This window comes from Aureispira sp. CCB-E (assembly GCF_031326345.1).
In the GTDB taxonomy this organism is placed as follows: domain Bacteria; phylum Bacteroidota; class Bacteroidia; order Chitinophagales; family Saprospiraceae; genus Aureispira.
This window is the reverse complement of the sequence record NZ_CP133671.1, coordinates 3,168,078-3,225,748: the sequence shown is the minus strand read 5'-3', so window position 1 is coordinate 3,225,748 and position 57,671 is coordinate 3,168,078. Positions and strand designations below refer to the sequence as shown.

At 35.5% G+C, this 57,671-nt stretch carries 60 protein-coding genes and 1 tRNA gene; 41 read left to right on the top strand and 20 right to left on the bottom strand.

Annotation, left to right across the window (positions count from 1 at the left end):
• Positions 1 to 132 precede the first annotated feature (132 nt).
• A complete protein-coding gene (locus QP953_RS12420) occupies positions 133 to 1,575 on the bottom strand; it encodes an aldehyde dehydrogenase (RefSeq protein WP_309555301.1) in 1,443 nt (480 codons plus the stop codon).
• Positions 1,576 to 1,830: 255 nt separating this feature from the next.
• Between QP953_RS12420 and QP953_RS12415 the strand changes: the two genes are divergently transcribed.
• Positions 1,831 to 2,430: a sugar O-acetyltransferase gene (locus tag QP953_RS12415; protein ID WP_309555300.1), complete on the top strand. Its 600-nt coding sequence runs from the start codon at positions 1,831 to 1,833 to the stop codon at positions 2,428 to 2,430.
• 78 nt (positions 2,431 to 2,508) lie between these two features.
• Here QP953_RS12415 and QP953_RS12410 read toward each other — a convergent pair whose 3' ends face one another.
• The 3 genes from QP953_RS12410 to QP953_RS12400 are packed head-to-tail and all read right to left on the bottom strand — an operon-like array spanning position 2,509 to position 4,566.
• The gene (locus QP953_RS12410; RefSeq protein WP_309555299.1) at positions 2,509 to 2,994 is read right to left on the bottom strand and encodes a GAF domain-containing protein; all 486 of its coding nucleotides are present in this window, start codon (positions 2,992 to 2,994) and stop codon (positions 2,509 to 2,511) included.
• A gap of 57 nt (positions 2,995 to 3,051) precedes the next feature.
• The gene (locus tag QP953_RS12405; protein ID WP_052599737.1) at positions 3,052 to 3,912 is read right to left on the bottom strand and encodes an SDR family oxidoreductase; all 861 of its coding nucleotides are present in this window, start codon (positions 3,910 to 3,912) and stop codon (positions 3,052 to 3,054) included.
• Positions 3,913 to 3,966: 54 nt separating this feature from the next.
• The gene (locus QP953_RS12400; protein ID WP_052599738.1) at positions 3,967 to 4,566 is read right to left on the bottom strand and encodes a Crp/Fnr family transcriptional regulator; all 600 of its coding nucleotides are present in this window, start codon (positions 4,564 to 4,566) and stop codon (positions 3,967 to 3,969) included.
• A gap of 138 nt (positions 4,567 to 4,704) precedes the next feature.
• Here QP953_RS12400 and QP953_RS12395 point away from each other — a divergent pair.
• A tRNA-Leu gene (locus QP953_RS12395) sits at positions 4,705 to 4,789 on the top strand.
• A gap of 219 nt (positions 4,790 to 5,008) precedes the next feature.
• Positions 5,009 to 6,172: a site-specific integrase gene (locus QP953_RS12390; protein ID WP_309555298.1), complete on the top strand. Its 1,164-nt coding sequence runs from the start codon at positions 5,009 to 5,011 to the stop codon at positions 6,170 to 6,172.
• Between the two features lie 143 nt (positions 6,173 to 6,315).
• Here QP953_RS12390 and QP953_RS12385 read toward each other — a convergent pair whose 3' ends face one another.
• The 6 genes from QP953_RS12385 to QP953_RS12360 form a co-directional block, all read right to left on the bottom strand.
• Positions 6,316 to 6,906, bottom strand: coding sequence for a uracil phosphoribosyltransferase (locus QP953_RS12385; RefSeq protein ID WP_309555297.1), 591 nt, complete (start codon positions 6,904 to 6,906; stop codon positions 6,316 to 6,318).
• A gap of 12 nt (positions 6,907 to 6,918) precedes the next feature.
• Positions 6,919 to 9,615, bottom strand: a complete 2,697-nt coding sequence (locus tag QP953_RS12380; protein ID WP_309555296.1) for a COR domain-containing protein — start codon at positions 9,613 to 9,615, stop codon at positions 6,919 to 6,921.
• Positions 9,587 to 10,339 carry an HAD family hydrolase gene (locus QP953_RS12375; RefSeq protein WP_309555295.1) on the bottom strand — a complete coding sequence of 251 codons (753 nt, stop codon included), beginning with the start codon at positions 10,337 to 10,339 and terminating at the stop codon, positions 9,587 to 9,589. Before QP953_RS12375 ends, QP953_RS12380 begins: the two co-directional genes overlap by 29 nt.
• The gene (locus QP953_RS12370) at positions 10,329 to 10,895 is read right to left on the bottom strand and encodes an ATP-binding protein (RefSeq protein ID WP_309555294.1); all 567 of its coding nucleotides are present in this window, start codon (positions 10,893 to 10,895) and stop codon (positions 10,329 to 10,331) included. Before QP953_RS12370 ends, QP953_RS12375 begins: the two co-directional genes overlap by 11 nt.
• The gene (locus tag QP953_RS12365) at positions 10,882 to 11,721 is read right to left on the bottom strand and encodes a hypothetical protein (RefSeq protein WP_309555293.1); all 840 of its coding nucleotides are present in this window, start codon (positions 11,719 to 11,721) and stop codon (positions 10,882 to 10,884) included. The genes QP953_RS12370 and QP953_RS12365 overlap by 14 nt, the downstream gene beginning before the upstream one ends.
• Positions 11,722 to 12,184: 463 nt before the next feature.
• Complete coding sequence (locus QP953_RS12360) at positions 12,185 to 12,547, bottom strand: helix-turn-helix transcriptional regulator (protein WP_309555292.1); 363 nt, start codon at positions 12,545 to 12,547, stop codon at positions 12,185 to 12,187.
• A 424-nt stretch (positions 12,548 to 12,971) separates the two neighbouring features.
• Here QP953_RS12360 and QP953_RS12355 point away from each other — a divergent pair, with 424 nt between their 5' ends.
• From QP953_RS12355 to QP953_RS12200, 32 genes are all read left to right on the top strand, one after another.
• On the top strand, positions 12,972 to 13,232 hold the full coding sequence (locus QP953_RS12355; protein WP_052600290.1) for a hypothetical protein: 261 nt from the start codon (positions 12,972 to 12,974) through the stop codon (positions 13,230 to 13,232).
• A gap of 33 nt (positions 13,233 to 13,265) precedes the next feature.
• Positions 13,266 to 13,613 (top strand): helix-turn-helix domain-containing protein, encoded by a 348-nt coding sequence (locus tag QP953_RS12350; RefSeq protein ID WP_052600289.1) that lies wholly within the window; start codon positions 13,266 to 13,268, stop codon positions 13,611 to 13,613.
• A gap of 233 nt (positions 13,614 to 13,846) precedes the next feature.
• On the top strand, positions 13,847 to 15,334 hold the full coding sequence (locus tag QP953_RS12345; protein ID WP_052600384.1) for a hypothetical protein: 1,488 nt from the start codon (positions 13,847 to 13,849) through the stop codon (positions 15,332 to 15,334).
• A gap of 2 nt (positions 15,335 to 15,336) precedes the next feature.
• On the top strand, positions 15,337 to 15,822 hold the full coding sequence (locus tag QP953_RS12340) for a hypothetical protein (RefSeq protein ID WP_309555290.1): 486 nt from the start codon (positions 15,337 to 15,339) through the stop codon (positions 15,820 to 15,822).
• A complete protein-coding gene (locus tag QP953_RS12335) occupies positions 15,819 to 16,196 on the top strand; it encodes a hypothetical protein (protein ID WP_309555288.1) in 378 nt (125 codons plus the stop codon). Before QP953_RS12340 ends, QP953_RS12335 begins: the two co-directional genes overlap by 4 nt.
• A 36-nt stretch (positions 16,197 to 16,232) precedes the next feature.
• Positions 16,233 to 17,387, top strand: a complete 1,155-nt coding sequence (locus QP953_RS12330) for a hypothetical protein (RefSeq protein ID WP_309555287.1) — start codon at positions 16,233 to 16,235, stop codon at positions 17,385 to 17,387.
• A gap of 54 nt (positions 17,388 to 17,441) precedes the next feature.
• Positions 17,442 to 17,663, top strand: a complete 222-nt coding sequence (locus QP953_RS12325) for a hypothetical protein (RefSeq protein ID WP_309552738.1) — start codon at positions 17,442 to 17,444, stop codon at positions 17,661 to 17,663.
• Between the two features lie 120 nt (positions 17,664 to 17,783).
• Positions 17,784 to 17,912, top strand: a complete 129-nt coding sequence (locus QP953_RS12320) for a hypothetical protein (protein ID WP_255351982.1) — start codon at positions 17,784 to 17,786, stop codon at positions 17,910 to 17,912.
• A 3-nt stretch (positions 17,913 to 17,915) separates the two neighbouring features.
• Positions 17,916 to 18,821 carry an LPD1 domain-containing protein gene (locus QP953_RS12315; RefSeq protein ID WP_309555176.1) on the top strand — a complete coding sequence of 302 codons (906 nt, stop codon included), beginning with the start codon at positions 17,916 to 17,918 and terminating at the stop codon, positions 18,819 to 18,821.
• Positions 18,822 to 19,586: 765 nt separating this feature from the next.
• A complete protein-coding gene (locus QP953_RS12310) occupies positions 19,587 to 20,213 on the top strand; it encodes an alpha-ketoglutarate-dependent dioxygenase AlkB (protein WP_309555285.1) in 627 nt (208 codons plus the stop codon).
• On the top strand, positions 20,213 to 22,678 hold the full coding sequence (locus tag QP953_RS12305) for an Hsp70 family protein (protein ID WP_309555284.1): 2,466 nt from the start codon (positions 20,213 to 20,215) through the stop codon (positions 22,676 to 22,678). Before QP953_RS12310 ends, QP953_RS12305 begins: the two co-directional genes overlap by 1 nt.
• The gene (locus QP953_RS12300) at positions 22,675 to 23,838 is read left to right on the top strand and encodes a 3'-5' exonuclease (RefSeq protein WP_309555282.1); all 1,164 of its coding nucleotides are present in this window, start codon (positions 22,675 to 22,677) and stop codon (positions 23,836 to 23,838) included. Before QP953_RS12305 ends, QP953_RS12300 begins: the two co-directional genes overlap by 4 nt.
• Positions 23,839 to 23,849: 11 nt before the next feature.
• Entirely contained in the window at positions 23,850 to 25,547 is a 1,698-nt protein-coding gene (locus tag QP953_RS12295) for a hypothetical protein (RefSeq protein ID WP_309555280.1), read from the top strand.
• Positions 25,548 to 25,951: 404 nt separating this feature from the next.
• Positions 25,952 to 26,221, top strand: coding sequence for a hypothetical protein (locus tag QP953_RS12290; RefSeq protein ID WP_309555279.1), 270 nt, complete (start codon positions 25,952 to 25,954; stop codon positions 26,219 to 26,221).
• A gap of 216 nt (positions 26,222 to 26,437) precedes the next feature.
• Positions 26,438 to 27,382, top strand: coding sequence for a hypothetical protein (locus QP953_RS12285; protein WP_309555278.1), 945 nt, complete (start codon positions 26,438 to 26,440; stop codon positions 27,380 to 27,382).
• Positions 27,375 to 28,082: a hypothetical protein gene (locus tag QP953_RS12280; RefSeq protein ID WP_309555276.1), complete on the top strand. Its 708-nt coding sequence runs from the start codon at positions 27,375 to 27,377 to the stop codon at positions 28,080 to 28,082. Before QP953_RS12285 ends, QP953_RS12280 begins: the two co-directional genes overlap by 8 nt.
• A gap of 2 nt (positions 28,083 to 28,084) precedes the next feature.
• On the top strand, positions 28,085 to 28,525 hold the full coding sequence (locus tag QP953_RS12275; RefSeq protein WP_309555275.1) for a hypothetical protein: 441 nt from the start codon (positions 28,085 to 28,087) through the stop codon (positions 28,523 to 28,525).
• Positions 28,526 to 28,578: 53 nt separating this feature from the next.
• Positions 28,579 to 28,986 (top strand): hypothetical protein, encoded by a 408-nt coding sequence (locus QP953_RS12270; RefSeq protein WP_309552723.1) that lies wholly within the window; start codon positions 28,579 to 28,581, stop codon positions 28,984 to 28,986.
• Between the two features lie 19 nt (positions 28,987 to 29,005).
• A complete protein-coding gene (locus QP953_RS12265) occupies positions 29,006 to 29,599 on the top strand; it encodes an N-acetylmuramoyl-L-alanine amidase (protein WP_309555172.1) in 594 nt (197 codons plus the stop codon).
• Positions 29,596 to 30,201, top strand: coding sequence for a hypothetical protein (locus QP953_RS12260; protein ID WP_309555273.1), 606 nt, complete (start codon positions 29,596 to 29,598; stop codon positions 30,199 to 30,201). The genes QP953_RS12265 and QP953_RS12260 overlap by 4 nt, the downstream gene beginning before the upstream one ends.
• A 515-nt stretch (positions 30,202 to 30,716) precedes the next feature.
• Positions 30,717 to 31,067: a hypothetical protein gene (locus QP953_RS12255; RefSeq protein WP_052600385.1), complete on the top strand. Its 351-nt coding sequence runs from the start codon at positions 30,717 to 30,719 to the stop codon at positions 31,065 to 31,067.
• Positions 31,055 to 31,744 (top strand): hypothetical protein, encoded by a 690-nt coding sequence (locus QP953_RS12250; RefSeq protein ID WP_052600386.1) that lies wholly within the window; start codon positions 31,055 to 31,057, stop codon positions 31,742 to 31,744. The genes QP953_RS12255 and QP953_RS12250 overlap by 13 nt, the downstream gene beginning before the upstream one ends.
• Before the next feature lie 139 nt (positions 31,745 to 31,883).
• Positions 31,884 to 32,147: a hypothetical protein gene (locus QP953_RS12245; protein WP_156039973.1), complete on the top strand. Its 264-nt coding sequence runs from the start codon at positions 31,884 to 31,886 to the stop codon at positions 32,145 to 32,147.
• Complete coding sequence (locus QP953_RS12240; protein WP_309555271.1) at positions 32,144 to 32,512, top strand: hypothetical protein; 369 nt, start codon at positions 32,144 to 32,146, stop codon at positions 32,510 to 32,512. Before QP953_RS12245 ends, QP953_RS12240 begins: the two co-directional genes overlap by 4 nt.
• Positions 32,513 to 32,514: 2 nt before the next feature.
• Positions 32,515 to 32,880: a hypothetical protein gene (locus tag QP953_RS12235; RefSeq protein WP_309555168.1), complete on the top strand. Its 366-nt coding sequence runs from the start codon at positions 32,515 to 32,517 to the stop codon at positions 32,878 to 32,880.
• Positions 32,861 to 33,904 (top strand): hypothetical protein, encoded by a 1,044-nt coding sequence (locus tag QP953_RS12230; RefSeq protein WP_309555270.1) that lies wholly within the window; start codon positions 32,861 to 32,863, stop codon positions 33,902 to 33,904. Before QP953_RS12235 ends, QP953_RS12230 begins: the two co-directional genes overlap by 20 nt.
• Before the next feature lie 15 nt (positions 33,905 to 33,919).
• Positions 33,920 to 34,351: a hypothetical protein gene (locus QP953_RS12225; protein ID WP_309555268.1), complete on the top strand. Its 432-nt coding sequence runs from the start codon at positions 33,920 to 33,922 to the stop codon at positions 34,349 to 34,351.
• A gap of 73 nt (positions 34,352 to 34,424) precedes the next feature.
• A complete protein-coding gene (locus tag QP953_RS12220; protein ID WP_052599934.1) occupies positions 34,425 to 34,664 on the top strand; it encodes a hypothetical protein in 240 nt (79 codons plus the stop codon).
• A gap of 1 nt (position 34,665) precedes the next feature.
• A complete protein-coding gene (locus QP953_RS12215; RefSeq protein WP_309555267.1) occupies positions 34,666 to 35,037 on the top strand; it encodes a hypothetical protein in 372 nt (123 codons plus the stop codon).
• A 14-nt stretch (positions 35,038 to 35,051) separates the two neighbouring features.
• The gene (locus QP953_RS12210; RefSeq protein ID WP_052600239.1) at positions 35,052 to 35,252 is read left to right on the top strand and encodes a hypothetical protein; all 201 of its coding nucleotides are present in this window, start codon (positions 35,052 to 35,054) and stop codon (positions 35,250 to 35,252) included.
• Between the two features lie 42 nt (positions 35,253 to 35,294).
• Positions 35,295 to 35,957, top strand: a complete 663-nt coding sequence (locus QP953_RS12205; protein ID WP_309555265.1) for a glycosyl hydrolase 108 family protein — start codon at positions 35,295 to 35,297, stop codon at positions 35,955 to 35,957.
• On the top strand, positions 35,954 to 36,577 hold the full coding sequence (locus QP953_RS12200; protein WP_309555263.1) for a glycoside hydrolase family 19 protein: 624 nt from the start codon (positions 35,954 to 35,956) through the stop codon (positions 36,575 to 36,577). Before QP953_RS12205 ends, QP953_RS12200 begins: the two co-directional genes overlap by 4 nt.
• A gap of 68 nt (positions 36,578 to 36,645) precedes the next feature.
• Here the strand turns inward: QP953_RS12200 and QP953_RS12195 are convergent, their stop codons facing one another.
• Positions 36,646 to 37,770: a WG repeat-containing protein gene (locus tag QP953_RS12195; RefSeq protein WP_309555261.1), complete on the bottom strand. Its 1,125-nt coding sequence runs from the start codon at positions 37,768 to 37,770 to the stop codon at positions 36,646 to 36,648.
• A gap of 194 nt (positions 37,771 to 37,964) precedes the next feature.
• On the opposite strand from QP953_RS12195, the gene QP953_RS12190 reads away from it, so the two are divergent.
• Positions 37,965 to 38,219 (top strand): hypothetical protein, encoded by a 255-nt coding sequence (locus QP953_RS12190; protein WP_309555259.1) that lies wholly within the window; start codon positions 37,965 to 37,967, stop codon positions 38,217 to 38,219.
• On the opposite strand, the gene QP953_RS12185 is transcribed toward QP953_RS12190, so the two are convergent.
• From QP953_RS12185 to QP953_RS12160, 6 genes are all read right to left on the bottom strand, one after another.
• Entirely contained in the window at positions 38,211 to 39,647 is a 1,437-nt protein-coding gene (locus QP953_RS12185; protein ID WP_309555258.1) for a TonB family protein, read from the bottom strand. The genes QP953_RS12190 and QP953_RS12185 overlap by 9 nt on opposite strands.
• Before the next feature lie 214 nt (positions 39,648 to 39,861).
• Positions 39,862 to 40,728, bottom strand: coding sequence for a hypothetical protein (locus tag QP953_RS12180; protein ID WP_309555257.1), 867 nt, complete (start codon positions 40,726 to 40,728; stop codon positions 39,862 to 39,864).
• 18 nt (positions 40,729 to 40,746) lie between these two features.
• The gene (locus QP953_RS12175; RefSeq protein ID WP_309555255.1) at positions 40,747 to 41,709 is read right to left on the bottom strand and encodes a hypothetical protein; all 963 of its coding nucleotides are present in this window, start codon (positions 41,707 to 41,709) and stop codon (positions 40,747 to 40,749) included.
• Between the two features lie 33 nt (positions 41,710 to 41,742).
• A complete protein-coding gene (locus QP953_RS12170; protein WP_309555252.1) occupies positions 41,743 to 45,027 on the bottom strand; it encodes a type I restriction endonuclease subunit R in 3,285 nt (1,094 codons plus the stop codon).
• Positions 45,028 to 45,059: 32 nt separating this feature from the next.
• Positions 45,060 to 46,364, bottom strand: a complete 1,305-nt coding sequence (locus QP953_RS12165) for a restriction endonuclease subunit S (protein ID WP_309555251.1) — start codon at positions 46,362 to 46,364, stop codon at positions 45,060 to 45,062.
• Positions 46,357 to 48,474 carry a class I SAM-dependent DNA methyltransferase gene (locus tag QP953_RS12160; protein ID WP_309555250.1) on the bottom strand — a complete coding sequence of 706 codons (2,118 nt, stop codon included), beginning with the start codon at positions 48,472 to 48,474 and terminating at the stop codon, positions 46,357 to 46,359. Before QP953_RS12160 ends, QP953_RS12165 begins: the two co-directional genes overlap by 8 nt.
• A 218-nt stretch (positions 48,475 to 48,692) precedes the next feature.
• Between QP953_RS12160 and QP953_RS12155 the strand changes: the two genes are divergently transcribed.
• From QP953_RS12155 to QP953_RS12145, 3 genes are all read left to right on the top strand, one after another.
• The gene (locus QP953_RS12155) at positions 48,693 to 50,651 is read left to right on the top strand and encodes an AAA family ATPase (RefSeq protein ID WP_309555249.1); all 1,959 of its coding nucleotides are present in this window, start codon (positions 48,693 to 48,695) and stop codon (positions 50,649 to 50,651) included.
• A gap of 2 nt (positions 50,652 to 50,653) precedes the next feature.
• A complete protein-coding gene (locus QP953_RS12150; protein WP_309555248.1) occupies positions 50,654 to 51,892 on the top strand; it encodes a 5-methylcytosine restriction system specificity protein McrC in 1,239 nt (412 codons plus the stop codon).
• A gap of 305 nt (positions 51,893 to 52,197) precedes the next feature.
• A complete protein-coding gene (locus tag QP953_RS12145) occupies positions 52,198 to 53,361 on the top strand; it encodes a tyrosine-type recombinase/integrase (protein ID WP_309555246.1) in 1,164 nt (387 codons plus the stop codon).
• Positions 53,362 to 53,512: 151 nt separating this feature from the next.
• On the opposite strand, the gene QP953_RS12140 is transcribed toward QP953_RS12145, so the two are convergent.
• Positions 53,513 to 53,869, bottom strand: a complete 357-nt coding sequence (locus tag QP953_RS12140; RefSeq protein WP_309555245.1) for a hypothetical protein — start codon at positions 53,867 to 53,869, stop codon at positions 53,513 to 53,515.
• 413 nt (positions 53,870 to 54,282) lie between these two features.
• Here QP953_RS12140 and QP953_RS12135 point away from each other — a divergent pair, with 413 nt between their 5' ends.
• Complete coding sequence (locus QP953_RS12135; protein ID WP_309552816.1) at positions 54,283 to 55,284, top strand: transposase; 1,002 nt, start codon at positions 54,283 to 54,285, stop codon at positions 55,282 to 55,284.
• Positions 55,285 to 55,508: 224 nt separating this feature from the next.
• The gene (locus QP953_RS12130) at positions 55,509 to 55,880 is read left to right on the top strand and encodes a hypothetical protein (protein WP_309555244.1); all 372 of its coding nucleotides are present in this window, start codon (positions 55,509 to 55,511) and stop codon (positions 55,878 to 55,880) included.
• 126 nt (positions 55,881 to 56,006) lie between these two features.
• On the opposite strand, the gene QP953_RS12125 is transcribed toward QP953_RS12130, so the two are convergent.
• Complete coding sequence (locus tag QP953_RS12125) at positions 56,007 to 56,588, bottom strand: hypothetical protein (protein WP_052600379.1); 582 nt, start codon at positions 56,586 to 56,588, stop codon at positions 56,007 to 56,009.
• A 309-nt stretch (positions 56,589 to 56,897) separates the two neighbouring features.
• Positions 56,898 to 57,539 (bottom strand): hypothetical protein, encoded by a 642-nt coding sequence (locus tag QP953_RS12120; RefSeq protein WP_309555243.1) that lies wholly within the window; start codon positions 57,537 to 57,539, stop codon positions 56,898 to 56,900.
• Positions 57,540 to 57,671: the final 132 nt, after the last annotated feature.

Here is a 57,671-nt window from a genome sequence, read left to right as displayed (position 1 = left end):
GTCACATAACAGAGGACTATAAAAATGAAATGTATTGGCTTTCCAAATAGTATTGAGCAGCCAAATATCTGTGCAAATTTCATAACCTAAATACACAGAATATCTCCAAGATCATTTCCATTTGTCTAAAAGTTAATATTCGATACAAACATTTTTAGGTTCTGTAAAGAAATCCAAGGCATGAAAACCACCTTCTCGACCTACTCCAGAAGCTTTGACCCCACCAAAAGGTGTTCTCAAATCTCTCAACAGCCAACAGTTCACCCACACAATTCCTGCATGAATTTGCTGTGCCATTTTAGTAGCACGACTGACATTAGTAGTCCACAAGGTAGAAGCCAAGCCATATTGTACGCTGTTGGCATATTTCAAAACTTCTTCTTCCGTATCAAAAGGCATAATAGTGACCACAGGACCAAATATTTCTTCCTGATTCGTTCTACAATTGTACTCCAAGCCCTCAATCACTGTTGGTGCAATAAAATACCCACCTTTGCAACGACCTTCTATTTCCAAAGCCTCCCCTCCTGCCAAAACAACACCTCCTTCTTCTTTTGCTAATTGAATATACGATAGTACTTTTTCTTGATGCGCCTTAGAGACTACGGCTCCCATTTTGCTATCTTTTTTATTAGGATCACCTACATTGAGTTGTTTTACACGCGCCACAAAATCCCGCTTAAACCGCTCATAAATAGGTCGTTCTACAAAAATTCGAGAACCACACAAACAAATTTGTCCTTGGTTGGCAAAAGAAGAACGCATAGTGGTTGTCAACATTTTATCATAGTCACAATCTGCGAAAATAATATTAGGATTTTTACCTCCTAATTCTAAAGACAGCTTCTTGAATTTAGGCGCGGCAATCTTTGCGATATGTGCGCCTGTTTGTGTTCCACCTGTAAAAGAAATTGCTTTTACATTGTCATGTGCAACAATAGCATTTCCTGCCGAATGCCCCAATCCATGTACAATATTCAAAACTCCTTTAGGCAATCCAGCTTCTATACACAACTCAGACAGCAAGTACGCCGTCATAGGAGTTACTTCTGATGGTTTTGCTACCACACAGTTTCCTGCCGCCAAAGCTGGTGCAATTTTCCAACTAAACAGATAAAGTGGCAAATTCCAAGGAGAGATACACCCTACAACACCAATAGCATCACGTAAAGTATAGTTAATCGCTTGATTGGTCATAGCATGCGCTCCTGTAGCATAGTGATGGATGGCTGTGGCATAAAAATGAAAATTACTAGCAGCTCGTGGGATGTCAACCATTTTTGCTAACCAAACTGGTTTTCCATTATCAATAGATTCCGCCAATGCCAACCGTTCCAAGTTTTCCTCTATTAGAGCAGCAATACGCATTAAAATCTTAGAACGCTCTCCAATGGGAGTCATTGACCAACTAGGAAAAGCGGCTTCTGCGGCAGCCACTGCCGCATTTACATCTTCCTCTCCCGAATCTGGAATCAAAGAATAAACCTTGCCAGTTGCAGGCTCATAATTATCTATATACTGATTGGATTGCGGGGCGACTAAAGCACCGTTAATATAATTCTGTAGCTGTTGCATATTTTGTTAGAATTAAAAACCTGTTCTTGTATTAAAATTATTCAAAACAACTCTATTGCTAAAAATAAAAATATTCTCCTAAAACTATGTTTTTACTACTACAATATTCAATTCTACAACAAACCTTGTTATCTCTTCTTCTTATTACGACCTTTTTTATAACTTCGGGAATTCCTAAATCTTTCACTCAATAGCCCATTGCAAGCTAATCTAGCCTAATGAGCTATTACCTAATAATAAGACCATATTCCTACAATGACAGAAAAACAAAAAATGCTTGCTGGACTTGCCTATGATTCTAGAGATACCGAATTATTAGACCTATATCATAACGCACGAAGTCTTCTGAGAAGATTAAACCATATAGATAGCCGTGATACTTCACAAAGACAACATTTATTAGAGCAGCTATTAGGAAGTGTTGGGGAGCACGTCTGGTTAGAAACGCCATTTTTTTGCGATTATGGAGAGCTTATTTTTATAGGACACAATACATTTATTCATGGCAATTGTACGTTCATAGATAATCATACAATTACGATTGGTAATAATAGCCTTATTGGTCCCTCTGTTCAAATATACACCGCTTCACATCCATTACAAGCCTCTGAACGGGTCTACACCGACCCATCGCACCCAAATAAAACGCGTTACAAAACCTACTCTAGTCCTGTTAAAATTGGGCACAACACATGGATTGGTGGCAATAGCATTATTTTACCTGGGGTTACCATTGGAGACAACACCACCATTGGAGCTGGTTCAGTTGTCGCATCCGATATACCTTCAGGCGTCTTAGCCGTTGGTAATCCCTGTCGGGTTGTTGGTCCCTTAGAAAATCGAGAGCCTTCTTAATATTACAATAGTTCGTTGATTCATTCGCTATGCTCGTAAGCCACTCCTTTATGTTAGTTTCAACGAACTATTGTAACGCTATTGGTATGATTTGATTAACTCATTTTCCTTAAAATGTAATTCCAACAAGGGCTCTAAATAAGACTGATCGACAGCATCAAAAGAAGCCAAAGTCGTACTATCTACATCAAAGACAGCAATCAACTGACCTTCGTTGTCCCAAACAGGCAATACTATTTCTGAGTTTGTGCGACTATCACAAGCAATATGCGAGGGGTCTTCATGCACATTTTCAACCAACTGGGTCGCCTCCATTCGAGCAGCACGACCACAAATGCCCTTAGAAAAAGGAATGTGCAAGCACCCTAAGGTTCCTTGATAAGGTCCCACTATTAATTGTCCCTTGTTCACACAATAAAAACCAACCCAATAATAATAAGGCAAATGCTGTTTCAAAACGCAATTAATCGTTGCCATTTTCAAAATCATATTCGTCTCCCCTTCCAAGATAGCATTAATCTCATTAATAGCTTGTTCGTATGCTTGATGCTTATCAAATGCCATAATTATTCAAATGTTTATTGGTGACAGTCCCTCATGTATAGACTGCCACTATGATTATTACTTTATATTGCTAACTTCTTGTTCAAAGAAATATTTTAAACGTTTTTGACCATATTTAGGAGCTATATTATCTACTGCCATAGCTGTCAAGAAAAACTCAATAGGACCATACGTTTTAGAAGAAGTAAATGTTCTCATTATAAAAATAATTCCTCGGCGTATCCAGTCCGGCAAATGTACAATTTTAACTTTATTTCCCCATGCCTCTAACGCCAATTCTGCCAACTCATTTTGTGTAAACAAATCAGGACCTCCTACAACCACTTCTCTAGTACTTTTACCAATACTAGTAACACAAACCTCTGCCAAATCTGCTCCATGAATAGGGTTTAATTGACAGTTTCCATCTCCGAATAAATATACGCGTCCATTTTTAGCCATTTTCAAAAAATCCTTCATGTCTGAGAAAAACCCATTGGGTCGAAGCACTACATATGCCAGTCCTGACTCCTTTAAGGCATCTACAAAACGCTCTTTGGCTTCAAATATTTTCAAGTCTCTAAGAGCATCCCCATTAATAGCGGAAACATAAATAAATTTCTGTACTCCTGCTCGTTTGGCTTCTTCCAAGAGATTTAAATTAGCCTGATAATCCACATCCATATATGTTAGCCCATCTTTCTGCCTAGTAATCCCGACCGTACTGATAACCACATCAATTCCTTCACATATCCCTTTTAAACTTTCCTTTTGAGTCACTTGTCCTTCTTTCAACTCCAACAACGGATGTTGAGTATTAATCTTTTTCAAAGACCTAACAATCGCCCTTGTTCGATGCCCTTTCTGTAACAATTCTTGCAACACATAACCACCTAAATAACCTGTTCCACCTGCTAATAATACTTGTTTTGTTTTCATGCTGTTTTGCTTTATTATAATTCGATAACGCAAAACTAAGGCATCTCAACCAGCTTATTCTTGACCATCGTCAAGTAAGCGTTTGTTAGCAATTCTTTTTTTTATCCGACTCAATGTTTCTGGAGAAACCCCCAAATAAGAAGCAATATATTGCTGTGGAACTCTCAAGAATAAATCCCCATCACTTTCCAACAACTTAACATAACGTTGCGTTGGGCTTTGCGTAACAAAAGAAGCCAACATTTTTTGGCAAGCAATTAATTCATTCTCTGTCGCTACCAAGGCGATGTGTTGAAAAACAGGAAAAGCATGCATTAATTTTTCATTCCAACTTTTATCGAATAGAACAACAATACTGTCCTCTATAGCTTGATAGTTTTCTATAGCTGGAACTTCTAAATTATAGCTCTCTCCTGCACAAATAAAATCTCCTTCGGTATAAAAAAATGCCGTTTTGTCAATTCCTTCTACATTATAATATAATCGCACACATCCTTCTAAAACAAAGTAAATCGTTCGAGCTATATTTCCTTCTGAAAAAATCACTTCATTTTTAGCATATTTTTTTATCACCAAATGTTCTGCTAAATAAGTTGCTTCTTCTTCTGTTAAAGAGGCATACTTCCCTAGTCTTGTTAATAATAATTCTACCATTGATTTTTTTTGTTAAAATAAATGATTTCTTAGGAACAATTAAAGAATATCTATTGTTCAAAATAAAAAAGTACGGAAATTTGTATTAATCCAAAAACTAAGTATATTTGCCTTCCGATAATTATTGGAAACAATAATGCCCAGGTGGTGGAATTGGTAGACACGCCAGCTTGAGGGGCTGGTGCTCGTGTAGGGCGTGCAAGTTCGAATCTTGTCCTGGGCACAATTCACACGTTGCATTCGGTTGCAAAAAGAACCAAAAACCTAGTAAAAATCGCCGTTTCAGCTAGTTTTTTGGTTTTCTTTTTTATCCCATGTTACGGTTCATTTACATACTTCTACACTACTTTTCGGTACCCATTCGGTACCCGTTTTGTTCCCATATTAATACTTGATTAAAGGAGTTTTTTCATTTTCTTTAATTTTTTCAAGTATTAAAACCATGATTAATTTCTCTATTGTTTACAATCGTAAACACCAACTCCGTAAAAACGGAACCGCATTGATTCAAATCAAAGCTTATTTGAACAACAAAGCCAAATTCTTTTCCACCAACATCTACGTTACCCCCAAACAATGGAGCCCCAAGCGCAAGCAAGTGGTTGACCATCCCAATGCCATGGCCTTTAACAATGAAATTAGAAGGCAAATTGATCGGATGGAAACCTACGCCCTAGAGTTGATCAAAAAACAAGGCTCTGTTACCCTAACGCAGTTGGAAAACACCAAACGCTACGAGGATCTCAATTCCTTTACCGAGTTTTTTGAATACGAGATGACCAACAGCTCTACCCTAGCCAAAGAAACCAAGAAAAAACAAAAGACAGCGCTCAACTATCTCAAGAAGTTTCGAAAGAAAATTCTTTTTGCGGATTTGACCTATGATTTAATCCTAGAGTACGACCGATTCTTGGCAAGCCATGGCTTGCATGTTAATACCATTTACACGCATCACAAGCAACTAAGACGTTATATTAATGTCGCCATCAAACGAGACATTTTTGATGCCAATAAGAATCCTTACAAGAAATTTAGCCCCAAACAGGTGAAAACGGAGCGCACGGTGCTCACTCAACAGGAAGTCGTACAGCTGGAGCAGCTCTCCTTTGGACGAGAAGAATTTTACTTGGAGCTGATTCGGGATATGTTTCTCTTTTCTTGTTATACGGGCTTGCGTTTTGCAGATGTTCGTTCGGTCAAACGGGAGAATATCGAGCAGGACTACCTAGGTTATGTCTTAAAAATTGTGGCGCAAAAAACGGGCAAACAATTGATCTTGCCTTTGTACAAACTCTATGGACACAAACCAACGGAAATTGTCAACAAATACCTGTTGCACGGCATGGCTCCTCAGGATCCTATCTTTCATGCGTATGCCAACCAGTATTACAATCGAGTTTTAAAAACTTTGGCAGAACGGGCATCCATTCACAAAAAACTAACGAGCCATGTGGCTCGCCATACCTTTGCCACACATTTGGCTTCTAAGGTGCCGATTCATATTCTAAAGTCTATTCTACAGCATTCTAAATTGGAAACGACTATGGTTTATCTGCATCTGTCGAATAAGATTATTAATGATGCTTTGGATGGGGTGGATTGGTAGAGGTTGCATAAAAGGCTATTCTAACAACAGTGCTTGAAGCATTCACTACAAGAACATTATAAAATTAGTGGGATCCCACGATCCCACTTCAACTTAATTTTGATCGCTAATTGAATTGTTGTCGGCAGTATTTTGCCAAACTGTTAAAGCCTTTTTATAGTATTAAATAGTCTATTTCCTGTATCTGTTCCCCCTTTTCCAGTATATTTATTCTCTGAAACTCTTAAAGAGTACAATGAGATGCTTTCATATTTTTCAAAAAGCCCAAGTGCATCCTTTTGCAAAATAAGAGTTGCAACTATTATTTTTTTTATCGATTTTTTGTTTAAGCTATCTATTATTTTAAGAATGCTCTTGCCTGTATTAATAACAGAGTCAACAAGAATAATTGTTTTATTTTCTAAACTAAGTTTTTCTTCCTCTTCCTTACTGTAAGGTGCAAACTGCGAGTCTTTAATAACACTTCTTATCCCTTCAGCAGCATAAAGTCCTGCTCGCATTAGAGGAAAAATTATTATTTCATTCTCATTTTTTAATTTCATCCCTGTTTTCACTCCTTGTACATGCTGAATCCTAGTTTCTTCTAACTCTAATTCTTCAAGTATTTCATAAGCTAAATATTTCCCCATCTCAAGATGAACTGTACATAGCTCTAAAGAAGAAATATCTATTCTTCTTGATTGAGTCGCTAATAACTGTACTGCTTTTTTATCTGTATATTCATTAAAAATCATTAGACTTATATATTATTTTCTAGACATGACCAATTTTATTAAATCATCCGCCCCAAGTTTTCGAGCTGAGCCTGCTCCTCTTACATATACATCTGAAGTATTTTTACCATCTTCGCCTATTTTTAATGTAACAAGTGAATCAGATGTTTTTACGGTTAGAATGAAAACATGTTTTTTACCAATTTCAACAAACTCTGGTTTTATAAAACTTTGAATATGATTTCCAATATATTGAGTTATTAAAGTATCAAAATCTGTATTAAATGAATCGAACTTATCAGACTTATTATTCCTATTAAAGTCATTCTCAAGTCCTAATATTTCTTTGTCATCCGAAACACCAATAAGAATATACCCTCCATCAGTATTTGCTAATGCAGCAACATTTTTCATTGTACTGTGTTTAACTGCTTTATCGTTATTCTTTTTTTTCTCAAGATCTTCTAATCTCTCCTTATTTTTTTCAAGGGCTTTCTTGTTTCCTTCTTTTTTAAACTTTTCTATTAGCGATTCTATTTTTTTCTTTTCCCTAAAATAATCTTCACTCCCCAAAGGAACAAACAAAGTAGATTTAAATTCTACATCTCTCATTTCACCTCCTTCAATCAAATTCTTCACAAAATCAACCTTATTAATTGGGTTATTAAAAAATTCTTCTTCTAACTCATTTATATATCCACTATCACTCAATACAGAATCTAATAATTGTAAAACTGTTAGGTTTTTTGAACAAGTATGACATTGGATTGTCTTGTGATTGTTTTCTTTGAAATTCTCTAAATTATTTCGTGGAAAAAAGAATGGTTTCCCTTCCTCTGTATTCAACTTACAACCACATGGAATTTCTTCAATCACACTCAGCTTTTTAAAAGAAAAATTTATCTCTTTTAGTTTTTTTCTTATCACAGAAAGAGCATTTCGTTTATGTAAACCAGAAATACGAATATTAATCTTCCTATCTACGAAATCTTCTGTTACTTCAGCAAAAGTAGAATCAATGCAAAACACAACACCACTCTTCCATTGTGTTTCATCATAAATATCTTCATGCATTTTTACTATAAGCTGAGATACAATCCCTTTAGGGATAAACTTTTCATACTTGTATCTAAAGTATATTTCATCCTCCTTAAAATTAATTTGATAATCTTCATTAGGAGCATTTTCTGGTAACAACTGAGGTATAATATAAGTTTTATTCTCCTCAACAACATAACAAAGAAGAAACCTAATCATAAGTTGTATCAAGTCAACTCTTTTCGTTAATGAGTATTTTTTCCAAATTCTATCTAAATCCTTAAAAGTGATTTTCCCATGATTCTTCGTTATTTGTTTATCTAAGAGGACCAAATAAACCGCTTCTGTCGCCCAAGCTTTATTTAATATTATTGTGTTTCTAAGAACAGGATGATTTTGAAAATGTAAGATAACTCCTAATTCATGCAAAATTTTTGCAATACTTAACGATTGCTCTACATTTTGTACTCCATGCTTTTGAGTTATTAGTTGGTAATCATCATATGAGATATAATCATTAGTTCTTTTTTGCAGGTCATTTCGTATTGATAGCCATTTATTTAGCATCTTTTCTTTCCCAATATGAGGAAGTGTTTTCAAATTTGATTTTATGATTTCAGTCAATTCAGATAATCCACTATTTGTTTTAAGATCTACGTTATAAACCCCTACAATAGCATTTTCAAATCTCTTTATAATTGCATTTGGAATTTCCTTACTATAGGAATGTTTCTCATTCAAGACAATAATTACAGGACTTCCAGAACTAAAGAGTTCTATCAAATTTAACCAGTAATAAAAATCCGTTTTTTCAGCTCGTATATCAACAACTAAAACATAGAGAGACCGTTCAGTTAAAAAGTACCTATGTGTAGAATGCATAATATCCTGTCCTCCAAAATCCCAAATATAGGTATGAAAATTTTGGTCTTCGTCATAATCAAATACCCATTTCTTAACCTCTATACCTTTGGTCATTGGTTGAGTAGGATTTAATTTATAATTAGGATTACGCAATTTTTTTGATAATGATGTCTTTCCTGCTTCTGCTTCTCCAACAAGTATTAGTTTAGCCTCATAGATATAGCTTTCTCCTTCAGTTTTATCAATAAACCATTGTTTTATCAATGAACATACATTATCTTTTCCATTTAAGCCCAAAATTTCTTTAGGAACATTTTTTATAGGATTATCGTATAGATATAGGTATTGAAGCTTGTTCAATAAGTTTATCTCATCTGGAATTGATGTAAACTTATTACTGTTCAACCTCAGACTAATAAGATTGGATAAATGTTTTATTTCTGTTGGCAAGACCGAGATTCTATTATTCCCTAAAAATAACTCTTTAAGATTAGTCATTTTAGTTAATTCAGAAGGAACTACAGTAAATTTATTACTACTGAGAATAAGTATTTCCAAATTATTTAGTTGAGCTATCTCAGGTGGGAGTTCAGAAATTTTATTATCTGTTAAGTCTAATTTTTCAAGATTTTTTAATTTTGCTATTTCTTTTGGAATAATAGTTATGGCATTCTTTATTTTAGTCCTATATTTCCCTAATCGAAGAGTCTTTAAATGTATCAATTCAAAAACTTCTTGAGGTAGTTCTTTCATTCCAAGACCACTTAAATCTAGAAACTCCCAGTTTTGTTTTTTTGCTCTAAGAATTTTTGTTAGTGCTGTTCTCATAGTATTTATGAATAAGAGATGTAACTTTTATTAAATCAGTAAGAGGTAAGTTTTGATGGGAATCACTACTAAATGATATTTGCTTCAAATGAGCAATTTCATGAGAATGAGGAATAATATCTTTATTCATCTTCTCATTTACTATTAAATAAGAATGATGAGCATTCTGTAACATATCAAAATCAATAAGTGTATCTCCAAAAGCAAAAACTTTTTTTCCAGCAAGTTTTAGTTTATTAGCAATAATACCTTTTGCATTTTTATCCACTACAAATTTTTCTTTTGGGAAATAATTCCCTCCTATTAAATGCATAAAATCCAATGAATGGTTGTCAATAACATTTTGCCAACTTTGAGCTATACCTGAAGTAATTAATATTAATTCCGTTTTATCCTTTACTGCCTTTATAAATTTTAAAAAATCAGAATATATATTTACAGCTTTTGCACTTGCTATGCATGCCTCTTTATATCTTTTCTCATCAATCCTAGAATAAAATAAAGCAACATGGTAAAATGCTTCAAAAGTGTAATCATACTTTTGAAAAATTGATTTTATTTCTATAAACTCTAGCTCTAAGTGTTTAAAAAAATACTTAGTGCTATCAGTAGAAATTAAAGTCCTATCTCCATCAATAATCAGAAAAATGGACTTATCACTTTGGGCAAGTATTTCATTTATACAAGCCTCAACTCTTGAAATGTTTTCTTGCTCATTCAGCATTGTTATTAGGGTTAATTAAATTAAGAATGAAATTTATACAATCAGAATTACTTTTCGCACTTAAAATATGTAAATTTATTTTATATAATTCACAAACCTTTTCCAACTCAGACATTTCAAACTCTATCCAGTTTTTAATAGTTTTTAAGGAGTATATTCGCTTTTTTATCAAATCATCTTTTTGTCGTTGAAGAATAACTTTTGGAGGGAACACTAAATAAACAAAATCAGTATAAAAGAGATTATCTTTATCTGTCATTACATTTTCAAATTCATCTTCTCCTTTTGGAAACACTAGATGCCCATCAATCAAAATATGTTTATTCATTTTTGATTGAACCTCAATAGCCTTTTCTATTGCTTGCTCTCTAAATAAGTGCTTCTTATCTTTTGGCAATTTTTTAAATTCAGTTAAAGGCAATTTTGCAGCATCTAAGACTAATTTTGCCCCTTCTAGCCAAACTGCATTAGAAGTTAATTTATTAACTTCTTTTAATATAGTTGTTTTTCCAACTCCCTTTACTCCATATAAACCAATTCTTCTAAGATTTTTCATTTAATTCAGATGTTAAAAATTGAATTGCTTTAGGGATCATTTTATGTATTCGATTATCTGGTTGTACTCCTGCTTTAACTGTTGAAAGCCCCATCATAGGAATACATGATTTGCATGAATTAGTGAATTCAGTTTTGTTTAGGTAGTTTAGAATATCATCAAAGCTAGTAGTTGAATCTAAGATTAAACCTTCTTTATCTTGAGATAATTTGGGAATTCTAGAACACATAAAAATTCGTTGCCTTTCTAGAGTAACACAATGTTTTCTATACCAACAAGAATCAAACAACTCCTGAGCTTTCTCATCATCAACTACCTCCTCTCCAAACCACCTATCCCAAACTTTCTCAATTCTTAAACTGAGTTCAATGTGTGAGGCAAATTTTAAAAGATATTCTTCCCATAAAGTAATTAACTTCTTGTTATCAAAATAAATGCTTAGGCTTATTTTGTCAATAAGTTTTAAAGATTCTTTAGTTATATTTTGAGGGGTTAATCCATGAGAAACTATTTCAATTCGATTAATATTATCAAACTTTGAAAAGGCTTTAAGTGCTAATTCTAAATTACTCTTATTAAAAGACGGCTCTCCCCCTAAAAGCCCTAAACTACCTATATTAATATTTAATCTCTTTAAATGAGACAAGCTTGCAGAAAGCTCCTCAATAACATTTCCTGAAAGAGAAGGTGATGGTTGACTAGGAATACAAAACCCACAGTTATTGCATTGTAAATGGCATTTTGAAGTAATAGATACTTCTAACTCTCTTATTTTGAATTGTTGTTTATCTTCATCGAAGATTAATCCTTGTATCTTAGGATTCATACTTTTGATTAGTTTTACAAGCTTTTTAGAAACAAAAAAGCACTTTTATTTTTATTGTCAACAATGCACTTGTACATACTACATAGTGGATATACAACATCATTACATACAAATATACACACCAGAACAACAAATAAGAAAATAAAACATATCAAAATAAAAAAACAGCAGCAAAGAAATCAATTCCTTGCTGCTGTTCAATTACTCAAGCCTATTAAGTTTCCGAAGGGTCTTAATACCTTTCTCTTGATTTTTTGTCTGTTCTTTTTCCTTTCGGAGGGTCTTTTTCAATTTTAGTAATTTTTGCAATAATTGTTTTTTACTGTTTTTCTTCATTTAAGGACGTCATAAATTTTAGTTATTTAGTTAAACCAAACAATAGGGGGTGATTAAATAACGTGCCCTATTCCAAAAAAATTCATCCTAAAAGTAAAATATTGCAAAAACTTAAAACAGCTCAAAGCTAGTCTTCATCGGGCATTGCCTCCACTTCCTTCTTAATAGCTTCTAATTCAGCAGCTAAATCATCTATTCGATCTCTGAGTAAATTATTTTCTCGTTCTAGGCTATCTGCTAAGCGATCTAGATAATCTTTATCAACTGGATTCTCATTTACAAACATCTCCCCCTTCCCTACTAACAACCAAGTTAGATTAACTGTAGGGTATTTTTCAACTAAAGGAATTAGAACTTTTGAGCTGGGCAAAGTACTACCACTTAATATTCTAGACACAGAAGTTTGTGAGATACCTAGTTCCCTAGCTAACTGACTTCCATTTATTTTCAACCTTATTAACAAATCTTCAAATCGCTGACGTACAGACATTTAATTAAAATATTTTGATTTTAATTTACTTTTTAGTTATTTTTTCATGCAATAAAGTTTGACTTTAATGCGATAAAGTATTATATTTGTATAAGCAAAAATTATATAACACGTCTATGTAGACTAATGTAGACAAATGTAGACGAAAATCCGAGAATCGAACCTAAAAAAATAACATTTCATACTAGGATGAATGGTTTTGGGCGTACCAAGTGGTATTGTTGAGATTTTATGAGGATGGAGGATCAACAACTAGAAGGCGACTTCTAGCGTCCAACAAAACAAATAAATTTTAATGTATTAGCTCCTTTGTTTGTGAACTCAGCAAATGTTAAAGCGAGTTGATGCTTTCACTTATTTTATTCATGTGGCTTGTCACTGCTTTTAAGCGGTAGGGCGAAGCCATGCCCAAACAACAAATTTTATGACCGATTTTGAAACACCAACTTTTTGTCAATTCCTAAGACAAAACCTTTCGATTGACCAATACGAAGCACTAAACACCACCTTAGGCATTAGCCAAAACAAGCTTACTCGCTTGCTCAAAACGCCAGCCAATACGCCTTATGAGGTCGTATTAAAACTGGAAAAACTATTAGAAATAAAAGCCATTGAATTGGTCGAACAATTTGAGTTAGGCATTGATACAATAACCATTCGACAACATTCTTTTATTCAATCATAATCATGGAAATCCATCCAAAAAATTAAGATTAATATGATGGATCAAAACTTTGTAGAAGCATTAAAACTACAGCTCAAAGCAGAACTTCGAGCAGAACTTCGGGAAGAACTAAAAGAGGAAGTAAAGGACGAAATTAAGGAGGAAGTGAAGGAGGAGTTCAAAGAAGAGCTGAAACTCTTACTCATCAAAGACAAGAGCATTATCAATACAGCTGAAGCGGCACACTTACTAGGCTTACAGCCTAGAACTGTAAGAAAGCTCAATGAGGAAGGGAAACTCAATGGACGCAAGTACAAAAAAAGCGGCTATTTGTTTTTTGTAAAACAAGAAGTGGAGGATTATCAGACCGATAACCTTCGGCATGCGGCTTCGTTTCCGTAGCAACATTTTATTCATTGGATTGGGTGCAAGTGGTTTGTACCCAATCTTAAAACCCTACAACCACATCAAAACGATCAGGCGGGGAAGATTGTCTATCCGCAGCAATCAAAGGAGTTCGACTCTCCTTCTGGTCACAGGGTAGCAAGTTTTTACTTGTATAGTTACGGCGACTTATATGCCGAGGTACAGCTGCAAGGCTGTGCCATTTTTTAAGCTTTAAACAGAATAACAATATGGCGCAACACGCCCAATTTTTAACCAAGTTTCATCAATTCTCTATCTACGATCTACTGGACCGAAAAGCCAGCTTGGAAAAGATTTATGATTTGATGGAGATCTATCAACGAAAGTGGCTTCGTACGCACAAACGAGGTGGTATGGTTTCTAGTGTACACGATGTCCTACAAGCAATCTTGTCGCTGATGCCTCGCACCATGGAAGCCATGAAAACCGAGCAGCCCAATGTTTTTGATTGGTCGATACACCAACAAGAATTCTTTTGCTTTGCCAACAACGAGTACCTGGCCACGATGGTCAACCAGCAAGCCGCTCGTCCCCTACTCCAAATTAGTGGGCGCACGGTGCGCTCTTGTATTCAAAAGCTCTTAGAGGCTAAAATTTTGGTGCAGAAGGTCAACTTTATGCACACAGGAAAAGCGTATCCTTTGCCCATGCATGAGGATCCTAGAGGACGTGGAAAATTTAAGTTGATTCTGAATTATGAGTTGCTAGTTTGGGGCGAAATAGAGGCAAATGAAGCCTTGGGCTCCTCTCGTTCTGATGCTGCTCAGCCCCTTGATGCTGCGGATAGAAGGACATCTTTTCCGCAGATGTCTATACTAGATAATATAGATACTTTAAAACAATATAATACAACACCAACAGGAGTTGTGGATAAGGCTTCTGCTAGCGCAGAGCTAAATCACAAGATTATCTCAGGTGCAGAGCAGGGAAGCAAGTCAATTTCCAATTGTCCTCCAAATCTTTTGCCGAACAATTTTGTGCAAAAAGTCTTCATTCCGAGCAGCAACAAAGAAGATTTTTTGGCTCGTCAGCTCTTTGAGCAAGCTCGAGTCGCACTTTGGGGCGGCAAAAATTTCAATGTCGCTCAAACAGAGCAAGCCGTTGACCTGCTCCGCTCGCATTTGCGCTTGGTAGAGGATCATGTGCGCCTGTTTCGCAAACAAAAGCTCGAGCAATTCAAGGATTCTGCTTATTTCAAAGGTTTGGCCAAGAATCCAAAGTATCAATGGAAGATGTTGAACGAGTGGTTTGCCAAAAAACTGCCCAATATTGAGCTATCGGCTCTTAGAATTGTGTCCGAAGCCATTCAAAAACAACGAGAAAATGCTTTAAAGAATGATTATATGGACAAAATCTTTGCGCCAACTCAATATTTTATTTCTAAGCATTGGGATCGTGCACTGGGCTATTCTAAAGATGATTTTAATACCATCTATACCAAGTTTAGTCCCAAAAATCGAAGCCTCTCTTATTATCAAATGGTGATGGAGCAAATCAACCAAGCACATACTTCAGCCTTGCAAGCCTTGCAGGATGGTAAGACGCCTTATGCAATGCGTGTCACCGAAAAAGCCTGGAGAAAATTAAGGGGCATGATTGCACAAGCACCTCCTTGTATGAGTGCCGCTCAAAAACAAAAACTCATTCGAAAATTCAAAGATCGTTTACAACCTATTTTTTCAAATCAACTCTCTTAATTATGGCTAGTAGTACCAAAACCGAATTTAAAATCAAAAGAGATTCTTTAAGTTATTTATTAATCAAAACACCAGGTAACCCCACCCCAATCAAACGCTATTCGTTGGATGCTAAAACCCCTCAAAACCCAAGCTTGGGCATTCATCGCTTGGAACGTGTTTTTCTTAAAGGAAAAGTATTTGAATGGGCGGTTTTGTATGATAACAAAACGGGTAAAATCAACGCTTATTACCACCCTCAAAAGCAGGATCAAGCCTTGAGTAAAGAAGCTTTTCAACAGCTCTTAGGCAGTGTCAAACTAAGGCTTTATATCATTTACAAAGCGGCTTACAAATTAAAAACAGGTCGCACCAAAGGTTTGAGTATCTCGATTGATTCAATAGAAGAAGTTGCTCAATATTGGAATCAAGACGTAGAGCGGATCATGGTCTACCAAAACGGACAACACACGCATAATTTTATCAAAGGACAATTTTTTAGAGTATGACCTATTATCAAGCCATTGAGCAGATCCAAGTACTTACGATTCCGATTCAATTGAGTTTAAAGGATTGGATTTTCTTGGCAAAAATGCTGCTCCCCTTCTCTGCTCCAGAGCCTTCGGATGATTTTATACAAAAAGGTTGGAGAGCTGCCTTAATTCAGATTATTATCAAAATCAGCAAACGACAGGAGAAACACTGGCAAAACGAAGCTAAAATCTATCGAATCCAACTCACGCCAACAGAAAAACATGCTTTGGAAGAGCTGCTTTACAACGACGACCCAAGTGATCTTTATTTAAGGACGATCTTCTACGAAATCAAAGTACAATTGGAACAATTTGACCAGCATAAAAAAAGGATCCCTAGCGGCAACTAGAAATCCTCTTAGACAAATTCTTAAAAAAACAAATTTATGACATCTTTTGCAGAAAATCCACACAACAAGCAGCGTAAAGTTCAAAATTACGCCATTTTCAATTGGTCTTTAAACAAGACATTAGAACAGAAATTTGAACACAAAAACTTTGCCCATCGTTTTGCTTGGGCAAATCGAGCCTTTTTAGGCATGGGCGTGATTGCACAGCTGGCAAGTTTAACCACGGCATTCACCATGCTTTCTTATCTATTTCTCAACATTCATTGGGTAATTCGAATCGCTTGCTCCATTGCTTTGGTGATTATGATTGAGGTCATCAAACGAGAATCAACCGATGATGTGATGAAGGGCTTATTTCAGTACAAAGAGGTAGAACGTTTTTCTGCTCTCTTGGCAATCGTAGCGGTTGGAGCGAGTATTTACATTTCGATAGAAGGCGCTAAAATTCTCCCTTCCCTACTGGTTGAAGAAGCAACTCCTCAAACACCTGCTTTAAAATCTTCTGAAGGCATTGTTTCTGATTATGATAATCGAATGGCAGCGCTCGAGATGCAACGGGATAATTTTCGGAATACTAGGTTGTACAAAGGGCGTTTGGCTCGAAAGGATTCTAAAGTGGTGCAAGAATACAATGAAAAGATTGAAGCGACTCAAGCTCAAAAAGATGTTGCTCTGGCGGCTCTTTTACTCGAGAACCAAGTCATCGAACAAAAGGCATTGGAGGATTTTGAATCTAGGAAATCTACCATGACTTTGGAGCGAGAAAAATTGAGTACGCAATTGGTTCGAGCAGCCATTGGTTTTGAGTTGTTGTTTCTGCTTTCGATGGGCTTTTCTTGGTGGTATTATACCGAATGTGAGAAGGAGAAAAAGGAAACTGCTCAAAATACGGAAACCCCGATAAACACAGGAAGTACTACTGCAGTACTGCAGCAGTACTACGGCGAAAAACCAGAAGAAAAAGCTCCTCAACCACATGCGGCACCAAGTATCCAAAAGATTGGTTTTATTGATTATGAAAAGCAAAAAAAAGATCCTCCAAAAGAGGAAAAAATCAAGAAGGAATATACTCGTATTTGCCCTGAATGTGGCAGTGGTTTTATTCACAAATCGCATAATCATACCTATTGCAAACGCTCTTGTTTGATTGCTGCTAGGGAGAAAAAAACAAATCTTTTATCCAATTCATAATCAAGCAGTACTGCAGTAGTACCGCTGCAGTACTGCCCCATAAAACAGCTACTCATGACAACAAAAAATGCTTGTGTTATTCTTGATCAATTGCTGCAGAAGCTACAGCAGAAATTAGAAAAAGAACAGCAAAAATTAACTCAAATGAAAGGAAGTAAGAATCCTTTACAGTTGCTTTGTCAAGAACAACAAATTTGCTTGTTAAAAACAAAAATTAAAAGCACTCAAACTTATTTGCAGCAGCTGAGACCCAAAGCCTCCTCAGCAAAAATATAGAAAAAATCAACCTTTAAAATTTACGCCATTAGTTCCTAGTGGCGTTTTTTATTGCCTTGTTTTTTGCATTCAAAGTCCGTATTTTAGGGGCTTTCATTCTTTCATCAAATCTAAAAACACATGAAAAAACTAAAAAAAACCAGAGCTAAATTACACCCTGACGAGCAGATTGTTGGACGAGGAGTTCCCTTATCCATGCTCAACCAAAAGAAACTAAAACGATTAGGAAAACTTAAAAAAAGACGCTAAACCATGAAAATTGTAGATACCTTAAGTCCCGAGGGAGGCTCTAGAGCCGAACGATGGTGGGAAGATCAAGGTTTTGTAGAATTGTATCAATTCTTTCGAAAAGGAGCGATGGAAAAACGCTTTTATGACAAACTCAAAGATGTTCGAACGGTGCACGAAGTCTTTCAATTGAGAGGTTATCAGTTTGGTAACTGGGTGACGCATGAAGACCGTTTTAATTATTTGGCTGCTCTAGGCATTTGTTTGTATGACTTAAATCGAGTGTTGCGATTCAAAGGAAACAACCTTGGTTTGGACAAAACTTTGGGCATTGCCTTTGGAGCTCGAGGGGTAAAGGGAGCTTTAGCCCATTACGAACCCTCTACCAATATTATCAATCTCACTCGTTACTACGAAGAGAACCGTTTTGATGAACCTACCGAGAAAAAAGTCCGCTTTGTCTTTTCGGGCGGCGTGGGATCCTTTGCACATGAGTATGGTCATTTTCTGGATTACTTCTTTGGTGCTCGAATAGAAAACCATCCCAAAATCTATGCGCTATCCGATGGTCGCTCGACAGATCCTAGACGTATCAATTACGATCCCGCTAAAATGCCCATGCGTTACTGGATGGAGGAGATTCTAGAAAAGGCGTATTGGGACAAGAGCAAAACAGCAGATTCTAGTTATGTGAGACGTATTCGAAAAGCAATTCCTAAACAATATCTAGATTACTTCTTGAGAAGAAATGAAATCTTTGCTCGGCTCTTTGAGCAGTATGTTGGTTACAAACTCCAGGAGATGAAGATTCAAAATATCTTTTTGACCAAAACAAAGTATCATGCTATCCAATATATGACGCCTACTGAGTTAAAAACAGTGGTGCCTTTGTTTGATAAGTTGCTGCTGCAGATGCGGAAACATTTTTAGAAGGCTTCCCATTTTAGGTTCTATTTTCAAAATAAAATAAATTATAATATAATTAAATATATAAAACCCTTATTATTAAATATTTTCATTTCTTGGCATTGCTTTGGCATTTATAGTAAGTGTATCAAAAGTGATCATAACTAACTACTAATAAATTTGGGTTTTAATTACTGCGTGAGTGCGCAAGCGCAGTTAGGGTGATTTAGACCTTACATGGATGGGAATACATGTAAGGTCTTTTCTTGTTTAAGGCTTATTATTTTGCTCTAATTTATTCATTTTCATTAAAATAAGCATAACACTCTGGTATCTGATCAAGTAGGATTTTTCACCTTCTCTATATTTTTTAAATTGATCTCTAAACTTTCTTAAGCTAGAGAAAATGTTTTTAGTACATCCATTATTGTGATAAACCAACATTTTCTGATTAAAACAAACTTCAAATCATTCTTTATTCACTTGAAAACAAAACTCAATATCTTCACCTGCTGCATTAGAAAATTCTCATTAAAATTGATTTAGCAATCATCTGAAGTTATTTCAAGGTTGGTAGTTCTACCATAAAGCAACCTATTAGAGTTTTTAAATTTTGTTTGCTCAATACATTATTGTCTGTTATGATAATTCCCAAGCTAATAATAGTTTTTACAACATTGTTAAACCTTACCATAACCTTCAAATTTTTTCTGTATATTCCATTTCAAATAATTCTAATTTGAGATTACTTTTTACAATTGTCTAGTAATCAGATAAAAAATATACGAAATGGACTTATTTAACCAAAACAACAAGCCGAAACCAAGAGAATTTAAAAAGCATATTTTAAAAGATGGCGAAGTGTGGTTTATGCCCAATTTCATGCCCTTAGATAAAGCAGCATCTTACTATAAAATATTTCAAGAAACTATCAATTGGCGCCAAGAGGAAATTAAATATTATGGAAAAATATACCCTATTCCTCGAAAGACAGCTTGGTATGGCTATGAAGGTTTTAATTACAAATATTCAGGCATAATGTGTAATCCAGAACCTTGGACAAAAGAATTAATGGAGATAAAAAGGGTGATTGAGTATTTTATGCCTAAACAAGATTTTAACAGCGTATTACTCAATATGTATAGAGATGGGACCGATAAAGTAAGTTGGCATGCTGATGATGAAAAAGGTTTGGGAATAAACCCAACAATTGCATCTGTAAGTTTAGGTGCAGTCAGAAGATTTGATCTAAAACATAAGCATGATAAAGATTTAAAATTGCAAATAGAATTGACGCCTGGATCCTTAATCGTTATGACAGGTTCTTTACAACATAATTGGCTGCATCAGATTCCCGTTCAAAAAAGAATAAAAGAAACTAGAATTAATTTGACCTATAGAACAATCGTGAGCTGATGGATGTATATAACCAAATAGTAGAAGGAATTAACCAACACAAAAGTAATAACCAACCAATAAAAGATTACTTAAAATCATTGCAATCCTCAGTTCGAAGTTTAAGACTATCTTATCGGAAGTATCCTGTTTATGTATCCTATCATGTCGAAGATATTCAGAGTGCTTATTTATTGACTTACTTACCACATTATTATCAGTTAATTCAGAAAATATTGCAAGAGCAGGATTTTGCAACCTCGATACAAAGTGATGAATTTGAAGTAACTTTTATTGGAGGTGGTCCTGGTTCGGAAGCATTTGGCGTGATTAAATATTTATTAACACACAAAGCTTCCATTCAAAAAATCACAGTCAATATCTTAGACATCAATGCAAGAACATGGAATTATAGCCATAAAGTAGTTCAAGATGGGTTAATCAATGAAGTAAATTGCGATAATATTCAAATTGATTGGAATGTTGTACAGTTTGACTTAACAAGCACTTTAGACATTCAAAAGTATTTGAATATTTTTAAACAATCCAATTTGGTTGTGATACAAAATTGTATCAATGAAATAGCTACTATCCATTATAATCAATTGAATCAGAATATTTCTCAGATGTATTCAAATTTACCTGGGAATGGGAGCCTTTTGATGATTGATTTAACCTCAAGCATTCGGTCAAAAATTGAGAATATAGAGAAAAAGATAAAAGCCAAATTTAATCCTCAAGATATAGTTTCAACCTTGGGGAACAGTTCACCTTCATCAATGGTCTCCTATAATTCAAGTCCTTCCAATATTATTAGAAAGTTTTTGCTAACAGGAGCAGATGGTCTTATTCCAAGAAAATATTTAAAATATGACTATTCGCTAATTATAAAGGCTACTACAAAACCAATTGCACAGAGTAACTCTGCAGTAGGTTTTACAGCCTTGTACAAACCATTAGAGGAGAATAATCTAACAGTGATTGATGAAGCTCAAGGAAAAGTTTTTGTAGGAGTTGATTTTGGCACCTCAATTACTGTAGTAAGTATTAGCTATGTAGAAGAAGGTAAAATAAAACTTGAAACATTGGCTCTTGACCAGAAAGATCATAATGGTGACCTTACCTCTGATCCTTTGGTTCCAACTGTTATGGGTATATTCAATAAACAATTTATGCTTGGTAAACATGCTGCGGAACACCTTCCTAACCTTGAAATCGGTAAAAATGTATGGGCTTATTTTAAAGAAGACTTAGGTGCTTTAGAAGAAATTCTTTATCCTAGTTCAATGTTAAAAGTTCATAGAGACTTTCCTATTGGAAATGCTAAAGAAGGGCTAATTACTTTTTTTAAGTTGCTATTAAAGGCAATTATTGATAAGGTTACCCTAATTAGACCTAGTTCGGACTTGCATTATACATGGAGTGTACCTGCCAATTATTCTCTTATTCAAAAAGCTGAATTAAAAGAATGTGCTATGTTAGCAGGCTTTCCAATGGACAATACACCATTCGTAGAAGAGCCTGTTTCTGCTTTGATTAATTATATTCATGAGACGAACGCTACCATAGATTTTAAGCTGCAAAAGACAATTCTTATTTTGGATGTTGGAGCAGGAACAGTTGATGTTTCGATTTTAAAAGTGTCAAAGGATACTGATAATATAAATTCTGAACTCTTAGCAGTTGAGAGAATATCAGAAATTGGGGGCAACAAGATTAATCAAATGATGGTTGATTTTTTAATCAAAAAAAATCCAACATTACATGACCAAAGTAATTTAAGGTTCTTCTGTGAAAGACTCAAAAAGGTGTTATGTAATAATGTTATAACCGATAAAACGGTAGATTACAGATTACCAGAAATGGCTACTTCAGTTGAAACAAGAGTCACTAACCTACCTAATGGCGAAACAATTTCGCTTTCATTCAAAGAGTTTTATAATATCATGAATTCTTATTGGGAAGATTCCTGTAATGGCATTGTTCCCACCTTGAAAAGTGCTCTTCATAAAGCAAATTTGAAAGCATCTCAAATAAGCCAAGTAATCCTAACAGGTGGTGGGGCTAGAAACCCTTATATAAAGACTTTTTCTAAATCTTATTTCAATCACTCAGAAGTTATTGTTTCTGATAATATTCAAGAGCAGGTTGCTAGAGGAAATGCACTCCAAGCATTTACTCAGCATTTGTTTGGAAAGAATATTATCAATTCTTTATTACATTTTGATGTTATCCTGTATCTTAATGGGAAGAACGAAATTATTTTTGATAAGGGAACAGTCTGCCCAACATTGGACTATGATATTAACTATACCACGAACCTTGTTGTCATTGAATACGGTCATGAAAGAATTGAGTTTGTGATTAAAAATACAAGTGATATTGATAAAACATCAATTTATATCGACAATGATTTAAATATAAACTGCGAAGTAGTGCGAGATGGATCAATAGATATTATTAACCCTAAAATAGTGAGATTATGAATTGGATGGTTCCAGAAGAAAAATTATCCCCAGAACAAAGGGATATAATGAAAAAAGTTAATCAGCTAGGTAATCAACCTATTTGGATTCAAGGTCATGCTGGTAGTGGGAAATCAGTTGTCATGCTATATAGCTTAACAGACTATCTTATCAGAAACCCTAGAGCCAAAGTTGTAGTTTATGTTTTTACCCATGCTCTTAAAGATTTATTAAAAAATGGAATAAGAGAAATCCCTGGATTAAAGAATCGAAGAGTTCCTGTCTACATAATATATCAACTAAAGTATGATAAAACAGATAAATATGATGCAATTTTTTGTGATGAAGTACAAGATTTGCCCATACAATTTATTAATGATTTAAAGCAGAAGTGTACTCAATTAATTATCGCAGGTGATGCTGCACAATCAATATATGATCAAGATCCGATTTATAAGCAAGGTACAGCTAGTATTGCTGAAATTACTGGATCTATTAAACCTCAGGCTTACTCATTAAATCAAGTTTTTAGATTAACTCAGAATATATTAGATTTGCTAAAGAATGTTTTTTCTTCACTGAGGGTAAAAGCACATGTAGGTAAAGCTAACACAGCTATTAGGCTCTATGAAGCTAACTCTTATGAAGAAGAGATTGAGTTTGTTTGGAAAGAAATGAAAATAACGAATACCAATAGACAGTCTGAAGTAGCAGCTATACTTATGTTCAAAAGGGCTGATATTGTTGACTTTGTAAATAAAGCACTTGAATTAGAGGGAAAGCCAAGATGGGAAATTGAAATGGTAGATAAGTATAACAATGGTAACGAAAAAATTAATTTTAAAGCGTTAAATGGGCATTTAAAAGATAATAATATGCCATTAATGTATATTGGAAACAATGATGGGTCTTTATATGATGCGGATAGATTTAATAAAATCGTAATTATGACTTATCATTCTTCAAAAGGCTTAGATTTTGGGGCAGTAGCTTTGCCACAAGTTAACACTAATTTATATCCTACTACAAAACCAGATGCATTAGCTTTAGTTGCATTGTCTAGATCCAAAAGAGATTTATTGATAACCTATACTTTAGAAGTAGGTAGTACTTTTAGTAAGTTTTTACATTCACTTCCCGTAAAAGACATAAATACATCAAATGATGAAATTTTATTTTAAATAATAAAAATATGGAAAAAGTATTAATTGGAATAGAAAGAGAAAAATTTTTGTATTTATACAAATACAATTCTTGCTTTATAAGTATATCAAGTATTGTCGAAATAGATAATTGGGAACTCTTTTCTGAAAAAGCAAAAAAAGGAAATGATTCACTTGCTAAGTCTCTTGAAGAAGCCTTGCCTTTTTTCGAGAATGAAGACGAGGTAGTATTTATGGTGTATGAAAAAAAATACATCAGTTTTAACAATAGAGTTTCTCTTGTGTTTCAGGGCGTTCAAAATTTAATTCCTTTAAATGAGATAGCTTACAATATCATTAAATCAAAGATCAACCAGAATTTTCGTCTTTCTGCGCCTTTGCCTCAAGCTCTATTTGAGAAAATATACCTTAGCAAGCAAGAAAAAATTAGAACAATAAGTGTTTCAAAAATTAGAAGTTTATTCAATATTTCTAAACTAAAAGATGAAGCTGCTAGTAAGGATTTTTTCGCCTTGTTAAAGGGTAATATAAATAGAATTCTTTTAAAGAATCCTTATTATGAATCTTCAAGTGCTTTTAGTCAACTCTTACGGTATGATACTACTCCTAATTTTGCGCCTGAAGGGAATGTGGAAAGTTTTATCAAGTTAGGGTGTATTGCCCTAAAGGCAGTGAATTCAGATGAATCTATTTTGACTCAAGGACCATATTACCATATATGCAATACCAATAAGAGTCATCTTAATCAATTGAGTTTAAAGGGGAGTTATGAAAAGTTAAAAGATTTATTAAAAAGAGAATCTAAAGAAAATAAGCCTAAAATTGAAAAATTACAAGAGATATTAGGTCGTGATTTTCCAAAGCTTAACTCTTTTTTGATTTATTATCTATTTCTATCCTTCAACAGAATATTATCAGAGGCCGATTTTAACTTATTGTTGCTAAAAAAAGATATTGAAGAACTAAAGAAATACTACCCAGAAGAATTGGCTTATGCTATGGTCATTTTTGCATATGTTCATTCCTATGAACGATTATATGAATCTTTCCATCGCTTATCTAATGCTCCATTATTTAAAACTTCTAAACTTATCCCCTCCCCCAAAAAGACAACTTATATTGTAAATAAGCCGAAGACAAACCCCTCAAATGTAAGAGTAGATATAAAGAAAAATGCTGAGAAAGAAATAGAAAAAGAAATTATAATAAATAAGGATTCAACCAGATATAGAGAGAGTAATCTTCCAAAGAGTAAAGAATCTAAACAAAACCCAGAACCTACAAAAGAAAAGGAAGATAGGGATAGTAATGAGAAGGGGATTGATAAAGGAGAAAAAGAAATTATCAGAGATAAGAATACAACAAAAGTTATAGAAAGTAACTATTCTAAAGACAAAAAAACTAATCAAATCGATCTCTTTGATCAAAAAACTGATTCTAAAATTTCGGTTGACAATGCCCCCAAATTACCACAAGATTATAGCCTAGAGATTACTAATGAAAATAGTTTATCAGAATCTGATTTAAGGAAAATCACTAAGGATTTAGTACATGGGTCTGATAAAAAATATTTGGCAGAGATTAAAAAAATGCTTAAAAACAAAGTAAAGGTCACTAAAGACAAAGTAAATATGGTATTTAAAAATAAAAATTTCCGCAAAGTAGATGGCGAATTAAATGCAGGGGCCAATAGAGTATACAATCAAATAATGAAAATATTGAACTAGGTTATACTGTTACAAAAAATAAAACCTGCTTTAATATTAGGATAAAGAGGAGAAATTACGACAAGCTCAGTGAACCTTACCAGCTCAGTCGCTATAAGTTGATTGATTTTTTTCTTCTAATTCATTTACTTTTTTAGGGTTTTTCTATAAAATATTTGAACATAATTGTTAAAAAAAAACAATTACTTTTGAGACACTATTTTTATAGGAAAATCCTTTAACCTTTTATTTTTTATTTAAATAGTAAATTGTCTGAGCTTCAATTCTATTTAAACACACCTCATAATTCCAACCTACAAATATACGCCACAAAATTCCCCTGCCTGAGCAACAAAACTTTCCAATACCAAACACATACAATACTTTTACAGATATAAAATATTCTATTCTAAAAAAAGTAACGTATGAAAAAACAACACTTGGGCAATGCCCAAACCGACCATCCACAACCGATTGACAAAACAATTGTGATAGGCTTAATTGAAGCACAAATCCAAAAACTAGAAGCCCACGAAATTCGCATTCTCAACAACGGTATTTTTGAAGACGATTGGCTGGAGACAGACGAAAATCAAGCGATGGCAGATAACTTTTCTTTGGCAGCACACGCCACCAATGCCACCCTTATTATGGAGTTAAAATCCTTGTGCAAAAAAATCCAACAACTGACTTAAAAAACGATTTGCAAACTGACGTAGAAACTGGATTAGAAACTGCTCAGAAACTGGCTAGAAATTAACAAAAACTGCGTCTACTGGCTCTACTAGTACAAAAACTGATTTTCAAACTACCTAGAAATTAAGCAGAAATTAGCTAGAAACTGCTCAGAAATTAAACAGAAACTGCCATAGAAACTACTAAAAATTATTACAAAAATAACCTCAAAAAAAATGGAAAACAAGCAACCAAATACCACCTATGATTTGGAAGAGGAGCTGCGCCGACAGCTGCTGGAGCAAGCCAATAACAAGGATTTGACCACCGATCTAGACGAAGAGGAAGAACTAGATTTTGAAACCGCAAAAGACCTAGAGCAAAAATCAACAAAAACCGCCTCTACTGACTCTACTGGTACAAAAACTGATTTTTCAGGAGTAGAAACTGCTGCAGAAACGGCAGAAAATAATTCTGATACCCTAGAGCAGCTCGAAGAAGGTTGGGAGGAAGAGCCTATCATTGAAATTGAAGAGGATCCACTGGATGGATATGTCCAAGAACCACCCAAAACCAACCCTGTTGAAGAAATCAAAAAAGCAACAGGCTCGAGTAGCAAAAATCTCAAAAACTTGGCAGAGCTGGGAGAAATTGCCTTCACCTATATTGACCTAGCCAAAGCTCAATTGTGTAGCTCTATTAGTGGGCAGCATGTGGCAGAATATACAGCAGATGAAAAAGCAAAAAAAGTCTTAATTGCTGCCGTTCAAGAATACTTGAGCACTCAAGAAATTAAAGCCCCCACGCCTTTGATGACGCTGCTCTTGGCAGTGGGTACTTGGGCAGCGGCTGGTTTTGGAGCTGCTTTTTGGCATCGTTATCAAATCAAACAAATGGAACCAAAAAAAGAAACGGCTTCTTCAGAAATTACTCAAGAAGAAATGGTGGAAGACAACCAGGAGCAGGGAGAGCCAAGCTCTGATTTTTCTCATTTAAAAGAATACCAGGATGGGCGCAAATTATTCAGCATTCACAAAACAACAGGGAGATACAAACACCTTCCCAACAATACTTATTGCGCTATTGATGTTGCCGATGAAGTTCCCAGTCCTGAAATTCAAGCCTTGATTGACCAAGGAAAAACGAATCCTGAAATTAGAGCAATTATTTACGATGAGTAAGCCTACAACCACGACAATAGACCAACACCATCCGTTCTTTTTAGCTTATTTTGGAAAACCCCATTCAGGAAAGACCTACGATTTGCAGCAATTTGCATTGCGTTGCAATCGACCCACTATTTTTGTGTACAATTCGGGTTGGGACAAAGATTGGGTGGGTTATGAATTGATTGAATTGTGGTCGGATAAAAAAGAACAGGAGCTTTATTTTTCTTACAAAGGCAAAGATTATGTCTTTGAAAAGCACTTTATGAAAAAGTTTCGAGGCAAAAAAGTCAAAGCCATGATGGCAGACGAAAAACTTACCGAGATGCTTTTGTACAAACGCCTTTCTCGCAAAGGCTATGAAGGGCTGTTTTTTATTATTGACGATGCGACCAATATTTTGACCTCTACCTTGACCCAAGCACAAAAAGCTTGTTTCTATCGAGCCAAACATGTGGGCATCTGGTTCGCCTTGGTTTTTCACGATCCAAACATGTTTCCCAATGGTGCTTGGGGAGCTTTAACCAAAGCCAAGTTTTTTAAAAACAATGTGGCACCACCGACTCAAAAGAGTAAAATCATTCCACACTTTAGAGAAATTATGAAAGCTTACAAAGTTCTTAAAGAGGCTCCAAAATACAGCTATTGCACCTTGATTATGGATACGGGCGATTTATCTTATACACCTTTTAAAACAAAGAAAAACAAAACATAACGATGCTAAAAACCTTGCTTAAACTGAATCTGCCAACGCTGCAGAAAAACCTAGAAGCCATTGTTGAAGATTTGCTCACAGAAGTAGCGGATCAACACCAATGCAATCCCTTTGGTTTGCAACTGATCTTAACCAAAGTCGAGCAGCAAGCACTTGGGAAAATCTATGATTCTGACAACAACTGCTTGCATCAATTAAATGCAGCTCAATTGTTAGAAGACTTATTTTATCTCCAGCTGGAGCAATTGCCTGCTGTTGTCCAAAAATTGGTTCAAAAACAGGTTGGCACCATCAATATCCAGGACTTTATTATCGAACAGCTCGAAACAATGAATCTTTTGATTCGATACAACGACGCTTGTCAATTGCAATTATTTAAAATTACCACGGCAGGCACCGATCCAATTGATCTAACGGCTTTTTTTGCTAACTTAGAGCTGTAGTTTTTTATTTTTATAATCGTCCTTTTTATCATTTTTAAACACACATACATTTTATGAATCGTCAGGGCAATAACTTGACCATTCATCCACCCATTTCCTCCAAGCTCCTAGGTCGCTATCGACACAAAAAAGGCATTTATGTCATTCGGTTAAAAGACCAGGTCATTTATATTGGCAACTCGGTTAATATCTACAAATCAGGCTTGCGCCTCTTTCAAAAAGGGGGCGTTTTACAAGCCATTCCAGTCCAAAAGGTCAGCTTTGAAATTCTATTGACCAGCATGCGCTTATCATCGGTAGAGATGGTGCTCAAACGGCATTTTCAACCCCAATACAACTACATTGGTAAATTGCCCAACCATCAATCTACTTACGAAAAAAAGCAGATCCAACGCATTCAAAACATTTATTTTAGTCAGAGCCGCTTTAGCGTTGAAGGAGCTCGACCATCTAATACTTAACCCCAAAACTAACGTTATCATGTCTTGCATTCCAATTATCAGCAATGGGCATGGTGGTTTGATTGGCAACGTCTACCAAACAAAGGGCAAACGCTCTCCTGTTTGGTCTGACGGTGCGGTTCTTTATGAAGGAGAATTTAATCGAGCCATCAAAAACCGTTTGTTAGAACTGCTCCATTTTAAAGGCATTCCTTATTATGATTTGGTGCCAGAGCAGCACGACATTCATCGGAGTGTTCGAGTTGCTCGAGCCAACCGTTTTCATGCCCAATACAAAAATACCTTTTTGCTCGACTTGCATTCCAATGCAGGAGGAGGCAAAGGATCGGAAGTTTTTATCTCCAGTGCTGCCAGTAGCTCCAGTTTGGCTTTAGCGCATTGGTCTCAAGCCTTGTTTGTCCAACATTTTCCAGAAAGTACGTTTCGAGGCATCAAACGCAGGAATTTTGATTTGGTGCATTTGACCAACATGCCCGCCATTCTCCTGGAACATTTTTTTATGGACAATGAACAAGAATGCAGAACCTATTTAATGACAACCAAAGGACGAGATCGGATTGCCGCTTATACCTTGGCAATCATTGAAGCCTACCTTAAATACCATCATTCATGAAAGATAAGTTACAATTTGCTTTGATTTTGGGACTCTTTGCTTATGTGATTTTCCTACAGCAATGCAAGCAAGAATCTAGCTCGAGTAAGAAGCATGAATTTAGAGCTGATACAACGATTGTTCTAGATACGATTTTGCCAGCTCCTGTTATCGTGCAATTGCCTCGACAAGTAGTTCCTGAACCTAGAATTATTTATGTGGATAGTTTCCAAAATAGAATAAAATCAGAGTTTGTTGATACCGCTCAACACATGGCTACAAAGCTTTATCAAGACAGTTTAGAAGATGATAATTTGACAGTCTATTATGAATCATTGGTGGATGGTCAGCTCTTGCAAAATCATTTACATTATAAACTAAAAATCCCAAAGCAGATCACTAAAACGGTTCGCATCAATACCCCTGTTCCAACACCTAGCAATGGGCTGTTTTTGAATGCGGGGGTGGGTGGGAATCTCAATGCTTTTTCTAGTTTGACGGTTGGTTTGCAATTTGTCTCCCAAAAAGGTTGGGCACTCGGTTATGATTATGATGTGTTGCAAAATGTCCATCAAGTTAGATTGGGGGTTCGTTTGCTGCCTTTTAAGAAACGAAAACAGTAAAAGCGTAATTTCAGGCGTATATTTTTTTCAGCCCTCTTTTTAATCCGTTTAACTGCCGTTTGTTCAAGGTTGTTTTTAATCCAAAAAGCTGCTTTAAAGTTGCTAGAATTACGCCCATTCTGAGGACTAAAGCCCCGCTCATATTCGTTTTTTTAGCATTTTTTACCGCATCTTTGTCTTGTCAAAAAAGCAGCCTAATTATTTCCTAAATAGTTAGCTGCGCTGCTACTACGTGGTCGTTGAAAACTTTATTAGTTTATTGCATGAATTCTTCGTAATTGATAATTAACAAGTTACAAACCGCTCATGCAATAAACTAATAGGAATGTGCTTTTTTATCTTTTTGGTAAAAAATTAAAAATCAACGAACTACTACTTCTTAAACCCTTGTTTTTATTATGCTCATCCCTGATGAATCCAAACACACCCTCATTATCAAACCCGATTACCTTGGCGTTGGTGTCATTGGATTGGTGGTTTTACTAATCCTGATCATCAACAAAAAACTCCTTTAAATGAAAGCGCTTCTTAAATCGGTTTTTACCAGTTTGTTAAGCCTGTTTAATGTCGGGATCTATTGCTCGGATGGCGTGGATAGTTTGTTGCAACAATTGCACTTTTTAGAACTCGAAAATCAAGCCAATGAAATCCTCCGATTGTATGCCTTGATGGAGTATCAAAACCAATTGATCCTTGCCTTAGATGCCTTTAGAACGGGTTTAATGTTCCTTTCCTTGCTCTTTCTTTTTATCCTCAATTTTGCCCTCTTCAAACGCTCTTATCTATGGGCAATTAAGAAAGTCCAAACTGCTTATTCTTTTATTACTACCAAACTCAAAACGAAACTTAGAAAATGGCGAATGTAAAACGTATTTATGCCCCTTTCACCAAAGATTTATGCATGGCGAGCCCTTGGGCTTATGTCGATGGTGAATTATCCTATCGTCCTCTACCTGCTGGGACTGTTGAGCAGGAATTAATCACCGATGTCCAAAAAGCAGGTGGTATTGTTGATGCCAACTATTCTATCTTGGTTCAAAAACAAGGCAGCGACGAACAAGGACAATTGGAATTGACCTTGCTTTTGTCCGATGAAAAAAAGGAAGATGGCAGCTATAAATTTCCAGAAAAAGCCATGGTGAAGATTGGTATTGATGGCGATAGCCCTGAAATTTTCCCTGGTGATCATGCTGACTTTTTGATCGGCTTGGAAATTGGTGGAACCTATGGTCCTGGTACCTTACAAACCATTGCCCAATTGGCTCGTCAAGGCAAACAATTGGTCATTAATGGCATGCACATTGATGCGGACAACGACAAACATTTTACCGCTAAAATGGTCGAGCGTCAATTCAAACACGATGGTTCTAGCATGGGCGACCGAAATATTTTGTATCCCAAATCGTTGGCTAGTGACGAACAAACCACCATTCGAGTCCTAGCAGACATTGACGTCACCTTAGATGGCTTTGGCTATTTAGAAGTGCCTATTTATCGGGGCATTGGTGCCAACATCACCCTAGATACCACCTTCACCAAATAACACCAACCCTCCTTTAACCCTTAAAGCCAAGTTGCGGGAAGACCTCCCCCGTACTTTTTAGGATCTCCTCCTTGTTGCTCGACCCATCAAAAGGAATTGTCTTCCCTCATGCAACTTGGCTTGTTTTAATGCTTTTTCTATGGCAGGTTCTGTTTTTGAATCCATCTCCACAGGTGATATTGGCATCTTGGATGGTGGTTTAAATATTGGCACCCAAGGACTGTCCAACAAAGACCTCAAAGTCATTTTTGGCTCCTTGGCTCAAGCACAAACGGCTCAGGCTAGCCAACAACTGCAAGTTCAACAACGGCGGGATCAACTGCTCATCATTAGCGCCTCTGTTGTTGTTTTATTGCTGCTTCTACTCCTTCTTTTCTTTTACTCCAAACACCCTACATCATGAGTCTAGGTACCCTTTCTGAATCTCGTATGGCAACGGCTCCGATTGCAACGATTACCACCACTGCAATGCCTTCTGTTCCTGATCCCAAACCCACTAAAAACACTCCTCAGGTATTAGAAAATACGGTCAACCCAACCAACACCTCCAATACGACCAACTCCAACAATGAGAATTTGGTCAACCCATCTAATCCAACTCTTAGTACGACTACCACTACTACCGCACCAATATCGCCCACACCAACAGCAACGCCCAACAAACCTTGTGGCTATTGCACGGCTAAAAGCATCACAGGGCTTGCACTGCAAATCAGCATCGTTCTTTTTATGTTGGCACTTTCTTTTCACTTCGTTAAAAAAGTATAACCATGGCTTGTGAAGATCCTAATGCCCCCCTCTTTATGGCTTGCCATTTAGAAGGGGAAGGCACGGTGAGTGAAGACCGAAACAAAAACCAAAACAACAACAACGCTAACAGCGATTCCAATCAAGCGTCCAACAAAAAACCACAAAATGCCGCTGATATTATCAATGCCAGTGCCAATGGTTTGGACAGCATTACAGGCTTCTTAGGATCCTTGATGGGCAAACCCAGTCCGTCCACTCCAACCTATGTGCCTGCTCCTGATCCTCCCCCCAAACCTTCGCCCTGGTTGATTGGAGGCGTCATTGGTGGAGTTGTCTTATTAATCGCCCTATTAATCTTTTTTAAGCATGGAAAATCCAACGAATAAAACACCCTTATTGGTCATTGGTTTGCTGCTCATTCTAGCCCTTGGCGGTTGGGCGGTTTGGGCGGTACTCCGTCCTAAAAAAGAAGAAGAGCCCACTGTTACCACCAAAAAAGAAACCGCTGCTTCAACGCCAGTGGTTACAGGACGCAACAATGTCTCCAGTCAAAACACAGGTTTGACCAAAGAACAGATTGCCTTTTTATTTGGTCATAACAATTCTAGTTTTAACAGTGGCAACACAGGCAACGAAAACCAACCCAAACAAAAAGAGCCGCTTTACATCAAAGGCACTCGAGCACAAGCTTTGATTACTGCCAAAGCAGAGCATTTACAATCCAAAGTAGCGGTCATGGACATCATTCGTGCTAAGTACGATATTGGCAGGGAGTTGATTAAATTCAACTCCGATACACAAAAAGCCATTGACCAGCTCTTTGACAAAGTATCTGGTGTGGACGTCCATTCGGATCCTGCCAAGCGTTATTTGACCTTCCCGATTTATGGCAAACACGAATCACAAGGACCTGCCCTAAGATCGGATTTACAAAAGCTCTTGGATAGGGGCTGGGAGGGCTTAAACCTCAGCAACAAACGAGATCCCACCATGCCTTGGTGGTTGCCCTCGGTACAATTGAATTTGCTGCTAGGAACAACCGTTTCAACCACCATTAGTGCCGATAATATTTGGTGGTATTGGGGACAACGCAGCGAGTTGGACTTTTTTAAAGATTTTAATGGACATCAAGTGGATGATCGTTGGTTGGTCAAAGTGAACGACAACGGTAAAGCCGCTTATCCTGCAGGGAATCTCTATACTTTTGTACAGCGCTGGGTAGAAGCCATTGATCAGCTCAACAAAGTAACCGAATGGGAAGCCATCCGAACCTTAACCGCTCCAACCTCCAAAGGGGGCGATGGGTGGCTATTTACCTACCTAGATCCTGAAACAGGAATGGACTACAGCAAGAGCTATGATCCGCAAGATAGTCGTACCAACGATGCCCTTGATCTTATTTTAACCTAATTAATGCCCATTGTTATGGAAAACAAACACCTATTTTTAGGCGCTGGGGCACTCCTGGCAATTGCTCTTGCTTATCTGATTGGTAAACGCCAAAAGAAAGCGGTGGAGCAACGAGAAATTGATGTGACGGTCAACCTCCAAGACGAGCATGGACAAACAGTGGTTTATGATCCAAATCCTTTACTCGTTCGACTCAACAAAGGGTTGATCACTCGATATTACTTTGATTTTTCAGAGCGCTGCAATCCCATCAAAGAGCTCTATGATTTAGATCCTGCTCGTTTTATGGCAACGATCAAAGCCTACAAAGTCAAGTATGGTGTGGACATCACCATTCCTATGAAAGCTTGTCATGTGGATTGTAATCTAAAAACAGGCATCAACAGCTTGAGTTATTTTGACTTGATTTATCAACGCATCCAGCAATTACAAGCCGTGACAACTTAACGATGCGTAACACTACGTTTAGAGTTGTTTCTACTTATTCTTAATACCTTCTTTATAAAAATCATCAACTAGCATGTTATCAAAACCTTCGTATAAAATAGCGGGCATTTTCTTTGTTGTGGCTCTTTTGGGAGTGGGCACTTTCTTCTACCTCAAGAAAAAGAAAGCCGAAAAACAAGCAGCTGAAAAAGCAGCTCCAAAGAAAACGACCAACAAAGATTTGACTAAAAATGCCCCAGCGCCTCAAACCACCAGCGCTCAAGCCAAAAATTTGGAAGTAGCAGGAGGAGAAAACCAAGATCAACCCATTTAACATGAAAGAAAAACTGATCCAATATCAAAAACCACTCCTTGCCGTTGGTTTGTTGGTACTCTTGTTTGTCTTGTATTTTTATCGACATCGTCTTTTTAAAGGAACGCTCTTAACAGGTTCCAAACCGACTGTTAACAGTACTAGTGCCACCGCACCTCAAGCGGCTATCCTAAAAAAAGGCAGCCAAGGGGAACAAGTGCGACAGCTGCAACAGCTCTTAAATCAAGAGCATCAAAAACACGCTCCAACCTTCATTCCTCTACTAGAAGAGGATGGCATTTTTGGAGATAGAACCGAGCAAATGCTCCTTCGATACACCCAACAAAAGAGCATTACCTTAGCTCAACTGCAGACCAATCTTGCAGCCGCTTAAAACAATCTAAACCCATGTTTTTATTACTTCCTTTTTTATTAGGTGCTGGTAGTACAGGCTATTGGTGGTGGTCGAGTCAAGAGCAAAAAGAACCTTCTTTGATGCAAGAACTCTTTGACCTACTCAAACCTATTTTGCTTGTGCTACTTGTCCTTTTATTCTTTCGTTGGCTCTATGCCCAATCTACTCCAGCAACTCCAGCACCAAGCGCTTGAGTTGCTGTTGCTTTTTCAAAACCACTTCAAAAACCTCTTCCTATGGCTAGTTTCAACAGTTGGATGCTGCCCACCAAACGACGGTGGCGGCGTATCATGGCAGGTTATCAGGATCTGTACAACGACAAGGGCAATTGGTCTTCCAATCAAGTCGGGGTGGGTACTTTGATCGGTACCAATCGAAGTATTGCCGCTCCGACACTCATTGCCTGGCGTGGGCGCATGGTCTCTAAAGCAGAAATGGAGGCATTGTCTATTGGAGAAGCCATGCAGATTTATAAGGTTCAATATTGGGATAAGATCCAAGGCGACTTGATCCAGAGCCAAGCCCTTGCGGATATTTTAGCAGATATGAAAAGTTCGGCTGGAGGCAATGCCATCAAAGAAATGCAGCGCACCCTTAATGACTTGGGAGAGCGCCTTTCGGTGGATGGTGCTTTTGGGGTGGCTTCTGTTCAGGCGCTCAATCGGCAAATCCTGCGAGTAGGGCAGGCTCGTATTTTTAATGCCTTTAGACAGCGGATGATTGCTTATTACAGGCGTATTAATAGTCCTTATGAAAGGCAATTGATTGACTCCTTGAATCGAGATTATCCTGCTATGAAAACCGATTGGTCTCGAGTGGCGGTGACGGTTGGAGTGGTTGCTGCAGCTGGTGCTTTAGTTGTCTATGGTATTTATCAGTATCAACAAATTCAAACATGAAAAACAATTCTACTTTAAAATGGATGGGCGGTGCTATACTGCTCTTTTTACTCCTTCTCCTGGTTCTTAAGATTCGCTTAAAATTGGCTCAAGAAAAAGCCATTCAAACTTGTGAAAATGCTTTTGGTTATATGGATGCAACCCAACAGGATTCTATCCGTAAGATTGTGGCGGCTTTCCATCGTTATGGCGATGGGGACAAAAATAAGCTGGCTTATATCTTGGCAACGGCTTGGCACGAAAGTCACTTTCGTCCTGTCCAGGAACGGCGTGCAGCTCCTAGCCAAACGGAGCTGTATAACCGCCAAAATCAATATTGGTCCTCGGGTTATTTTGGACGGGGTTTTGTTCAATTAACTTGGAAGGAGAATTATCAAAAGATGGCTCGGGTCTTTCGGGTGGATTTTGTCAACCAGCCTGATCTAGCACTGCAGCCAACTTATGCGGCTCGTATTTTGGTTTATGGCATGATGCAGGGTTCTTTTACGGGACTTGCTTTGAAGGATTTTATTAATGCGAAACGCCAGGACTTTTATAAGGCGAGGCAGGTGGTCAATCGTTTGGATCGAGCTGGGAGGATTGCTGAGTATGGGAAGTTGGTTGTTAATGACTTTGTTTAATATTCGTTCTTAACTTCCTAACTCTAGGAATCATACAATAATATCCTTCTAACGGTTACTTTAAAATATTAAAACCTACAATTACAGGTCGTAGAATATAAGTAATCAAATCTACTTGTAGCAATAACATCTTCCCACTTTTCACCTAACTTACACCTCTTAACCCATATCCCTTGTTTATTAACATATCCCCAATCCCCATCCTTTTTCACAATAGCAAGCCCATTACAATAACTATCCCAAATTTCATCAAACTGAGGCTCAACACACCACTTCCCTAATGTATCTATAAAACCCCAGACCTCACCCTTAGAGCTTTGAATAGAAGCTCCTGCAACTCCTTCGCTAAAAAAAAGTACAGAACGATAAATTGGAGGAATCACAACCTCTCCCTTTTCATTCAAGAATCCACTATAGACTCTATTATTCTTATCTTTAGAAAAACCTATTCTAGATTCTTTACATTCATCCAAACCTCTATGTTCTGGAGGAATGACAAAAACAGTTGCTAAATTCTCATCAATGACAATATTCTTTCCATTTTTAATAGCAGTTGCTATTCCATCACTAAACGGACCTATATAATCAAATGAATCAAGGGGCTTAAGATTATTGGTAGAAATATGAAGCTGAACCATTCCTGAATCTGTATAAAAAAACATATTCTCTTTAGTAGAAGCATAAAGAACCCCTTCTCTAACAACCTTAACTGTATCACCTAATACATTCAATATAATAGAGTTACCATTTTCTAAACAGACAAATAAACCTCCTTTAAGTACCTTTCTTAACGATTTAGGTTTTTCATATACAACATTCCCTTGCTTTGAAATTAGGTACTCTTTAGAAATACCCATAGAGTCAGCTAGATCTACAATTGCATATCCATTAAAAAACGGCTTAGCATGCCTAAAAGTAGGTTTAATTTTCCATTCTCCATTTAACTTTATATAACCATATAGACTATCTTTAACGACAGAAGCGATACCTTCTGTAAAATAATTAGCGTGCTTAAATTGTGGTTCTACGATTGTTTCCCCTTTATTATTCATATATCCATATAGTCCTGTAGAATCTTTAAATGGGAATATAAATAGATAACTATTATCCTCTACTTTATCCAAGGCTCGTTGACAACCTAACAAAATGACTAATAAAACAACTATGTAGCTACTATTTTTTTTAGAGATCATTTTTTATTCTAATATGTTGCTTTTCCTGTTTTTAATGCTTCACCAATAGCTCTTCGCTTAACTTTATCTGGTGTATATCGATTATCTTTTGCTTTATTATTGCCTAATCTATTACGTACACTCTCTGTATATTTTTTATTCCTGTCGCCACTTGTAAGTGTTCCCAAACTACTTTTGGACGGGGTTTTGTTCAATTGACTTGGAAGGAGAATTATCAAAAGATGGCTCGTGTCTTTCGGGTGGATTTTGTCAACCAACCTGATCTAGCACTGCAGCCAACTTATGCGGCTCGTATTTTGGTCTATGGCATGATGCAGGGTTCTTTTACGGGGCTTGCTTTGAAGGATTTTATTAATCCGCAAAACCAGGACTTTTATAAGGCGAGGCAGGTGGTCAATCGTTTGGATCGAGCTGGGAAGATTGCTGAGTATGGGAAGTTGTTAGTTTAATTTAAATCGTATTGGCAAATAATATTTCACTCGAACAGCTTTTCCATCTTGTTTCCCAGGATTCCAAGCTGGAATTGTCTCCACAATTCTCAAACATTCTTTTTCAATTACTTCACAAACGCCAGAGATGACGACAATATCTCTAAGGCTACCATCCTCATAAATTGTAAAATTAATGATTACTTTGCCTTCTATTCCTTCTTCTCTAGCAAAATCAGGATAGATAATATGTTGATAAATGTGTTCTAATAAAAACCGATCTGATTTTTTCTTACGTTCCACTATATCCTCTATATGCTCAAATTGTTTCAAATAAGGCATTTCTTCAACAATAGTATAGATTGTACCACTCTCTAATGGCTGTACAGATCTTTCCTCGACTACTTTTGTTTGTTCAAAAATAGTATCGGCTTTGTAAACACCATTATTAATAATATTTCCTAATGTATCATATTCTGTAAAAGCCCCCTCTCTAAGGTCATCAACCCAAACTAATTCATTTTTCAAACGTCCTTTATAATCATAATTTTTCCATTTCCCATGATACTTTCCTTCCTTACAGCCCCCTTCTGAACTTAATGTTCCATTATGACGATAGTATTTCCAATCCCCCGTTTCTTTATCATTATCATAATGCCCCTCTACCTTTTTATTTCCATTATCAAACCAAGTTTGGTAGGTTCCATTTTTCAACTCACAATTCCCAGTTTTATAAGTAACCAACGCTGTAATTTGCTCTTTCTCTGGATAAAATGTTCTAACAATGTATGCTCCTTCCTTAGTCTGAGAAGTCATCTTTTGATAGGTCATTTCTATCTTTTTCTCTCCTTCTTCTAAAAATCTACGATAGTCTCTTTTTTTAGCAATAAACATACCTAATGGAGGAGGAATTGGTGGCGGCGATGGGAGTTTAAATTGCTTATAAATTTTTTGCCTTCCACTAATCGTATCTCGATAACTTGCCATCTGTTTATACCACCAGCGTTCTATATCTATTTTTGAAGACAACAATTCACCATCTAATATTCTTACTCGATCTGTCTTACGATTATAAACAGCTCGCATAGATATATTAAAATAAAGTTTCGCCCTATCTCCTTTTATGGAATCTTCTAAAAATTTAGATGCATAGATATTAATTTTAAACACATTTTCAGTACTTGTCAATGCAATATCTGGTATTATATAAACACCTTTTTCTTTATAAATTTCATCATCAAGAAATAAATTAACAACTGTCTTTTCAAGGCTTGATGGCTTGATGACTTTTAATGCTTTCCACAATTTCACCTTATCTTCTTTCTCTATTAGGTGTTTTATATAAACAGCATAATCTCTAACTTTCCAAAAGTTAGTTTCATCTATTTCGACTTGCCCACTACTTCTAAACGAAAAGAAAAGAACAATACAGCATACTAAATATTTCATGGTTCAATAGGTTTAATACTCCGTTGATTTTTTAGTTTTCCTACGAACCCGCAGGCTCACGAAGTAAAAACGTAAAAAAGCATCTTGCATTAGTTTAATTATCAGTCTTTTAGTACAAAAACCAACAAAAGTACATCTTACTGATAATCAAACTAATACGATTTTTCAACGGAGTAATGATAGGTTATAATAAATCAATAGATTTTAAGAATTCTCACTCCTCATCTTCAGCAACAAAAGCACTAACAATAGGATCTACCTCTCCTTTAGTATGATAAGGACATTCCCGCCCAAAACTAGACCAACCAGTACTCCAATATAAAATCATCTCTTCCCAAAAAGGAATCGTTTTATCCTTTGCAGTAGCATACTCTAACTTGTACAAATTTTCTAGTTCTTCTTTAGGCTCTACACTCCAACAATCAAATTCCTCATCATACTCCCAATACATCAGTTCCAAATGTCCACCCAATTCATTTATCAAGTAATGCCTCATCCCCCACCCATATACAATAATATCTGAACCGCAAACCGATAATACAGGATTGTCAGAATTAGATGGTTCGCTAACCACAAAACGATGTGCATGTATAGGAATCAATTTTGGCGCTTGTTTCAACCAGTTCGAAAAAATCTCCTTTTTTGTATCATCAGATTTAGGGCGCTCTTTACCCCATGATTTTAGCCAAGTCTGATTAACACCCAATACATCTTGAAGTATCGTTTCAAAAACCCACTCAAAACGATAATTCAGCTCATCATCATCTGTTTTCCAGTTATAAAAAAAAGACTTCTCAATATAATAGACTTCATCATTGTCATCGTAACACTCAATGGGTTCCTTTTTATCAATCGTATGTAGAATATTTAAAAAAGCTCGATGTTCTTTGGTAAACTTGATTTGATATTTTTCCTCAATGGCATCAATTTCTTCTTCCTCTAGTCCAATCCACTTTGCTCCTCTCACCCACTCCTCTGGGCTTACTCCTTCTTCTTGAGGAACAGGATCCTTGCTCCAAAATGTTTCTGTGATTTCCTTGACCCAATGCAGAAATTCGATGTAATCTTCTGGGATATTCATGGTTTAGTAGTTTGTTGGTTAAATCTCATCTAAAGTATCTATTGGAATATGCTTTTCCTTACAATACTGGTCAATCTCTGAGTCATTCTTAAAGTAAGAATCGCAGAAATCCACCAATTCACGCTCGGTTGAATCTACATAACGATCATGCGCTGTTAAAAGTTTCTCTGTCTTTTCAACAAATACCCTAAAATCTGAATTAATATTACATAATTTATCTACTGTTTTAAAATCTAGTTCTTTATAACGAGACGGATATAAAATTTCACTTTCATAAGGATTTGCTTTCAGTTCAATTACTCCTATACCAAACGACTGACTTAGTCGTTCAATTTCTTCTAACAAACTATCTCCAATCTCAAAAGCAACTAAGTAACCATAATGAGCCCAACTAGAATTAGACACCGCCTGAAAGAAAGATTTTTTCAATTCATAATCTGTATTGATCTCTTTCTTCAACTCATAAGAACTCATTTTAAAAGTATCTTCCTGCTTAACGGCCTTCAGTAGAGTTTGACTTTCTTTCGTTTGCAATTTCAAAAAACTAATACCTACCATATCAGGATGTATCCACTTTTGATTACTATCTTTGGTACTCCTAGATAGTTCATGAAAAATGGTTTTTGAATAAGTTCCTTTACTTTCTAAATAAGTACTCAACAACTTATGCAAATCACGTTCTTTGAACGTTTTTTTTGAATTCGTTTTCTGAGGTGCTATTTGTGTCAATACAGCTGCTCCTATCTCCTGCTCATGTTTAGTTAAATAATATGAAAAAACACCTCCACTTCCTTTGATACGTTTCACTCTACTATCCTTTTTTCTAATAAAATCTCCCAACTCAGCTGAAACCGTAGAAACAGGCGTTTTGGCTCCAAAAACATAGTAATTATGAGCAACTATATGTTGATACACCTCATTAGAATTAGCCAACCCCTTAATATCTTCTAAGCTTTTTAAGGTAGCTTCTTTTATTGTCATTGTCTTATATTTTCATTTGTTACAAAAAAATCATCAAGCAGCAAACCCACGTCCAAGCTCTGCCAAGCTATAAAAATGCTGAAAAACAACATCCAGTTTTTCCCCAAAGATTTGGCGATCATAAGAATCTGGCAATCTATCCCCAAGTATTCTATTAATCGTTCCCTTCACCTTGCTCTGTGTAGCTTTTTCTTTATGCCATTCCTGAATTAAAATCTTATTTTTAGCATCAAACAACACATCCAATAATTCTTTTGCAGCCAACTTCACCTCTTGTTCCTCCTTCTTCGTTAACTTCTCCTTTTTCAACAAGTCAAACAACTCCAACTGACTCTCAGACATATCATTTTTAGCCGCTCGTTGTTCTTCTTCCGATAAACGCTCAGCTTGCTGTATCAATTCTTCGTAGGCACGCTCAATCGACAAACTACCTGAATTATACTCTTCAATCAAACGTTCAAAGCGATCCAAAAAAGTTCCTCTAGTTTTGTTTTGTCCAATCATTTGCTTGAGTTTCTTTTCCATCAACTCTCGCAAATCAGCAAACTGAATATTCTGATGTTTCTTTTCAGGAAATTCAGCACGGAGCTGCGCAAAGTCCAAACGACTCAAGTCTATTTGCTTAGAAGAATTAATCGTATATTCATAGGATTGTTCTCTTAGGTCGCCCATACTCCCAATACTACGATCTAACAAAACATCTAGCTTTCCCTTCGCCCGTTCAATCGCATCATCCTGATCCACCTGTCGATCAACCACCTTACGCAAATACTCCAAAACTTCCTTCTCTCGTTTAATTTCAGGATAATCGTATATATCAGGTTTCGAAGAATCATAAAGCCCAACAATAGTATTCACAAATAAGCCCAATTGCTTACGATATTCATCTCGCTCCAGGATAATGTTAGCAGCATCTTGGAACAATTCAATCTCTTTAAAACTCTTTTCTTTCAGATCTAAAATAGCATCCAAATCAATTGCCAATTCTTTACAATAGGCTTTAGCTTGAGCAATAGCTTCCCTTAATAAATCCAACAATTCTTCAAACTCCTTTACAGGAAATTCATCCGCTCCCCCTTTGCCTTTGCCTTTTGAACCTTCCGCATAATCCGCTAAGGCTTTCTTCAGGTTTCTAAAGACACCAAAATAATCTACAATTAAACCATTTTTCTTTCCCTCAATCACTCGATTGGCTCTAGCAATAGCTTGCATTAAACCATGATTTTGCATTGGTTTATCCAAATATAAGGTAGATACAGAAGGCGCATCAAAACCCGTTAACCACATAGCTGTTACAAAAACAATTCGATACGTATTATTGGGATCTTTAAAATAATCTTCTATGTTGCGACCATCCTCATCTGGATGATCCATGAGTTGACGATGTTTTGTTATGTTTAAACCCTTCTTTTCAAACTTCTCCCTTTCTTCCTTATCCGTTCCTTCTTGGCTGATAACGGCTGCCATACGAGTTTCCTTCATAAAGTCAATGGCTCGCTTATAACGGCTTTTTTCTGCTGGATCTTGGGTTTGTTTGCTTTTTCTGTGTAATTTCTTTAACTCTTCTTCCAATGCTTCTTGCACCAATTCATACATTTGAACGGCTGTAAATTTATCAATACAAACCACCATTGCCTTCATGGGCTTTCTTGCACCATTGTCATCGTCTACATCCAAACGATAAGGAAAATGCTGCACAATGTGTAAGGCAATTTCTTTCAAACGATCTTTTCTTCTTACAATCTCCAATAAGGTAGAATATTCTCGATCCAAGCGTTTTTGTTGCTCCTCTGTTAGGTTTTCTTCCTCTAAGATTTGAGCAGCTTCGCCAACCATATCCTCGTTGATTTGCTCAACTTGAGGAACTGACTTTTTATAGAACAAAGGAACCGTTGCTCCATCTTCAATACTTTGCGCAAAGTTGTATTCGGATACATAAGGTCCAAACCAATCTTTGGTTAATTCATTGCTCAACAAAGGTGTTCCTGTAAAGGCCATAAATTGGGCATTGGGAATGGCAATACGTAGGTTCTCGCCATAGCCTTTGTATTGTGTTCGATGAGCTTCATCTATAATGACAATCCAATTGTCTCGATCCGTTAGTTTGGGATAACTTTTTCCTTTTTCAATGCCAAACTTGTGTATGAGTGAAAAAACATGGCTTCGATTGGATTGCAAGTATTCTTGTAATTCCGCCCTGGAGCTAGGGCGATAATGGCTTTTCTTTTTTTGATCTAATTCATGGATGGTTTCTGTCTCTAAAAAGTTACGATAGATTTGATCGTCTAAATCTTTACGGTCTGTGATAATGAGAAAGGACCAATTTCCTTGTACTTTTCGTTCTACTTTTCGAGTAAAGAAAATCATGGAATAAGATTTTCCTGAACCTTGGGTATGCCAAAATACGCCTAGCTTTCCTTTCTTTCCTGCTCGATTTTTAAAAGATTCAATCGCATTGTTAACCCCTAGAAATTGATGGTTTTTGGCAATGATTTTTACTTTGTTGTTATGATACAAAACAAAGTTCTCAAAGTAATCTAACAGTTTATCCTTTCGGCACAAGCCCTCACAAAACAATTGCAAGGTTAAATGGTTTCCACTCTTTTCGCTCTCTGCTTCGATTTCCTTTCGAGTTGGTTGTTCATTGGCAACCGTTGTATCTTCTAGTTTTACCCAAGAGAAGAAATGTTCCCAAGTTGCACTAAAAGCCCCTACACGGGTTTGGATGCCATTCGATATGCCGACAAATAGATTGTACCAAAACAGTTGTGGAATGTCTCGTTTATAATCGTTGAGATTCTTATCAAACCCTAGTTTGACTTTTTCTGTAGCATTCTTCAACTCAATCATCACCAAGGGCAAGCCGTTCACATACAACAACAGGTCGGGTCTACGAGTAATGTTTTCGGTGCGTTGGTATTCTATGCTCAATTGAGTGACCACCACAAAATCATTGTTGGAAGGCTGTTCAAAATCCAAGACTTTCACATAGTCGTTTTCTTCCCTCCCTTCTTTGTTCTTATACGTAACAGGTACGCCTCCTTTTATCAGTTCATAAACTTCTTTATTGGCAACTACTGGCGTCAACTTCGCTCGGCTCTTGCTCAATTCCTCAACCGCTGTTTCAATACAATCCATTGGCAAAACTGGATTCAATTTAATCAACTGTTTCTTTAAGCGATCTGTTAACACGACATTTTTTAAGTGCTTGCGCCCAATCAATTGCTTTTCCCAAGCATCTATATGCTGATAGCCCAAGCCTTTTACAAATAAATTGACGTCTGCTTCTTCAATATGCGATTCGTTGATAAATGCCATGTTGTTGCTTTTTTAGGGTCTACTGTTGGTTCTTAACTGCTCACGGTGCTTGCTGCTTCTAGTGTTGATAAGGTTAGGTTTTCTACGCTTAGTTTTCCGCTGATTAGTCTGGGTAGTAATAGGTCTCTTGTTTGTTGGAGGGTTTCGTTTTTTTGTTGAAGTATTTTAATTTCAAGAAACATAGGGTTAGCTACCTCATGAAACTTTTCTATTACTTCTTGATTAGGTTTAACAGCTTTTAAGTTCTCAAATTTTGATTTACTAAGATTAGCCATAGTAGCTCCTGTTGCTGAATAACTTTCTATCATTGGTTTCATTCTAATTAAAGTATAATACAAATACTCTAACATCATTTTTCTTTTTAGAATAACTGAATTAATCTGTTGATTTGTTTGACTTAATTTAGTCGAAATCCCAACCTTTCCCACTGTACCTATACAGCTAACAACAATTGAGTGTTTAGGAATATATTGACTTGATTGGCTATTTGCTCCTTTTTTTGATAATGTTTCTTCTGTAGTTGAAAGAAACATTCCCTGTTTCATGTCAGGAGTTTTTATAAAAGGAATATCTCCATTAAAATTTGAGTCATCTTTTTTAGATGGTGTTTTACCTGTTACTATTTTACCAAAATCTTTAACTCTTTGAATTTCCCAGCCCAAAGGCAAAGCCCCATCCGTACCATGTGGCACCTCCTTCCCTTCTTGATCCACAAAAGTAGCCGATTCATACCCAGGAAAACGAAAGCGCACAAACCACTCCTTGTAAATCTCTGCTGCCATCTCTTCTAAGAGTTGGATGCGTTGATTGTTGTTTTCGATTAAATTTGTATAATTCATCAATATTCGACCTATTTTCAATTGCTCATCAATAGGTGGAATATTAAGTTTGAGACGTTCAAGTATATCGTTATTTAAACTTGCTCTTGTTGACAAATTAGAATATGCTGAAATTTGAGCACGAAACTGAGAGCTTCTTAGATAAAATCCTATAAAAATGGGATCAACAATACCTTTAAATTTAGGGCGTAATCGTTTTGTAAACCCATTAAATGTAGCATTGGGATAATCTTTTAAAGCAACACAACTCATTCCTAACTCATCATTAGTTTCACTAGTTCGTGTTAAAAATATATCTCCCTTTCGAACAGAACATTTTTCACGCTCTTTTTTTGTTGTATTGACTAATGAAACTAAAGATTCAGGTACGAAATAATTTCTAAAAACTTCTTTGAACGATAAAAATGGATACCCTGAACCAAACTGATCTGCACTTTTAGATAAACCAGAAGAAAAATCAAAATATTCACCTAGAGATATAGTTTTCCAATTAGCCATTAACGATTTGATTTAGGTTCACAATAATTTCATTTGCTAAAACTTTAGCCTCTTCATTTAATTTTTTCAAATAAACCTGTTTACCTTTTAGCATAGAAACAAACTCTTCTCGTGTAATCTTATCATCCTCAATCTCCACCCCAACATAACGTCCAGCATTCAAAGAATAATCCTGTTCTTCTGCATACTCACTAGCATCTGCCATCTTACAAAGTCCTACCACATCTTGATATTCGGCATCTGGAAAACGCTCTTGCAACCAAGTAATATTTTCCAACCAATATACCACCCATTCTTTAGCCATTGTATAATCCTGTAAAGCAACTTCCAATTGCTTATCTCCACGACTCAAGTTCCCCCAAGTCGTATCGTTTTTGAGTTTAAGATGTTTATCCGCAAGCGCCCATAATTCTGATAACTTACTATTATCCATCTTAAAGGATTCGTGAATGGTTGTTTCTATTTGAAGAAATGCCTTTACCTTTTCAGACAATTCCAATTGTCTGTTATTTTCCAAGCTTACAGCTGCCAAAAGTTTAGGCAAGTCTACTTTCCTATCTTGTGCTTTCCCTACGGTATTTTCAAAATTCTTTATCCTCAAAAAGAAAGTGGCACCTTCTAATTTTTTACGCTTAGCAGTGCTCAATTCTTTCTCTTGTTTTTTAGTATAATCTTTCAAGTTTTGTTTTAAGGATTCTTGTGTCCGCATTAACTCAAAACGCACTGAATTCAAGTCTTCCAAAGCTGTTTTTAATTCTTGAAAGTAGCTTTGAATCAATTCCAAATACCGCTCCTTCTCTCCACGATACAAACGCACAATAGCCGCTAGATTTTGCTGTTGCTCATTCGTCCATTCTCGATGCGCTCGATCAATCTGATGGTAAACATTTCGAGCATCCAAAAAGAGAATTTTATCCTTGCGCTCTGTATGTACCTTTTGCTTATCAAAAAACCACAAGGTAGCAGGCAAGGTCACCGTCAAAAACATATTAGAAGGCATACTCACCATGCAATCCACAATACCTGAATCCACAATCTTCTTGCGAATCTCTTGCTGCGCTCCACGAGCATCCGAAGCCGAATTGGGCATCACAAAGCCAGCCCTTCCCTTTTCATTCAAAGAAGTAGCAAATAAAGAAATCCAAAGGTAATTGGCATCTGCAATCTTATCAACCTTTTTCCCTTTATTGGTTGGCAAACCATATTCATAAAAACGTTGATCGTTTTTAACCGTACTCTCTTTTACCGATTTGACGTTAAAAGGAGGATTAGCCATTACAAAATCAAACTTCCCATAACTGTCATAAGCATCTGTTTCATAAGAGTTCACTTCTGTAATTTCTCCTCTTAGGTTATTCACCAACAAGTTCATCTTTGCCAAACGCACGGTTTCGCCCATATACTCTTGCCCACAAACGTAAATATCGTTGACATCTTTTTGGGATTGGTTGATAAAGGTAGCGGATTGAACAAACATCCCCCCTGAGCCACAAGCAGGGTCAAAGATTTTTCCTTTGTAGGGTTCTATTACTTCTACAATAAAACGTACGACAGAAGTTGGCGTAAAAAACTCCCCTCCTTTCTGCCCTTCGCTCATGGCAAATTTCCCTAAGAAATACTCATAAATTTTACCAAAAATATCTCCCGTCGCATCTTCTGGAATGTCCGACAAGGTCTTCAGCAATTGTGGTAAAATATCATCCTTCTTCTTCTCTATTTCAAAATAAGCTTCTTTAGGTAATACATCCTGAAAAGAAGCATCTTGATACTGTTCAATTCCTTCCATTGCTGCTCGCAAGGCTTTTGCCATGCTTTGATCTCCTGGTAAACTCAACAGGTAATCAAAACGAGCATGGTCGGGCATGTAAAAACCACAAACTTCTAAGGCTATTTCCTCTATCGGGCGCTCCATTCGAGTCCCCTGAACTGCTCCATGATCTGCTTTAATTTTCCACTCATGCTGTTTATATTTGTTCTCTGCATATTTCAAAAATATCAGTCCCAATACAGGTACGGCATAATCAGAGGCTTTGATTCCACCATAAGCACGCAAGGCATTAGCAGAATCCCATAATTTATTTTCTAAGTCTTTTAGTTGTTCGTTGGTCATTTATTTTTACTTCGATTTGGTTTAGCCTTAAATTTACATTTTTTGCAATATATTTTGACTTTTTAGTTGGAAAAAGTGATTTTTTAGTATAAAAACTAAAAACTTAAGAGTTAATATTAAAAAAAAATCTATTTTTAAACCAGCAATTTATTAAAAGCTCTATTCTTCTCCTTTTAACAAGTCAAGTAAAGGATATTATTAAAAAACTATTGCAACCAATGGAGTTCTTCAACGAAAAAGACTTTACATACCTAAAACGCTATGCAGGACAAAAAAAATCATCTATTCCTGAATCACAAGAAACTTACAACTATCTCAAAGATGTTAGTTATGAGAAATTAAAGCATCTGGCTATAACTATTGGAAAAAATTTATTTGAGGGACAAAAGAGTATTCATGTCCATAGAAGACCAATCAACCAAGGAGGTAATTTTCAAGAATATTTATGGGCTAAAATATATCCTACACCAATAAGTTTAAATAACAAAATCCTTGCTTACACCCTATCTATTGATACGGAGGATCAATATGTTATTAAAATTGACACCGTTGGACTTAATGAGAACGATAAACTCAGAGAAATATATTTAAAATATCGAGGAGATTATTTTAATTCTGAAATTGTCAAAATATATCCCAAGAAAGAATTACTCTCCTATAATTGGGAAGAATTAATAAAACTCACAGAAAAAGCCATCCAAGAGTTAATACCTAAGTTTGATATCATTGCTACACTACTTGGCATTGATAATAATTCTAATCATGCTCCTACTAACATAACTATTGAGAAGCTTAATATCCCATTAAACAAAATTCTTTTTGGTCCTCCTGGCACAGGAAAAACGTACCATACTATTAATCATGCGGTACAAATCATTGAAAATCTTACTCAAGAAGAATTAGAGGCAAAATACACTAACAGAAAACAATTAACGGATCAATTTAATACTTATAAAGAAGCGGGACGAATTGTTTTCTGCACCTTTCATCAAAGTATGGGTTATGAAGATTTTGTTGAAGGAATGAAGCCTTTAGAACCTAAAGAAGAAGGCAGGAATATAACCTACAAGGTTATTCCTGGTCTTTTTAGAAAAATATGTACTGAAGCTAACAAACAACAAGAACGTAGTATTCTTATCGGTGATGACAAAATCCCTCTTACTGAAGAGATATTTAGAGAATTATACTATAACTATACCGAAAAACTTCCTAACCAAAAAGAAACACACTCCAACTTTCAACTTAACACACCAGAAGGGTATCCATTTTATCTATACAAGAATTCTGTAGGTTCGGTTATTGTCAAAGCAGGAACGATGCAAACGTCAATGAATATTTGCTTTAATCAATTATCAAGAGTCCTTTTTGAAGGTAAAAGCCCAACTTATAAATCTTATGAACAAAAGGTTATTGATGACATATTAAAAGACAAAAACCTTGAAAAAAATCAAATTGACAACTCTTTAAAAAATTATGTCTTAATAATTGATGAAATAAATAGGGGGAATACTTCTCAAATATTTGGAGAACTAATCACCCTAATAGAAGAAGATAAACGAGCTGGTAATGATGAAGAATTAGAAATAAAACTAGCTTATAGCAGAGATCCATTTAGTGTTCCTTCTAACCTTTATATTTTAGGTACAATGAATACAGCAGATAGAAGTGTAGAAGCTTTAGATACAGCATTGAGAAGGAGATTTTCTTTTGAAGAAATCGCTCCCAATCCTCATTTAATTAAAACAGAAGGGAAATTAAAAAAATCAATGGGAGTTGTTTCTGAAATTGACTTAACGCAACTTCTTACAATTATAAATAAACGCATTGAGGTCTTATTAGACAAAGATCATCTTATTGGTCATAGCTACTTTATGAAAATAAAGGATATTGAAGATTTAAAATATACTTTTTACAATCAAATTATCCCCCTACTTCAAGAATACTTTTTTGGAGACTATGGCAAAATAGGGCTTATTCTAGGCATTGGCTTTGTAAAAGAACAATACACCGAGAATAATCTATTTTCTGAATTTCCTTATGAAGGAATAGCTTCATTCCAAGAGCGGAAAACATACCTTATACATGATTATAGAATACAAAAAGAATTATTTATCAAAGATAGTCAAAATGAATTAAAGTTTAATTTTATAACAGCGGTCAAAAATATGTTGAATTAGGTATGAATGATACATTTCAAATATTTGAGCATCAAGCGTTATATACTAATAGAGGAAATAATGAGTTAAGACTGACTCAACAACAACTTGGTCTACTTGAACAATTCTATGGCGATGGAAATGATTTTCCTTATTACTCATTGGTTAACAAGGGAATCAAATTTCGCCAATACGTAGGTGTACTTAAAATTGGAAACACTACTATCGAAGTGCTCCCCAAAGCTGGCAAAATAGATAATAAAGAAACTTGGCAAAATAGACTTATTGAGATGTTAAAAGCTGTGGGGATGTTTAATATTCATGCTCCATCTTCTAGTAACTTAAATATTAAACAAAATTCTATTCTAGACTTGTATTTTGAACTATTCATTACTGAAATAGAATATCTCCTACATAGAGGGCTTATTAAAAAGTACAATAAAAAAGAAGGGAATCAACTAGCTTTAAAAGGAAAAATTAAATTCAATAAGCATATACAACAAAACTTAATACATCAAGAACGTTTTTATATTGCTTATACTAATTATGATATTAATCATAAACTACATGCAATTCTGTATAAAACATTATTAGTTCTTAGAAGAATAAACCTTAATCCAAGTTTAATTAGTAAAATAGGCAAAATCTTGCTAGACTTCCCTCCTATGCCTAATATCAAAGTAACTCCAGTGCTTTTTGAAAAAATTGTCTACAATAGAAAAAATACATCTTACAAAACCGCAATAGACATTGCTCAACTAATCTTACTTAATTATCACCCTAATATTACTCAAGGTAATAACCATGTTTTGGCTCTAATGTTTGACATGAATTTACTTTGGGAACAATTTGTTGCCGTTAGCTTGCAAAAAAATAATTCATTCAAAATATCAACTCAAAGTTCTAAGAACTTTTGGAAACCTTCAAAAGGCTATGCTTCTCGTTTACGTCCTGATATTATCATTGAATTAGACAAGAAAAAATATGTACTTGATACTAAATGGAAAAACTTGTACAATACAAATCCATCTTCAAACGACTTACGTCAAATGTTTGCTTATTTACATTATTTCGATGCTAAAAAAGCTGCCTTGGTCTACCCTAGTTATGCATCAAACACGCACACTGGACATTATTATGACACTAAAGGAAATATAAATCAAAATTGTAGTGTTCTTGCGATTACTACAGAACAAAAAATTAGATCTTGGCAAAAGGCCATTTGTTTACAAATAGAACACTGGATAACAGAACCAAATTAAAATACCAACTCAGTACCCAAAATCCAACAAAAGCCCTATATTGTTGATGTACAAAACAATATAAGAGACGACTTTAATCTTGTCCTGGGCACAATTCTAGGCTACATTTAGCCGACACAGAGTAGTAATAAACCTAGCAAATATCGCTGTTTCAGCTAATTTATTACTACTCTTTTTTTTGTTACTCATTTGTTACTCCTACTGCTCTCAGATACTCTCTACACAGGTTAACATTTCTTTTTGTTACCCATTTGTTACCTTTTTTAGAACGCTTTTTGCTTCACGTTTCTAAAAAAGAAATTCAAATGATTCAATTTAGCTTAATTTACAACTTCAAGAAAAAACTTCGTAAAGATGGTACCGCTACCATTCACATCAGAGCCTATCTCGATGGAAAACGAAAATACATTTCTACCAAAATCTACGTCAAGCCCCGACAGTGGAGCAAGCGACTATCCAAAGTCATTGACCACCCCAATGCCGCAACTTACAATGCCGAAATTCAACGGCAAATCAACGAACTGGAGAACTATGCCTACGATTGGGTAAGAAAACACGATGCCATTACCCTCAATCAATTGGATGCTTATTTTAAATACGAGGACAACGGTTCTTTTACCGAGTTTTGGAAATACGAATTGGCCAACGATACCAAATTAGAAAAGGAAACCAAGAAAAAACACAAAACAGCGTTGAATTATTGGACCAAATTTAAAAAGGATGTACAGTTTTCTGAGTTGACTTACAACCTCATTCGAGACTTTGACACCTTTTTGTACCAACACCAACTCCACACCAACACGGTTTACACCCACCACAAACAAGTAAGAAAGTACATCAATTTGGCCATCAGGAGTGACTTGTTGGAAATGAATCAAAATCCTTATCTAAAATTTACGCCCAAATTGGTGCCAACAGAGCGGACGGTACTCACTGTTGACGAAGTGCAACAAATAGAAGCCTTGACCTTTTCTAAAGAGGAGTTTTATTTGGAATTGATTCGGGATATGTTTTTATTTTCGTGTTATACGGGGTTGCGCTTTGCCGATACAGCTCACTTGAAGTATGAGAATATTGATGCGACCAAGGAGGGCTTGGTTTTGAATATCATTGCTCAAAAAACCAATAAGCAGCTTATCCTTCCCCTATACAAACTCTACGAACGAAAGCCTGAAGCCATCATTCAAAAATACAAAAAGCAGGTACTTTACCTTCGTGGTCCTGTCTTTCATCCTTACAGCAATCAATACTTTAACCGTACGCTCAAGGTCATTGCTCAACGTGCCCACTTGCAAAAGAAGGTAACCAGCCATGTCGCTCGACATACCTTTGCGACAAACTTGGCTTCTAAGGTACCGCTACATATTTTAAAGGCAATTTTGCAACATTCCAAAATTGAAACGACGATGATTTATTTGCACTTGTCGAATAAGTTGGTCAATGATGCTTTGGATAGCGTGGATTGGTAGGTTGTAAAAAAACAAGTTGCCCTGTTGTTGGGTGACTTGTTTTTTTTACGTTCTAGTGTGTGTGACCAGTTCTTATTTTTCTTCCTCAATGGCATCATCTATAAATTCAACTTGGTTCTGCAAATTTTGTTATCTGCTGCGCTTTTTTTTGTTAATTCCAAGAATATTTAGAGTTTAATAGAGGATGATTTAATGCAATAGAGTCAATAGTTTTATATTTTCTTTTGACCTTTTTATACCATTTCTTATAAAGGGAGAATATTTTTTTTATGTGCTTTTGATTGATTAATATTTTTTCAAAGACTTCTCCATTTTTATAGTACATACGTTTTCCTTCTTCATACGGGTAAAGAACTTTAGAATCAAATTCATCTTTAGAATTTAAAATCTTAACCGTAAAATGATATTTGTCGAAAAGCACGTTTTTTTGAATTATTCCTTCAATTAAGAATATAGCAACGAGTTCATGACTTATTCTTTGATCTTCTCTGGGTTTTCCTGCGTACATTATCCCAACTGAGTCTTGATATGTGGATACTTTCCAACTTCGATTTTCGTTGTAGTTGCCTTCATATTTTAGTAGCTCTTCAATAAGTTGTATTTTATTTTGGATTAGGTTAATGTTTTTGATAGCGTATGTTCTATTTTTTATCAGACTGTCAATATTTACCCCTTCAAGAAAATTTTGATTTTGAGATTTTGAAACCCTACATAAAAAGAAAAGAAGAAGTTTTTTGAAAATTAGGTAGAGAAAAGAAAAAGACAGGTCATATTTGTAATGCGAATATCAAACAAAACCTGTCAATATGAAAAAAAACGATTTTTTCACAAGTCAAAGATAGTTTAAAAAGTCTATATCAGCAAGAGCCATCGGGGCATGCACTAAGCCGTTTGAACACTTTGTGTGGCTTAGTGACAGGAATGATTAAACGAAAAAGTAGCCATTTGCCAGATATAGGTAGTGGTTTACCTCAAGATATAGATGCCGCAAGTCGAGTTGTTCATGCCAAACGATTTCTGTCAAATAAGTGGACAGATTACAAGGTACATTATCTTCCCTTTCTAATTGCATTTTTACGTTTTGCTTTATCCAAAAAGAATAATAATCAAGACATTAGTTTAGTAATAGATGGGAGTCAAATGGGAAGTAAACATGTCGCTCTTGTTGTCAGTCTAGCTTGGAAAAAACGTAGTATTCCTATTTGTTGGGTAATCAGAAAAGGGCGTAAAGGACATTTCCCCCAACAAATGCATTTAGACATTATTCAACAAGCAGCCGAAATCTTAAAACCGATTCTTTTTACTCAAACTAAAGTGACTTTATTAGGAGATGGAGAGTTTGATGGAGCATCTATACAGCAATTATGTCGCCTAAAGTTAGGCTGGAAATATGCTGTAAGAACAGCCAAGAATACAATTTTACATGAGCAAGGAGACTGTTTTAAACCTCGATTTACAAAAGTACCAGATGGAGAAACATTTTTGTTTATCCCATCTGTTGAGTTTTCTAAAGAGAAAATTCAAGATGTAAATTTTCTGCATTGGCATGATCCTAAATATGATGAGCCAATATTTTTGATTAGTAATCTAGATGACCCCTTTGAAATTATAAGGCAATATGAACTGCGTTTTTCAATTGAAACCATGTTCAAAGATTTCAAATCAAGAGGATTTAATATGCATAAAACAAGATTAAAGGAAGCTTATGACATATTTAATCTGTTGATTGTTGGTGCATTAGCTTTTTGTTTTATTATGGGATTTGGTGCTTTACATCAAAACAGTCCAGTAAAAAAGAAAGTTCAAGAAAAACAAAATCAACAGTTTTCAATTTTTACATTGGGCTTAAAATTAGTTCATTATTTTATTGAAAGGGAAATCCCTTTCGTCTTTTCTCTCATATTTTCAAAGAACTCGTCTTAGTTTTTTCTAAGTTTTTATGTAGGGTTTCAAATTTGAGATAAGGATATTTTAGAATTTATAAGAAAGAATAAAATTATGAGATAGCTAATTTTTGTCATCAAATTGCGGTGTACCCTGATTTATTTAGGTTAATTTAGTAGTTTTCTGCTTTTTTATTTATTTTAGATGAATTCAGAGTAGTATAATTCTATTTGACAGAACTTCAAAATAAACTTAGCAATATTATGAAAAAATTATTCTTTATTTTTTTTCTATATTTTTTTACTAATACTATATTCGCACAGTTTGACAAGACTATTTGTGAGGAAATTCTAAATAAGATTGATTATAAATCAAAGGACAAATTTTTTGTCTGTATAAAACAAGATGGAAATTCTGACAGATCTTACTATAGCGGATTTACACCTTCTACTCTTGCATTTACTTTTAATGAAAAATATATGGTAATCAAATCTAATCTAGAGGAAAAAGATTCTCGTACGATTTATATTACCTACGATAAGATAAAAGCTATTTTGATGGAACCTGCGGAATTTAGGGATTATGATAATATGAAGACAAGATACTCAAATACAACAATTTATTTAAAAGAATAAAAATCGGCAAGTATTCTAAGATTAAAACACAGGTTTATTGAAATTATACAGGGGCTATTTTACCGACTGTACTCGGGGTGTTCAGTGCAACAGCACAATAAAATTAGTGGGGTCTCATGGACCCACTTAATTTTGATCGCTAATTGTTTGTTTTTGTTTTATTTCTGGTTTGCCTACAAAAAAATCTAAAGTTCTTATAATTGTTGTATTGTTATTTTTATCATTACTTGTTTTGAAATCTACATTAGTCGTGTGGACTCTTCCCGTTTTATCTTTAAAACACCAAGTATTATTTGGAGGAAATTTTCTAATTGTGTCTCTTGGGAAAATTTCATAATCTATAAATTCCATTTCACTTTCTGCAACTGGTACTCTTTTTAAACCAAGCTCAGAAAGGAAAGAAAGGATTTTAGGAGTGTCAATTTTTTCAAATAATAATTCACGTCCAATTTTTTCAATGGCTACTAATCTTATTAGAGACGATTCTTTTATTTTCGTTTCAATTTCAAATGTATCTAAATGGATACTAATACCTTTAGCACAAGCCTCATCATTTTCTTTAGGATAAAACTGATAATATATAATATTTCCTTCAATTTCTTTTCCATAAGTACCATATCCACAAGGTTGGTAAAGAAGTTTACAACTGTCTTTTAATAAATCATCAATACTTACATTATATTCATAATCAAAAGGATTATAAGTCAATTTTTCCTTTAGATCTAAGCAGGAATAGAAAAAGAGGCAGAGAAATAATATGTATAACCTAATGGTCATTTTTGTGTTAAGTTAATGTGATGGTTCCCCTTGATAGGGTTGTCAAATCGCTAAGTTTGATTATTTTAATATTTATATTTTTCCTAATTGTAGACAACGGCTCGTGTATATTGCGTGGTACAAGCCATGCCAATATAAAGATAGCTATTCCCAAATCAAAATCGCAGATTTTGCGGTGTAGAACATGTGTTCATTTTTGTAAGGCTATTCCTGATTCGTACCATGAAAATATACACATTGTTATGTAGTGTTCTTTTTTTTTATTTCATCAAGAGTTAAATTTAGAATATCGCCATCTTCGTGGTAATTTTCAGAGTTCCACTCTTCATCGGAGAATGGAGGTAATACTTTTTCAGGTGAGAAGTATGTTCCTTTTGTTTTTATGTCTAAAATTTCTTTTGTATCACTACGACGAGTTACTTCAATATGAGTGTTTGGGATTGTAGCAGAATAAAGATATTGTCCACAAAGAAAGATACTTTTTAATTTCACTCCATCTTTAATTTCGAAATAAAAACCAGGACCAAAATCTTCTGGGTCTTCTCTTTCTACAGCTTTTCTTGATTGAATAATTGTAATTTCAGCTTTTATATCTTCAATAGGGATTTGGGGAGGAAAAGGAAAGTCCTTTAGAGTAGAAAAATGAAATTTTAAGTTTATAATAAAAGCAATAATAACAATGGAAATTACCATATATAATTCTGCATCTTTATTCCATTTTAGATACCCATGAATATAGTTACCTAAGATTAAAAGAATACCAATGATAAATACCAAGGAGAGAATGAAATTTTCAAATAACCACCATATCATGGATATTTTAGGCTGTTTTATTAGTTTCAGTTCTTTTAATGAAAGCTCTCTAGTGTAAGTTTTTATCATAGTTTTCCTTTATCAAAGTGTAGCTTTCTTTATACGATAAATCCTGCTTTTTGTTTTTTAATACTACATAACTCTCTTATATACACAATTGCATATACAACCACCTATTTACCAATTGCCACCCAAGAGCAC

Excerpts from the sequence above, each read along its gene's own strand:
- QP953_RS12420 (WP_309555301.1), bottom strand. The coding sequence starts at position 1,575 with ATGCAACAGCTACAGAATTATATTAACGGTGCTTTAGTCGCCCCGCAA.
- QP953_RS12415 (WP_309555300.1), top strand. The coding sequence starts at position 1,831 with ATGACAGAAAAACAAAAAATGCTTGCTGGACTTGCCTATGATTCTAGA.
- QP953_RS12410 (WP_309555299.1), bottom strand. The coding sequence starts at position 2,994 with ATGGCATTTGATAAGCATCAAGCATACGAACAAGCTATTAATGAGATT.
- QP953_RS12405 (WP_052599737.1), bottom strand. The coding sequence starts at position 3,912 with ATGAAAACAAAACAAGTATTATTAGCAGGTGGAACAGGTTATTTAGGT.
- QP953_RS12400 (WP_052599738.1), bottom strand. The coding sequence starts at position 4,566 with ATGGTAGAATTATTATTAACAAGACTAGGGAAGTATGCCTCTTTAACA.
- QP953_RS12390 (WP_309555298.1), top strand. The coding sequence starts at position 5,009 with ATGATTAATTTCTCTATTGTTTACAATCGTAAACACCAACTCCGTAAA.
- QP953_RS12385 (WP_309555297.1), bottom strand. The coding sequence starts at position 6,906 with ATGATTTTTAATGAATATACAGATAAAAAAGCAGTACAGTTATTAGCG.
- QP953_RS12380 (WP_309555296.1), bottom strand. The coding sequence starts at position 9,615 with ATGAGAACAGCACTAACAAAAATTCTTAGAGCAAAAAAACAAAACTGG.
- QP953_RS12375 (WP_309555295.1), bottom strand. The coding sequence starts at position 10,339 with ATGCTGAATGAGCAAGAAAACATTTCAAGAGTTGAGGCTTGTATAAAT.
- QP953_RS12370 (WP_309555294.1), bottom strand. The coding sequence starts at position 10,895 with ATGAAAAATCTTAGAAGAATTGGTTTATATGGAGTAAAGGGAGTTGGA.
- QP953_RS12365 (WP_309555293.1), bottom strand. The coding sequence starts at position 11,721 with ATGAATCCTAAGATACAAGGATTAATCTTCGATGAAGATAAACAACAA.
- QP953_RS12360 (WP_309555292.1), bottom strand. The coding sequence starts at position 12,547 with ATGTCTGTACGTCAGCGATTTGAAGATTTGTTAATAAGGTTGAAAATA.
- QP953_RS12355 (WP_052600290.1), top strand. The coding sequence starts at position 12,972 with ATGACCGATTTTGAAACACCAACTTTTTGTCAATTCCTAAGACAAAAC.
- QP953_RS12350 (WP_052600289.1), top strand. The coding sequence starts at position 13,266 with ATGATGGATCAAAACTTTGTAGAAGCATTAAAACTACAGCTCAAAGCA.
- QP953_RS12345 (WP_052600384.1), top strand. The coding sequence starts at position 13,847 with ATGGCGCAACACGCCCAATTTTTAACCAAGTTTCATCAATTCTCTATC.
- QP953_RS12340 (WP_309555290.1), top strand. The coding sequence starts at position 15,337 with ATGGCTAGTAGTACCAAAACCGAATTTAAAATCAAAAGAGATTCTTTA.
- QP953_RS12335 (WP_309555288.1), top strand. The coding sequence starts at position 15,819 with ATGACCTATTATCAAGCCATTGAGCAGATCCAAGTACTTACGATTCCG.
- QP953_RS12330 (WP_309555287.1), top strand. The coding sequence starts at position 16,233 with ATGACATCTTTTGCAGAAAATCCACACAACAAGCAGCGTAAAGTTCAA.
- QP953_RS12325 (WP_309552738.1), top strand. The coding sequence starts at position 17,442 with ATGACAACAAAAAATGCTTGTGTTATTCTTGATCAATTGCTGCAGAAG.
- QP953_RS12320 (WP_255351982.1), top strand. The coding sequence starts at position 17,784 with ATGAAAAAACTAAAAAAAACCAGAGCTAAATTACACCCTGACGAGCAG.
- QP953_RS12315 (WP_309555176.1), top strand. The coding sequence starts at position 17,916 with ATGAAAATTGTAGATACCTTAAGTCCCGAGGGAGGCTCTAGAGCCGAA.
- QP953_RS12310 (WP_309555285.1), top strand. The coding sequence starts at position 19,587 with ATGGACTTATTTAACCAAAACAACAAGCCGAAACCAAGAGAATTTAAA.
- QP953_RS12305 (WP_309555284.1), top strand. The coding sequence starts at position 20,213 with ATGGATGTATATAACCAAATAGTAGAAGGAATTAACCAACACAAAAGT.
- QP953_RS12300 (WP_309555282.1), top strand. The coding sequence starts at position 22,675 with ATGAATTGGATGGTTCCAGAAGAAAAATTATCCCCAGAACAAAGGGAT.
- QP953_RS12295 (WP_309555280.1), top strand. The coding sequence starts at position 23,850 with ATGGAAAAAGTATTAATTGGAATAGAAAGAGAAAAATTTTTGTATTTA.
- QP953_RS12290 (WP_309555279.1), top strand. The coding sequence starts at position 25,952 with ATGAAAAAACAACACTTGGGCAATGCCCAAACCGACCATCCACAACCG.
- QP953_RS12285 (WP_309555278.1), top strand. The coding sequence starts at position 26,438 with ATGGAAAACAAGCAACCAAATACCACCTATGATTTGGAAGAGGAGCTG.
- QP953_RS12280 (WP_309555276.1), top strand. The coding sequence starts at position 27,375 with ATGAGTAAGCCTACAACCACGACAATAGACCAACACCATCCGTTCTTT.
- QP953_RS12275 (WP_309555275.1), top strand. The coding sequence starts at position 28,085 with ATGCTAAAAACCTTGCTTAAACTGAATCTGCCAACGCTGCAGAAAAAC.
- QP953_RS12270 (WP_309552723.1), top strand. The coding sequence starts at position 28,579 with ATGAATCGTCAGGGCAATAACTTGACCATTCATCCACCCATTTCCTCC.
- QP953_RS12265 (WP_309555172.1), top strand. The coding sequence starts at position 29,006 with ATGTCTTGCATTCCAATTATCAGCAATGGGCATGGTGGTTTGATTGGC.
- QP953_RS12260 (WP_309555273.1), top strand. The coding sequence starts at position 29,596 with ATGAAAGATAAGTTACAATTTGCTTTGATTTTGGGACTCTTTGCTTAT.
- QP953_RS12255 (WP_052600385.1), top strand. The coding sequence starts at position 30,717 with ATGAAAGCGCTTCTTAAATCGGTTTTTACCAGTTTGTTAAGCCTGTTT.
- QP953_RS12250 (WP_052600386.1), top strand. The coding sequence starts at position 31,055 with ATGGCGAATGTAAAACGTATTTATGCCCCTTTCACCAAAGATTTATGC.
- QP953_RS12245 (WP_156039973.1), top strand. The coding sequence starts at position 31,884 with ATGGCAGGTTCTGTTTTTGAATCCATCTCCACAGGTGATATTGGCATC.
- QP953_RS12240 (WP_309555271.1), top strand. The coding sequence starts at position 32,144 with ATGAGTCTAGGTACCCTTTCTGAATCTCGTATGGCAACGGCTCCGATT.
- QP953_RS12235 (WP_309555168.1), top strand. The coding sequence starts at position 32,515 with ATGGCTTGTGAAGATCCTAATGCCCCCCTCTTTATGGCTTGCCATTTA.
- QP953_RS12230 (WP_309555270.1), top strand. The coding sequence starts at position 32,861 with ATGGAAAATCCAACGAATAAAACACCCTTATTGGTCATTGGTTTGCTG.
- QP953_RS12225 (WP_309555268.1), top strand. The coding sequence starts at position 33,920 with ATGGAAAACAAACACCTATTTTTAGGCGCTGGGGCACTCCTGGCAATT.
- QP953_RS12220 (WP_052599934.1), top strand. The coding sequence starts at position 34,425 with ATGTTATCAAAACCTTCGTATAAAATAGCGGGCATTTTCTTTGTTGTG.
- QP953_RS12215 (WP_309555267.1), top strand. The coding sequence starts at position 34,666 with ATGAAAGAAAAACTGATCCAATATCAAAAACCACTCCTTGCCGTTGGT.
- QP953_RS12210 (WP_052600239.1), top strand. The coding sequence starts at position 35,052 with ATGTTTTTATTACTTCCTTTTTTATTAGGTGCTGGTAGTACAGGCTAT.
- QP953_RS12205 (WP_309555265.1), top strand. The coding sequence starts at position 35,295 with ATGGCTAGTTTCAACAGTTGGATGCTGCCCACCAAACGACGGTGGCGG.
- QP953_RS12200 (WP_309555263.1), top strand. The coding sequence starts at position 35,954 with ATGAAAAACAATTCTACTTTAAAATGGATGGGCGGTGCTATACTGCTC.
- QP953_RS12195 (WP_309555261.1), bottom strand. The coding sequence starts at position 37,770 with ATGATCTCTAAAAAAAATAGTAGCTACATAGTTGTTTTATTAGTCATT.
- QP953_RS12185 (WP_309555258.1), bottom strand. The coding sequence starts at position 39,647 with ATGAAATATTTAGTATGCTGTATTGTTCTTTTCTTTTCGTTTAGAAGT.
- QP953_RS12180 (WP_309555257.1), bottom strand. The coding sequence starts at position 40,728 with ATGAATATCCCAGAAGATTACATCGAATTTCTGCATTGGGTCAAGGAA.
- QP953_RS12175 (WP_309555255.1), bottom strand. The coding sequence starts at position 41,709 with ATGACAATAAAAGAAGCTACCTTAAAAAGCTTAGAAGATATTAAGGGG.
- QP953_RS12170 (WP_309555252.1), bottom strand. The coding sequence starts at position 45,027 with ATGGCATTTATCAACGAATCGCATATTGAAGAAGCAGACGTCAATTTA.
- QP953_RS12165 (WP_309555251.1), bottom strand. The coding sequence starts at position 46,364 with ATGGCTAATTGGAAAACTATATCTCTAGGTGAATATTTTGATTTTTCT.
- QP953_RS12160 (WP_309555250.1), bottom strand. The coding sequence starts at position 48,474 with ATGACCAACGAACAACTAAAAGACTTAGAAAATAAATTATGGGATTCT.
- QP953_RS12155 (WP_309555249.1), top strand. The coding sequence starts at position 48,693 with ATGGAGTTCTTCAACGAAAAAGACTTTACATACCTAAAACGCTATGCA.
- QP953_RS12150 (WP_309555248.1), top strand. The coding sequence starts at position 50,654 with ATGAATGATACATTTCAAATATTTGAGCATCAAGCGTTATATACTAAT.
- QP953_RS12145 (WP_309555246.1), top strand. The coding sequence starts at position 52,198 with ATGATTCAATTTAGCTTAATTTACAACTTCAAGAAAAAACTTCGTAAA.
- QP953_RS12140 (WP_309555245.1), bottom strand. The coding sequence starts at position 53,869 with ATGTACGCAGGAAAACCCAGAGAAGATCAAAGAATAAGTCATGAACTC.
- QP953_RS12135 (WP_309552816.1), top strand. The coding sequence starts at position 54,283 with ATGATTAAACGAAAAAGTAGCCATTTGCCAGATATAGGTAGTGGTTTA.
- QP953_RS12130 (WP_309555244.1), top strand. The coding sequence starts at position 55,509 with ATGAAAAAATTATTCTTTATTTTTTTTCTATATTTTTTTACTAATACT.
- QP953_RS12120 (WP_309555243.1), bottom strand. The coding sequence starts at position 57,539 with ATGATAAAAACTTACACTAGAGAGCTTTCATTAAAAGAACTGAAACTA.